Origin of the sequence: Pseudogulbenkiania subflava DSM 22618, assembly GCF_900177275.1 — a bacterium.
Taxonomy (GTDB): domain Bacteria; phylum Pseudomonadota; class Gammaproteobacteria; order Burkholderiales; family Chromobacteriaceae; genus Pseudogulbenkiania; species Pseudogulbenkiania subflava.
This window is the reverse complement of sequence record NZ_FXAG01000001.1, coordinates 223,653-279,548: the sequence shown is the minus strand read 5'-3', so window position 1 is coordinate 279,548 and position 55,896 is coordinate 223,653. Positions and strand designations below refer to the sequence as shown.

Below are 55,896 nucleotides of genomic sequence, written 5' to 3'. Positions count from 1 at the left end.
TCGCCGTTGGCCAGCACCAGGCCGCGCATCTGCCGGCCAGCCGGGCCGTCTTCGATCAGCACGTCGGTCACCTTGTGCTCGAAACGGATCTCGCCGCCCAGCGCCTCGATGCTGGCGCGCATCTTCTCGATCATGCTGACCAGGCGGAAGGTGCCGATGTGCGGCTTGTTGACGTAGATGATTTCCTCGGGGGCGCCGGCCTTGACGAACTCTTCCAGCACCTTGCGGCCGAGGTAGCGCGGGTCCTTGATCTGGCTGTACAGCTTGCCGTCGGAGAAGGTGCCGGCGCCGCCTTCGCCGAACTGCACGTTGGATTCCGGGTTGAGCACGTTCTTGCGCCACAGTCCCCAGGTGTCCTTGGTGCGCTCGCGCACTTTCTTGCCGCGCTCCAGGATGATCGGCTTGAAGCCCATCTGCGCCAGGATCAGCCCGGCGAACAGGCCACAGGGGCCGAAGCCGACCACCACCGGCCGGCTGCCCTGAGTGCTGGGCGCCTGGCCGACGAAGTGGTAGCTCATGTCCGGGGTCGGCACGACGTGGACGTCGCTGGCGAATTTTTTCAGCAGGGCCGCCTCGCCCTCCACCTCGACATCGACGATGTAGATCAGCTGCATCGCCGATTTGCGCGCGTCGTAACTGCGTTTAAACACGGTAAAGCTGCCCACTTGGGCCTCGGGCACGCCCAGGTAAGCCACGATGGCTTGGCGCAGCGCCGCTTCCGGGTGGTCGAGCGGCAGTTTGATTTCAGACAATCGCAACATGGGTGATCCAGATCCTTGGCTTCGGCGCGCGGCAGAAGCCTTTACCAATCAACAAGGTGGCTATTGTAAGAGAGCCGGGCCCGGCGAGGTAGCTTATTCACCGTGCCGCGGGATGGTGCGTCCGGTTTTCCGTGTGTCATGCATCGCTAAATGACGGTTATCCGAACGCGTGTCGCTTTCATTCAAAATCTTACGTCATAGAATGAAGGAGTTAGCACCGCCGATGGTGATGTCATGGCGGGCATGAATCATGCAGCGTGGGCGGGGTTGAAATACCAGCAGGCCGTAGAGCCTGCCGCTTCACCGGGCACGTCCGCGCCGTCGCTAGCGCCGCTACGACGCGCCCGCCACCCCAGACCAAGGCGCAGAGACGCCCTGGCCGATGCCGTCAACAAAGGAGAGTCATTCATGCCGTCTTCCCGTCTCCGTCGTCCCTTCGCCCTCGGCGCCATGGCGCTGGGCCTGGCGCTGGCCTTCGCCCCGGTCGCCTCGCAAGCCGAAGCGCCGGTCGCCGCCCCGGTGGTCAAGTACGACTACGATCAGGACATCTTTCATCCCGTCTACGCCAAGCACGGCATGGTGGCCGCCGAGCACGAGCTGGCCAGCCGCATCGGTGTGGACGTGCTGAAGCGCGGCGGCAACGCCGTCGATGCTGCCGTGGCGGTCGGCTTCGCGCTGGCGGTGGTGCTGCCCAACGCCGGTAACCTCGGCGGCGGCGGCTTCATGATGCTGCACGACACCAAGAGCGGCCAGGACGTGGCGCTCGACTTCCGCGAGATTGCCCCGGCCAAGGCCAGCCGCGACATGTATCTGGACGCCAAGGGCAACGTCGCCGAGGGCCGCTCGACGTACACCCACCTCGCCATCGGCGTGCCGGGCACGGTGGCCGGTATGGAGCACGCGCTCCAGCGTTGGGGCACGATGAAGCTGGCCGACCTGATCGCGCCGTCGATCAAGCTGGCCGAGGACGGCTTCGTGGTGAGCCCGACCATGGCCAAGATGCTGGAGGTGGAGAAGGACAACCTCGGCAAGTGGGAGAGCACGCGCGCCATCTTCTTCAAGAACGGCCGCCCGCTGCAGCTGGGCGACAAGCTGGTGCAGAAGGACTTGGCCAAGTCGCTGCGGCTGATCGCCAAGCACGGTTCCAAGGTGTTCTACCAGGGCGAGATCGGCGACAAGATCGTGGCCGAGATGGCGCAGCACGGCGGCCTGATCGGCAAGGATGACCTCACCCACTACAAGGTCGAGGAGCGCGTGCCGGTCAGCGGCGACTACCGCGGCTACAAGGTGGTGTCGATGCCGCCGCCGAGCTCGGGCGGCACCCACATCATCCAGATCCTCAACATGCTGGAGCGCTACCCGCTGGCGCAGTACGGCGTGAACAGCGCGCAGACCATCCACGCTATGGCCGAGTCGATGAAGCTGGCCTACGCCGACCGCGCCGAGTACCTAGGCGACCCGGGCTTCGTCAAGGTGCCGGTGAAGGGACTGACCTCGAAGAAGTACGCCGACGAGCTGGCGCAGAAGATCGACCCGGTCAAGGTGCTGCCGGCCGCCGCCATCAAGCCGGGCAAGCCGCAGCCGTATGAGAGCGACCAGACCACGCACTACTCCATCGTCGACGCCAAGGGCAACGCGGTGGCGGTGACCTATACGCTGAACCTGAACTTCGGTAGCGGCATCGTCGCCAAGGGCACCGGCATCCTGCTCAACGACGAGATGGACGACTTCTCGGCCAAGCCGGGCGTGCCCAACGCCTACGGCCTGATCGGCGGCGAGGCCAACGCGATCCAGCCGGGCAAGCGTCCGCTGTCGTCGATGTCGCCGACGCTGGTGCTGAAGAACGGCAAGCCGTGGCTGGTGACTGGCAGCCCGGGCGGCGCACGCATCATCACCACCACGCTGCAGACCATCGTCAACGCCATCGACTTCGGCATGAACCCGGCGGAAGCGGCCTCGACGCCACGCGTACACCACCAGTGGCTGCCGGACCAGCTGCGCGTCGAGAAGGGGCTGAGCCCGGACACCATGGCGATCCTCAAGCAGCAGGGTTACCAAGTGTCGGTACAGCCGACCATGGGGCGCACCCAGACCATCCAGCTGCGCGACGACGGCCTCTATGGCTACTCCGACCCGCGCAACCCGGACGGCGCCACGCTGGGCTACTGAGCGCCGGGGTGTGTGACCGCCAAGCCGCGTTCCTTCGGGACGCGGCTTTTTGCATGTCCGCGCCTCAGCGCGCCAGCAGCACGTTCTTGGTGAAGCGCACCGGCACGGCGCCGGGGTTGAGGTAGGCGTAGCGCTCGTCGGAGGCGAAGGTCAGCGAGTCGCCGGGGCCGAGGCGCTGGCGTGTGCCGGCACGTTCCAGTTCCAGCTCGCCGGCGATGACGTACAGCATCTCGTGGCTGCCGGCGGGGTCGGCTTCGGCATCGTAGCGTTCGCCGGCGGCGAGCTGCCAGAGCCACAGCTCGACGGTGCGGCCGGCGCTGCCCAGGCTCTGCAGCAGGCTGGCGTGGCTGTCGGCGTGCCGGCCCTGCCACACCGTCACCGGGGCCGCCGGCTGGCGTGGGTTGGCCGCGGGCGGGCGCACCAGTTCGGCGAACGACAGGCCGAGCGCGGCGGCGAGGCGGTCGAGCGTGGCCAGGCTGACGTTGCTGTCGCCGGCTTCGATGTTGACCAGCATGCGGCGGCTGACGCCGGCGGCGGTGGCCAGCTTGTCCTGGCTCCAGCCCAGCGTCTGGCGCGCCTGACGCAGGTTGGCCGAAACATCGAGCAGCACTTGCGGCGGGGTATCGGGCATGATTTGAGCACTATATTGCACAGTGAGCGATATGTGCAGTATAGTGCACTAAGCCGTTTCGCGGCAATCGACCCTCGCTTTCCTTTCCCGTGGAGTTCCGTCATGACCTCATCCAGCGCCACCTTGCCCTTGCCTTCCGGGGCGCGCCCCTCGCGCCTGCCGGACCTGGTGTTGCTGCTGATCACGGTGGTCTGGGGCGGCACCTTCCTCGCGGTGCAGACCGCGCTGCAATGGGCCGGGCCGTTCGGCTTTGTCGCGCTGCGCTTCGGCGTGGCCGGGGCGCTGGCCTTGCTGCTGTCGTGGCGTCACTTGCGCGGCCTGACCCACGCCGAACTGCGCGCCGGGGTGCTGATGGGGGCGGTGCTGTGCGGCAGCTACGGCTTGCAGACCATGGGGCTCGGCCTGATCGCCAGCAGCAAGTCGGCCTTCCTCACCGCGCTCTACGTGCCGCTGGTGCCGCTGATCATGCTGCTGCTGTTCCGCCGTCCGCCGCCGCTGGCGGCCTGGCTCGGCATCGCGGTGGCCTTCGGCGGCCTGGTGCTGCTGTCCGACCCGCGCGGCCTGGAGTGGTCGTTCGGCCTCGGCGAGGCGCTGACCCTGGCCGGGGCGGCGATGATCGCACTGGAAATCTGCCTGCTCGGCCGCTACGCCGGGGGCTGCGAGCCACGCCGCATGGCGGTGGTGCAACTGCTGACGGTGGCGTTGCTGGCGACGCTGCTGATGCTGGCGACCGGCGAGGCCGCGCCGCAGCCGACGCCGGGACTGATCGGCTGCGTGCTCGGGCTGGGGCTGGCCACCACGCTGATCCAGGTGGCGATGAACTGGGCGCAGCAGACGGTGCCGGCCACGCGCGCCACGCTGATCTACGCCATGGAGCCGGTGTGGGGCGGGCTGGTGGGCTGGCTCGCCGGCGAGCCGCTCACCGTGCCGGCGCTGTGCGGCGCCGCGCTGATCGTGGCCAGCGTGCTGGTGGCCGAGCTGGGCAAGGGGCGGCAGGACTAGTCAAGGTAGGGGTATGGCATCCAAGCCTGTTCCAATAGGCGAGCGAGCCGAAGCAGGTTGAGTGTCGCCAGCGCACAGGAACCGGAATGGACATGAAGTACATGAGGATTCCGTATCGCTGAGCGAATTGAGAATTCGCACGCAGTACTGCCGGCGCTCAAGATGCGAAGGCACAGCCGCCTAGTGGCTTAACATCCGTTAACAACTATTTACAAGGCATACATATCGTCTCCCTATACTGGCCGTCACCGCCGTCTCGTGGCGGATTGCCGACTCTGGAGAATCCCGATAATGAAAAGAATGCTGATCGCCACGCTGCTCGTCGCCGCCGGCAGCGCCCAAGCGATGACCTTTACCGACTACGCCACGGTGCTGAAGAGCGAGCCGCGTTACCAGACCGTCAAGGACGATAACTGCGAGCAGGTCAACGAACCCGTCGCGGCACCGGCCCCGAGCGGCGGCCTGGAGGGCATGGTGACGGCGGAGAACGGCGGGGCGCTTCTGGGCGGCCTGGTCGGCGGGGTGCTGGGCCACCAGGTCGGCGGCGGCAAGGGCAAGACCGCGGCCACCATCGTCGGCGCCATCGGCGGCGCCATGGCCGGGCAGCAGATCGCGCGCAACACCCAGGGCGCACGTCCGACCACGGCGGCGCGCACCGTGTGCCACCCGTCGCAGCGCGAGGAACTGGCCGGTTACGAGGTGACCTACGAATACCACGGCCAGCGCAACACCGTGACGCTGCCCAGCGATCCGGGCCGGCGCCTGAAGATGACGGTCAACGCCCAGCCGGCGGCCAACGCGTCGGCGGCGAACACCACCAACTACTGAGTCGTCAGAACCGGTTCATGCGCTTTTTATGGCGGCGGCCGAGTGCCACCGGCCCGGTGCCGTTCGTCAAGAAAGCGTGAGCCGGCCCTGATCAGGGTTGGCCGAAGGCCCGGGTCTTCGGCCAACCTTTGCCCCATCGCGCCGGGTGCTCAGCCCGGCTCCATCAGGTTCAGCTCGCGCGCGGTGAGCCACAGCCGCAGGTCGAATTCCAGCTGGTGGTAGTCCGGCTCCATGTGGCAGCACAACTGGTAGAACGCCTTGTTGTGCTCCTTCTCCTTCAGGTGCGCCATTTCGTGCACCGCGATCATCTTCAGGAACTGCGGCGGCGCCTCGCGGAACAGCGTGGCGATGCGGATCTCGTTCTTGCTCTTCAATTTGCCGCCCTGCACCCGCGCCACGAAGGTATTGGTGCCGAGGGTGCCGTGCACCGGATGCTGGCGGTTGTCGTACAGCACCTTGGCCAGCGGCGTGGCGTTCTTCAGGTAGCGCTGGCGCAGCTCGGCCAGGTACTGGTACAGCGCGCGGTCGGTCTGCACCGCGTGGCGCTCCGGGTAACGCTCGGCCAGCCACGTGCCCAGGCGCCGGTTGGCGACCAGCGCGCGCACGCGCTCGAGCAGCGCCGGCGGGTAGCCGGCGAGGTAGGGAAAATCGGACATGCGCCATTGTAGCGCGGCGCCGCCCATCCCCGACCAAAGATGAATGGTGGGGTGGCGCGCTCCCTTGTACAAAGCAGGAGAGACCGGGCGTCTTCAGCGGAAGACGGCGAGCCCGGCGACAGGGAGAGACTGCATGGCTTATCTGCAACATCACGTGCCGGCGGCGGCGCCGCCCGCGGCGGAGACCGGACGCTCGGCCTTCGGCGGAGGCCGGCCGCGCACGCTGGACGACTTCCTCGCCGGCGACCCCCGGCTCGCCGCGGTGGCGCGCCGCGCGCTGCGTCTGGTCGGCAAGGACATTCCGCTCTTGATCGAAGGCGAGACCGGCACCGGCAAGGAGCTGTTCGCGCGCGCCTTCCACCGCAGCGGGTCGCGCTTCGACCGGCCCTTCGTGGCGGTCAACTGCGCCGCGATCCCGGAAGGGCTGATTGAATCGGAGCTGTTCGGCTACGAGGAGGGCGCCTTCAGCGGCGCGCGCCGGCGCGGCCACGTCGGCAAGCTGCTGCAGGCCAACGGCGGCACGCTGTTCCTCGACGAGATCGGCGACATGCCGCTCGCCTTGCAGGCGCGCCTGCTGCGTGTGCTGCAGGAACGCGAGGTGACGCCGCTGGGCTCGAGCCGGGTGCTGCCGGTCGACTTCTCGCTGCTGTGCGCCACCCACCGCGCCCTGCCCGAGGCGGTGGCGGCGGGCCGCTTCCGCGCCGACCTCTACTACCGTATCAACGGCGTGCGCCTGGCGCTGCCGCCCCTGCGCGAGCGCAGCGACCTGGTGCCGCTGGTGGCGCAACTGCTGGCGGACGAGTCCGGGGGGCGGCCGGTGGCGGTGGCGCCGGCGGTGTGGCAGGCGTTCGCCCGCTACCCCTGGCCCGGCAACTTGCGCCAGCTGCACGGCGTGCTGCGCACCCTGTACGCGCTGCTGGAGCCGGGCGAGACCCTGCTGCCGAGCCACCTGCCGGAGGAGTTGCTGGAGGTCATGCCGGCGGCCGAGGTCGAGGAGGCCGGCGAGCCGCCCGCCGCGCCGCCCCGTTCCACCCCCGCCCACGGCGAGCGCCTGGCCGAGGTCGAGCTGCAGCTGATGCGCCGCGTGCTGGCCGACTGCAACGGCAACGTCAGCGCCGCCGCGCGCCGCCTCGGGGTCAGCCGCAACACCCTGTACCGCCGCCTCAAGCCGGCGCCGCGCTGACGGCGCGTTCACCCATCCCCCCAAACGGCCGAAGCCCGACGCTCCTCTCCGGAACGTCGGGCTTCGGCGTTGGCGCCTCGCCCGCCATGTGGCGGGCGGCAACACGATCAGAAGAACAGGATGGCGCCGAGCGACACGCTGTCGGTGTCGATGTCGGTGACCTTGTTGCGGCGGCGGTTCAGTTCGCCCACCAGGGTCAGGTTCGGCGTCAGGCTGTAGTAGGCGCCGAGCGTGGTGCCGGCGACGCGGTTGATGTCGCCGCTGCCTTCTTCGCTGGTGGCCTTGGTGCGGCTCTCGCCGTAGCTCACGCCCAGTTTCAGGTCGTCGATCTTGTAGGTGGCCTGCGCCAGGTAGCCGTTGGAGCGGCGGTTGTTGCCGTCGGCGTCGGTGCCGCCGGAGAACAGGATGGTGTCGCCGATGCCCTTGCCGCTGAAGCCCTGCGCCATCAGCCCGACGTTGCCGATGTCGGCCTTGGCGCCCAGCTCGAAGCCGGTGGCGTTGTTGTCGCGGATGCGGGTGAACTGCTGGTTGACGAAGCCGAGCCAGGCCTTGCCCGAGGCCGCGTTGCTCTTGAAGCCGTACTCGGCCAGCCCTTGGTAGCCCGGATGGCTGCCGGTGGTGCCGGTGCTGTCGACGTCCTTGTTGTCGAACACGCCGAGGCTGGCGTGGAAGCCGTTGTAATCCGGCGTGGTGTAGGTGATCTGCGGCTGGAACTCGGCGTAGATGTAGCCGGCGCCGATGCCGCCCAGCGTGGTGTTGATGTTGCGTGCCAGCCCGGCGCCGCCGCCGACGCCGATCAGCGTCATGTCGTTGAGGATGGCGTTGGACTGGAACAGGCCGATATCGCGGCCGAACTTGAAGGTACCGATCTTGTCGTTGCCGAAGCTCAGGTAGTTGGTCCGCGCGTCCACGGTGGACTTGCCGACGCCGGAGGTGGTGCCGGCGAAGGCCGGCGAGTCGGAATCGATGCCCGGCCACATGCCGATCACGCCCTTGATGTCGAGGCCCTTCTGCTTGGTGGCGGCGGTGATGTTGAAGTAGCCCGGCAACAGGCCGTTCTCGATCTGGCTGCTGCGCTCGGCGTTGTCGGCCTTGCTGGTGGTGTAGAAGGCGTTGACCGAGCCGCTGATGTCGAGCGTCCAGCCCTTGTCGTTGTAGACCTCCAGGGCCATGGCCTGGCCGGCGAACAGGGCGGCGACGAGGCTGGCGAGCAGGGTGGTTTGAGTTCTGGTTTTCATGGTTTCTCCATTCCGGTGGCAAACGAGGCGACTGCCGGGCGTCAGGTGCAAGCGCCATTCCCACGCCGGGAAAAACCGTCTACGACTTTGGTATGTAATGCGCTATCTCGTTGAAACCAATGGGGTTTGTGGCGGTCTGGCGGCACCGCGGGCGTTCCTGGTCCGGCCGCGCCCGGCCCGACGCGGCGCGGCCGCTGTGGCGAAGTGCAACACTGTGTCAGCCTGGTACAGCGCCCCGCCCCGGCCGTTGCGCCAGTCTGCAACGCCGTTCCGGGCTGGCGCTCGGGGCGGGGCAAGGGTACGCTGTCGCCTCCCCCGTCATTTCCTTGCCCGCCCATGAACTCTGCCTCGCCGGCCGTGCCGGTTTCGTTGCGTCGCTTCCGTCCATTCTGGCTGTACTGGCTGACCCGCGTCTGCCTCACCAGCGGTTTCCAGATCCTCACCGTCGCCATCGGCTGGCAGGTGTACTCGCTCACGGGCAGCGCGCTCGATCTGGGCCTGGTGGGCTTGCTGCAGTTCCTGCCGCGGGTGCTGCTGGTGCTGGTGGTGGGCTCGGTGGTGGACCGCTTCGACCGCCAGCGCATCGTCACGGTGAGCCTGCTGGTGCAGGCCGCGGTGGCGGCGCTGCTGGGCCTGGGCAGCGCGCACGCCGGCTTTGCGGTGAGCCGCGAGCTGATCTTCGCGCTGTCGGTGCTGATCGGCACCTGCCGCTCCTTCGACATGCCGGCGATGCAGGCGCTGCTGCCCAACGTGGTGCCGCCCGCGCTGCTGCCGCCGGCGGTGGCGGCGGCCGCTTCGGCCAACGAGGCGGCCACCATCCTGGCGCCGGCGCTGGGCGGCTTCCTCTACGCGCTGGGGGCCGAGTTCACCTACGGCCTCGACCTGACGCTCTACCTCGGCGGCGCGCTGCTGCTGTCGCGGCTGGCGGCGCGCCCGTCGGAGCCCTCGCAGCAGCGCATGACGCTCGATTCGCTGCTGGTGGGGGTGCGCTTCATCCAGAGCCGGCCCGACATCCTCGGCGCCATCTCGCTCGACCTGTTCGCGGTGCTGCTGGGCGGGGCTACCGCGCTGCTGCCGATCTACGCGCGCGACATCCTGCACACCGGGCCGTGGGGGCTGGGGCTGCTGCGCTCGGCGCCGGCGGTGGGCGCGCTCTTGATGTCGGCCTACCTGATGCGCTTCCCGATCGCGCAGCGGGTGGGGCGGGTGATGTTCGCGGCGGTGGCGGTGTTCGGGCTCGCCACCATCGCCTTCGGCCTGTCGACCTCGTTCGGCCTGTCGCTGGCGGCGCTGGCGGTGTTGGGGGCGTCGGACATGATCAGCGTGGTGATCCGCACCACCTTCGTGCAGCTGGAGACCCCGGACGAGATGCGCGGCCGCGTCAGCGCGGTCAATTCGCTGTTCATCGGTGCCTCCAACCAGCTGGGCGAGTTCGAGTCCGGCGCCACCGCGGCGCTGCTGGGCACGGTGCCGGCGGTGGTGGCGGGCGGGGTGGGGACGCTGTTGGTGGCGGCGCTGTGGATGCGGCTGTTTCCGACGCTGGCGCAGCGTCACCGCCTGGTGCAGGAGCCCGCCGCCGACACCGCCGGCTGAGGCCCCCGGCTTGCTGCGCGCCGCCTGGCGGGCGTGATAGGGCTGACTGCAGGAGGAAGGCCGCGCTGCGGCGGCTCAGGATCGCGCGCTCACACCGGCCACAGCGGCGCTTCGTCCATCAGCGCGATCTGCTCGCGCAGCGCCAGGATCTGGTCCTGCCAGTAGCGCGGGCTGTCGAACCACGGGAAGGCCGCCGGAAACGCCGGGTCGTGCCAGCGTCGCGCCAGCCAGGCGCTGTAGTGGATCAGCCGCAGCGTGCGCAGCGCCTCGACCAGGTACAGCTCGCGCGTGTCGAACTCGCAAAAATCCTCGTACCCCGCCAGCAGATCGGCCAGCTGGGCGCTCTGCTCGCTACGTTCCCCCGACAGCAGCATCCACAGATCCTGCACCGCCGGTCCCATGCGGCAGTCGTCGAAATCGACGAAGTGCGGCCCGGCCTCGGTCCACAGCACGTTGCCGGCGTGGCAATCGCCATGCAGGCGGCGCAGCGTGATGGCGCCGGCACGGTCGTAGCCGCGCGCCACGCCGTCCAGCGCCTGGCGCGCCACGCCCAGGTACACCTCGCGCAATTCGTCCGGGATGAACGGGCAGTCGGCCAGATAGGTCAGCGGCTCCACGCCGAAGCTCGCGGCGTCCAGCGTCGGCCGCTGCGCGAACGGCGTCACCGCGCCGACGGCGTGGATGCGGCCGAGGAAGCGTCCCAGCCATTGCAGCGTGTCCGGCTGGTCGAGCTCCGGGGCACGCCCGCCGCGGCGCGGGAACAGCGCGAAGCGGAAGCCGGCGTGCTGATGCAGCGTGCTGCCCGCGATGTCGAGCGCGCCCACCACCGGAATCTCGTGGCCGGCCAGTTCCGCCACGAAGGCGTGCTCTTCCAGAATCTGCGCTTCGCTCCAGCGCTCGGGGCGGTAGAACTTGGCCACCAGCGGCGGCGCGTCGTCCAGGCCGACCTGGTAGACGCGGTTTTCGTAGCTGTTGAGCGCCAAGAGCTGGCCGTTCACCGGCAGGCCGAGGCCTTCCAGTGCGTTCAGCAGGCAGTCCGGGGTGAGCCCGGCAAAAGGAGGGGACGTGGTCATGGCTGCATTATACGACCTCGGCCACGCCGCGGCGTGGCGACGCTGACGCGCACCGTCGCGCCCAGCGCGGATGCGTCGCGTTGTGGCCGGGCGGGGCTGGCCGGCGCATGCCCCTTCCGGCCGGGACGGGGGATTCTCCGCTACACTGCGGGTCTTTCCCTTTGCCTTGAAGTGGGCCGATGTCCAAGTACGCCACGCTGGTCGATTTTTTCGTTGCCGCTATCGAGCACGGCAGCTACCGCGCCGGCGACGCCCTGCCGTCGCTGCGCCGCCTGTGCGAGACCCACGGCGTCGGCATGAACACCGCCAAGCGCGCCTACTACGAGCTGGAGCGGCAGGGCTACGTCGAGGCGCTGCCGCGTGCCGGTTTCCGCGTGGCACCGGGCGGCGCGGTACCGGCTTCGGCCAACCTGGCCCCGCTGTTGCCGTGGGGGTCGCCGTTCGTCAATCCGGCCTTGTTCGACGGCCGCGCGCTGGCGCAGGCCTTCGTGCGCGTGCAGCGGCGCTACCCCGAACTGCTGGCGCGCCACGAACTGCTCGGGCTGGACGCGCTGCGGCGCCAACTGGCGCGCCGCTGCCACGCCGAGGGCATGGCGCTCGACTGGGACCAGCTCGTGATCACCTGCGGCGGCATGGAGGCGCTGGCGCTGGCGGTGCAGGTGGTGACGCACGAGCTGGCGGCGCCGTGCCTGGCGGTGTTGACGCCGGCCTTCCCCGGTCTCTTGGGGGTGCTGGCGCAGCACGGCATCGCCACCCTGGCGCTGCCGGTCGGGCTCGACGGCGCGCTTGACCTGGCGCCGCTGGCGCAAGGGTTGGCCGAAGGCCGGGTGCACGGCATCGCGGTGATGGCCAACTTCCAGCATCCCACCGGGCATTGCCTGAGCGACGCCGCGCGTGACGCGCTGTGGCAGCTCGCCGAGCGCTACGACGTGCCGCTCATCGAGGACGACGCCTACCGCCAGCTGGCGTTCGAGTCGCCGGCTCCGGCACCGTTCAAGGCACGCGACACCGCCGGGCGGGTGCTGTACTGCGCCACCTTCTCCAAGTCGCTGGCCCCCGGCTACCGCGTCGGCTGGATCGCGCCGGGGCGCTACCTCGACGCGGTGTGCCGGCTCAAGGTCAGCACCACGCTGGCCTCGCCGCTGCCCAACCAGATGGCGATCGCCGAGCTGCTGGCCGACGGTGGCGACCCGCCCGGCCTGCGCCGGCTCAGCCAGCAACTGGCCGAACGCGCCGCCGCGCTGCGTCAGGGGCTGGCGGCGCGGCTGCCGCCGACGGTGCGGCTGTCCCGCCCGCAAGGCGGCTACTTCCTGTGGCTGGAATGGGACGAGGGGCCGGACAGCCAGACACTGCTGGCCGAGGCGCAGGCGCACGGCCTGCACTTCGCGCCCGGCACGCTGTTCCACCCCGACGGCGCCGGCCGCCACGCCCTGCGCCTCAACCTGAGCTACGTCGAGCCGGCGATGCAGTCCGCCGCGCTGGACTGGCTGGCGGCGGCGCTCGGGGGCTCGCCCATACGGTAGGATGGGTGGCTTGGTAGGATGGGTGGAGCGAAGCGCAACCCATCGCTCCAGGCCGATCTTGCGGCACTGACTGGGCGCGGTGGCGCCGCGTGGCGGAGGCCGGGCGCCTGCCCCTCTTCCCGTAAGCGACAGCGCGGCGCGCTCACTCGCCGATGAAGCTGCTGTCGGCGCTGACGTGGCGTTGCGGGGCGTCGACGGCGCGCAGCACGAAACGCAACGGCTGGCTGCCGCGCTGTACCGCGGCCGGATCGGCGGCCACCCGCACCCCGACGGTGGCGACGGTCAGCGCCGGCACCATCACCGGCGCGGTCTCGCGCAGCCGGGCGCCGGGCAGGCCCTCCACCTCGATGCGGAAGCGGTGCGCCTGCTCGTCGCCGTTCATCACCCTGAGGCTGTAGCTGTTTTCCAGCCAGCCGTCGTCACCCTCCCGCACTAGCGAGGCGCGGTCGCGCAGCACGTCGAGTTTGTACGGTGTGTGGTTCAGCAGGCCGGTCGCCGTCAGCGCCAGCAGTACCGCCAGCAGGCCGCCGTAGACCAGCACGCGCGGGCGCTGCCAGGGGCGGCGCGGTCGCGCATCGCCGCCGTCCTCGGCGCGCTGGGTGGTGAAGCGGATCAGCCCGCGCGGCGCGCCGATCTTGTCCATCACCGCGTCGCAGGCGTCGATGCAGGCGGCGCAGCCGATGCACTCGTACTGCAGTCCGGCGCGGATATCGATGCCGGTGGGGCAGACCTGCACGCACAGCCCGCAATCGACGCAATCGCCGCGCGCCACGCCGGGCTGGGCACCCTTGCGCAAGGCGCCACGCGGTTCGCCACGGGGAGCATCGTAGGCCACCAGCTTGGTATCCGGATCGAACATGGCGCCCTGAAAGCGCGCGTACGGGCACATGTGCAGGCACACCTTCTCGCGCAGCACGCCGGCCAGCAGGTAGGTGAAGCCGCCGTAGAACAGCGCCCAGAACGCCTCCCACGGGCCGATGGCGAGCGTGGGCAGGCCGGCCGCCAGTTCGCGCATCGGGCTGAAGTAGCCGACCAGGGTGAGCCCGGTCCACAGCGAGAATGCCGCCATCAGCACGTGCTTGCCGCCCTTGCGCGTCACCTTGTCCAGGCGCCACGGCGCGGCGTCGAGCGCGCGACGCGCCGCCGGCTTGCCCTCGGTCCAGCGCTCGATCCACAGCATGATCTCGGTGTACACCGTCTGCGGACAGGAAAAACCGCACCACAGCCGGCCGGACAGCGTGGTCCACAGGAACAGCCCGAAGGCGCTGGCCATCAACAGCGCGGCGAGGTAGACCATGTCCTGCGGCAGCAGCGTCAGACCGAACAGGTGGAAGCGCCCGCCCGCCAGGTCGAACCACAGCGCCTGGCGGCCGTGCCATTGCAGCCAGGGCAGGCCGAAGTAGAGCAGCTGGGTGACGGCCACGAAGGCGACGCGCCAGGTGTTGAAGCGGCCTTGCGTCAGGCGCGGGTAAAGCTTGATGGGTATGGCAGGGACTGTGGACATGGGAACACCATCATGAAATGGGATGGCGTCAGGGTAGACGGGGCGGGGCCGGCGCATAAGGCACAGGGAAGGGGTAAATGACGGACACAGGGCCGTGTGGTGTCGTCAGCGAGGTGGTTGCCAGTCTGCCGAGGCCGGCGGAGGCGTGGGGTTTGCCGGTCCCGCCCGGCAGGCGTGTCGAGGGGCTTGTCTCGCCAGGCCCCTCGGCACGCCCAAGGCGAGCCCACCGCCGCGGGTTGCCGTCTGGCTGGAGGCTGGCGAGGCGCGGCGGAAACTAGCTATCGCTGAGCGAATCGGAGATTCGCACGCAGAGCGCTACCGTCGCCCGGCGTCGGGCAGCCCGCCGCTTAACACTCGCCATCCACCATCCCGCCGCGCGGCGGAAGGGCGGATGTTCGCATCGGCAATGTTTTGGCTTTGGGGGTAACAGGCAAAGGCGGGTCTGAGGGGCTTTTGCTGTATTGGTCGAAGGCAGGATTCGCGGCACTTCATCGCCTGTCCCCCGCTGGTTACCAAGCGGCCGTTAGCTCTCCATCTCGCTGAAGATTTTCTTGAAATCGGGCTCGCTGTCTTCCTCCGGCGACATGTCGAGCGCCGACTCCACTTCCTTCAGATGCTGGGACATCCACGTCTTGGCCTGGGCCGCATCGCCCGCCTCGAGCAGGGCGATCAGCGCGTCGTGGCTGTCGCATTTGCCGTCGGCGCTCCACGACGAACCGTACACCGCGATGATCAGCGACGAACGCGACACCAACCGCACCAGGAAGTCGGTCAGGTCGTCGTTGCCGGCGATGCTCAGCAGGCGCACGTGGAACTGGCCGGACAGCTTGATGGCCTGGCGGTGGTCGCGCGCGTGCTGCGCCTCGTGCTCCTGGCGGGCGATCTCCCGGAGCTCGGCGATATCGCTGGGGCGGATGTTCTGGACCACCTGGTCGAGCGTGCCCACTTCGATCAGCTGACGCGCCGCAAAAATGTTCTTCGCCTCGGCGATGGTGGGCTTGGCCACCGTCGCGCCGCGCTTGGGCAGAATCGTCACCAGGCGCTCCAGCGCCAGGCGCTGCAGCGCCTTGCGGATCACGGTGCGGCTGACCTCGAAGCTCTCGGTCAGCGCATCTTCCGGCAGTTTCATGCCCGGCTGCAGGCGGTGCTCGATGATCGCGGTGAATAGCCGTGCGTATACCAGTTCGTCCTTGGTGCCTTCCTCACCGCGTTGGTGATGAGCGGCTGATAGTCCCCGCAGCATGGTTGCTCACTCCTAGATGTCGCATACAAAACCCTAGCTTCTATCTTACTTCGCAAATGGCACGGTACCCATGGGGCACGGCAAATTTGTTTGTGTACTAAATATTTATATATTGTATACGTTATTTCCATCGCCAATTGCGCTCAGAGCACTCGCCGACGCGCCAGACACTGGGAGTGTGTCGGAAAAACAGCAGTGAAAACAATGCAGTAGCTGGGTTATTACAGCGTATACGAAAATGTTGTTGTTGCGTGTACGAAATCTGCTAACAATGAAGTGCAACAAGGCCAACAAGAGCCTCTAAGACTAGCAAAACTGCAAAGGAGAATTTCGATGCACCAACAGCATTCCCCCGGCCACGCCGGCCAGCGTCCGCAAGGCTACAGCGAGCGGCTCTACAACGAAGACCTCGGTCCGCTCAAGGAGCAGAACTGGAACTGGTACAACATCTTTGCCTTCTGGATGTCGGATGTGCACAGCGTCGGCGGCTACGTCTTCGCCGGCAGCCTGTTCGCGCTGGGCCTGGCGAGCTGGCAGGTGCTGGTGTGCCTGCTCATCGGCATCGGCATCGTGCAGTACGTCGCCAACAAGATCGGGCGGCCGAGCCAGCAGGCAGGCATCCCCTACCCGGTGGTGTGCCGCATGTCGTTCGGCGTGTTCGGCGCCAACATTCCGGCGGTGATCCGGGGGCTGATCGCGGTGGCCTGGTACGGCATCCAAACCTACCTCGCCTCGTCGGCGCTGGTGATCGTGGTGCTGCGCTTCTTCCCGGAACTGGCGTACCTCGGCCATATCAAGTTCGCCGGGCTGTCGGCGCTGGGCTGGATGGGGTTCATGACGATGTGGGCGCTGCAGGCGCTGGTGTTCTGGCACGGCATGGAGGCGATCAAGAAGTTCATCGACTGGGCTGGCCCGGCGGTTTACGCCGTGATGTTCCTGCTGATGGCGTACATCGTGTACAAGGCCGGCTGGCACAACATCAACTTCGACCTCAGCACCAAGCGCCTGACCGGGTTCGACGCGGTGTGGCAGATGGTGCTCGCCGTGGTGCTGGTGGTGTCCTACTTCTCCGGGCCGACGCTGAACTTCGGCGACTTCACGCGCTACGCCAAGAACATGGACGAAGTGAAGCGGGGCAACTTCTGGGGGCTGCCGGTCAACTTCCTGCTGTTCTCCATCGTCACCGTGGTGGTGATCTCGGGCACGCTGCCGGTGTTCGGCAAGCTGATCGAAGACCCGATCGAGACCGTCGGCCTGATCGACAACACCACGGCCGCCGTGCTGGGCGCGCTGACCTTCATCACCGCCACCATCGGCATCAACATCGTCGCCAACTTCGTGTCGCCGGCGTTCGACTTCGCCAACGTCAACCCGCAGAAGATCAGCTGGCGCATGGGCGGCATGATCGCCGCGGTCGGTTCGATCTTCATCACCCCGTGGAACCTGTTCAACTCGCCGGAAGTGATCCACTACACGCTCGACTCGCTCGCCGCCTTCATCGGCCCGCTGTACGGCATCGTGCTGGTGGACTACTACCTGGTGCAGAAGCGCCGCATCGACGTCGACGCGCTGTACAGCGACAAGCCGGGCAACACCTACTGGTACGAGAACGGCTACAACAAGGCCGCGATCAAGGCGCTGGTGCCGGCGGCCGTGCTCGCCCTGATCTGCTCGCACACCCCGGGTCTGAGAGAGTACCTCGGCCACTTCGCGCTGTTCATCGGCGGTTTTGCCGGGGCGCTGCTCTACCGGAAGCTGGGACGTTGTCCCGAGGCGATCAGCAAGATGGTGTTAAGCCGTTCCTGAGTCTTCTCCTTGGTATCTATCTCGAACGGTGGTTTACGCGGCAGCCCTGGCTGCCGCTTTTTTTCGGCCGGCAGAGGCGCCCCGGGCGGCGCTCAGTGCCCTTCCTTCAGCGTAACGAACTCCACCAGCACGTTGTGCACGTTGTCCGACAGCCAGATCTGGCCGTCCTGGATCGTCACCTGCAGCTGCATGCTGCGCTCGGCCAGTGCCGCCAGCTGCGTCAGCGTGTCCGGGCTGACGCCGAGCACATGAAGATGCTCGAAGCGGCTGGCCTTGCCTTCCATGCCCTGCCACCAGACGTCGGCGGCGCGGCCGCCGTAGCTGTAGATCCACACTTGCTCGGCACGGCCGCAGGCCTTGCGCAGGCGCTTCTCGTCCGGCTCGCCCAGCTCGATCCACAGCTCGATCTCGTCCGAATAGTTCTTCTGCCACAGGTCCGGCTCGTCGTCCTCGCTGATGCCCTTGGTGAAGGCCAGGGTGTCGCTGGCGTGGCGCGCGAACGCCACCAGCCGCAGCATCATGCGCTCCACCGTTTCCGACGGGTGCAGGGCTAGGGTGAGGTTGTGGCTGGCGTAGTAGCTGCGGTCCAGGTCGGTGATGTTGAGTTCGGCTTTGTAGATGGTGGCTTTGAGCGCCATGGTTGGGTCCGGTCGCGGGCAATGTTGGGAAAGAAGCGCGCTAGTGTAGCGGTTTTGAGGGGCAAGAACCTACCTCAGCAGGCGAGCGAGCCAAAGCAGGTTGGGTGCCGCCGGTGTCTGTGCTGCTCTTCACCCCGCTGAGGCTGCTCGCGACAGATCGTGCACAGGCTCTAATGGGGTAGGGGCTCAATAGGCGTCCCAGTCGGGCTCCCCGGCGAAATGGTCGGCCAGGAAATCGACCAGCGCGCGCACCTTGCGCGGCAGGTACTGGCGGTGCGGGTAGAGCGCGTAGAGGCGAAATTCGGGCAGCGGGTAGCCCTCCAGCAGCGGCACCAGCCGCCCGCTCTTGAGATCGTCGCCGAGCAGGAAGGTCGGCTCGCAGATGATGCCCATGCCGTGGCGCGCCGCGTCCACCAGCAGGTCGCCGTTGTTGGCGGCGAGCGGGCCGGAGACCTTGACCCGTTCGCTGCCGAAGCGCCATTCGTCCACCGGTTCGCTCAGGGTGTAGCGCAGGCACTGGTGGCGGGCGAGCTCGGCCGGCGTGGCCGGGGTGCCGTGGTGCGCCAGGTAGGCCGGCGCGGCGCACACCGCCACCCGCACCGGTGCCAGCGCGCGCGCCACCAGCTGGCTCTGGCCGAGGTCGGTGGTGATGCGCAGGGTCAGGTCGACGCCGTCCTCCAGCATGTCGCGCTGGCGGTCTTCCAGCAGCAAGTCCACCGTCAGGCGCGGGTAATGGGCATTGAACTCGGCCAGGATCGGCCCGAGCCGGCGCACGCCAAACGCCAGCGGCGCGCTGACGCGCAGCGTGCCGACCGGCTCGCGGCTGGTTTCGGCGGCCTGCGCCTCGGCTTCGTCGACCTGGGCCAGGATGCTGGCCACCCGCGCCAGGTAGTCCGTGCCGCTCTCGGTCAGCGCCAACCGGCGCGTGGTGCGATTGAGCAGGCGCGTGCCCAGGTGCTCTTCGAGCCAGCTCACGTACTTGCTGGCCATGCCGCGCGACAGGCCGAGCTTGTCCGAGGCCAGGGTGAAGCTGCCGCCGTCGGCCACAGCGTGGAACACGCGCATGGCGGTCATCAGGTCCATAATTGTTTCTTGTGGCGAATCAATATTATGAAATATGGCGGGTTTATCGATCAGATGGCAAGCGCTTTAATACACCCATACCCCACCCACTGGAGAAGCACCATGATCGACACCCGCACCGCCCCCTACGCCGCCTTCCTGCTGCGCCTGAGCCTCGGCCTGATGTTTCTGGCGCACGGCCTGACCAAGCTGTTCGTGTTCACCCCGGCCGGCACTGCCCGGTTCTTCGCCTCGCTCGGCCTGCCCGGCTTCGTCGGCCCGCTCACCATGGTGGCCGAAATCACCGGCGGCGTGCTGCTGATCCTCGGCGTGGCCGGACGCCAGGTGGCGCTGCTGCTGAGCCCGGTGCTGCTCGGCGCCACCCTGCTGGTGCATCTGGCCAACGGCTGGGCCTTCACCAACCCGGGCGGCGGCTGGGAATACACCGCCTTCCTGACCGCGGCGGCCCTGACCGTGGCCCTGCTCGGCGACGGTGCCTTCGCACTCAAGCCGCTCGGCCGTCGCGCCTGACGCGGCGTATCATCAACTTATCGACCCAAGGAGTACACCATGTCCCGCCTGCCCAGCCTGTTCATCTCGCACGGCGCCCCGACCGTACTGATCGACGGCTCGCCCGCGCCGGCCGCCTGGCGGCGCTGGGCCGACGCCCACGACCGCCCGCGCGCCATCGTCAGCCTGTCGGCGCACCGTCCGGCGCGGCAGCCGGGTGCCGGCAGCGCGGCGCACTGGCGCACCGTGCACGACTTCGGCGGCTTCCCGGAACAGCTCTACCGGCTGCAGTACCCGGCGCAGGGCGAGCGCGCCCTGGCCGACGACATCGACCGCCGTCTCGCCGCCGCCGACTTCGCGGTGCAGCCGGACGAGCGCCCCGGTCTCGACCATGGCGCCTGGGTGCCGCTGCTGGCGATGTACCCCGACGCCGACATCCCGGTGGTGACCCTGCCGGTGTTGCCGGCGGCGGACGCCGTCACCCACTACCGGCTCGGCCAGGCGCTGGCGGGGCTGGGCGAGGAGGGCGTGCTGCTGATGGGCTCGGGCAGCCTCACCCACAACCTGTACGAGGTGGCGTGGAACGCCGGCCCCGAAGCGTGGGCCGTGGAGTTTCAGCATTGGATGCTCGAGCGCCTGGCCGAAGGCGACGTCGACGCCGTACTCGACTGGGAACGCCAGGCACCGCACGCCAAGCGCAACCATCCCACCGCCGAGCACCTGCTGCCGCTGTTCTTCGCGCTGGGCGCCGGCGGCGCGCCGGTCAGCGTGCTGCATAGTGGCATGGAGCATGGCAGCATCGCGATGGACGCGCTGGCATTCGGTTAAGAACCTGTTCACGATCTTGCTGCGCGATCCCTGATCGGGGCTCATGCGCACTGCGTGCGAATCTATCGCTGAGCCAATCCATCGCTGAGCCAATCTTCGATGGGCTCAGCGATGGATTGGCACGCAGAGAGGCGCCCAGCGATGCGGAATCCTCGTGTACTCCGTGTCCATTCCGGTTCCTGTGCGCTGGCGGCACTCAAGCTACTGTGGCTCGCCCGCCTGCTGAGACAGGTTTGGAGCATCTGCCGTCGGCGGCGGGTTTCCCTTCGTGCCCAACCCCTGTACACTGTCGCCTTCCCGCGTCGTGCCAATCGGCGCGCGGTCTAGCTTCAACGCCGAAGCCCCCGCATTTTCCATCATCGACGTCTGCCTGGATTGGTGTCGCACAACCTGCGATTGGGCCGTCGCTGGAGTTTTCATGTCTGAAATCAAATTTACCGACCTCGGCCTGTCCGAGCCCCTGTTGCGTGCCGTGGCCGAAACCGGCTACACCACGCCCACCCCGATCCAGGCGCAGGCTATTCCGCAGGTGATCAAGGGTGGCGACCTGCTGGCCGCCGCCCAGACCGGCACCGGCAAGACCGCAGGCTTCACCCTGCCGCTGCTGCACCGCCTCGGCCCGGCGCCGACCCATATCAAGGGTCGTCCGCGCGCCCTGGTGCTGACGCCGACGCGCGAACTGGCGGCGCAGGTGGAGGAATCGGTGCGCACCTACGGCAAGTACCTGCCGCACAAGTCGATGGTGATGTTCGGCGGTGTCGGCATCAACCCGCAGATCGCCGCGCTCAGGAAGCCGCTGGACATCCTGGTGGCCACCCCGGGCCGCCTGCTCGACCACGCCGGCCAGAAGACCATCGACCTCTCCGGGGTCGAGATTCTGGTGCTGGACGAGGCCGACCGCATGCTCGACATGGGCTTCATCCACGACATCAAGAAGGTTCTGGCGCTGCTGCCGGCCAAGCGCCAGAACCTGCTGTTCTCGGCCACCTTCTCCGACGAGATCAAGGCGCTGGCTGACCGCCTGCTGAACAACCCGCAGCTGGTCGAAGTGGCGCGCCGCAATACCGCCAACGAGCTGGTCGAGCAGAAGGTGCACCTGGTCGATCGCGACAAGAAGACCGAGCTGCTGACCCACCTGATCAGCCAGGGCGACTGGCACCAGGTGCTGGTGTTCACCCGCACCAAGCACGGCGCCAACCGCCTGGCCGAGAAGCTGGAAAAGAGCGGCATCAGTGCCGCGGCGATCCACGGCAACAAGAGCCAGAACGCGCGCACCAAGGCGCTGGCCGACTTCAAGGCCAACACCCTGCAGGTACTGGTGGCCACCGACATCGCCGCGCGCGGTCTGGACATCGACCAGCTGCCGCACGTGGTCAACTTCGAGCTGCCCAACGTGCCGGAAGACTATGTGCACCGTATCGGCCGCACCGGCCGTGCCGGTAACGAGGGCGAGGCGGTGTCGCTGGTGTGCGTGGACGAGTTCAAGTTCCTCAAGGACATCGAGAAGCTGATCAAGAAGGATATCCCGCAGTTTACCGTTCCCGGCTACGAGGCCGATCTGACGGTGGCGCCGGAACCGATCCTGATGGGCGGCCAGCGTCGCGGTCAGGGCCAGGGGCAGCGTCAGGGCCAAGGCGCACGCCAAGGCCAGGGCGCACGCCAGGGCCAGTCCCAGCCGCGCCAAGGTCAAGGCCAGGGTCAGCGCCGTGGCGACGGTCAGGCCAGCAACGCGCGTAGCAGCGCCGGCGCCAGTGGCAACGGCGGCCAGAACGGGCGCCGTCACGAGCACGCCGACGGCGCGCGCCAGCCGGGTGCCCGTCCGCCCAAGAGCAACACCGGTTCCCAGCAGCCCAAGGGGCGCCATACCGCGCCGGCCAACGGCCAGCGTGGCGAGCCCAACGGCAACGTGATGCCGCCGCCGCCGAAAGAGGTGAACGGCAACGTGATGCCGCCGCGTGCCAAACCCAGCAACGGCAATCAGCGTCCGGGCAGCAGCCGTCCGGGCGAGGCACGCCGTGGCAAGCCGGCAGGCCGCCAGACCGCCGCGCTGTTCGCGCCCAAGCGCGACGGCAACCGCTGACGCTCCTCCCGCGTCCGCGCCAGACCGCTGCCCGCTTGCCGGGGGCGGTTTTTTTCCGCCCCGATCTGCGTAGCGGCTCCACTTCCTATGCATTTTGACCATGCCGCCGGTGCGCTTCTGCTATCCTTAAGCAGCTTTCGGTGTGCCCCGGTTCGAATCGGCCCGGGGCTTGAGGTTTCTCGCCGCTACCCGGCTGCGCGTGCGCGCCGCCACCGCACGGGGAACCTCAACGGGAAGACGGTGTGCCGATCGGCAAATCCGTCGCTGCCCCCGCAACGGTAATCGAGTAAGCGCCGGCAACACGCCACTGGGTTCGCGCCCGGGAAGGCGCCGGCGTGGGAGCGTGCTCCCGGCTCGTGAGCCCGGAGACCGGCCGAAGGCGACAACGCTATGCACCGCGGAGGGCGGTGCGCTTAACGTTTCTTCCTGTGCCCCTCCCTTACCCTGTCGCGCCATCGTCGGTCCATCGCTGTGCGGCTGCTTGCCGCCAACCGACACCGCGAGACAGGGGGGGCCATGGAAAGACCCAGGAGATAGACATGCAGTTGCACAAATCCGCCGTTCGACCGATCGGCCAGCTCGACCCCGCCAGCGCCGCGCGCTGGAAAGCCCGTTCCGCCGCCCTGTGCGCCGCGCTGCTGGGCGCGGTGATCCTCTACGGTGTCGGTTTCGCCCCGGGCATCGCTCACGGCGAGAGCCACGATACGCGCCATACCATGGGCTTCGTCTGCCACTGACCGACGAAGGGTTGTCATGTTTGCACGTATTGTCGCCCTGTCGCTGCTGGCCGGGCTGCTGGCCGGTGCGGTGACGACGCCGGTCCAGCTGGCGCTGGTCCAGCCGCTGATCGAGCAGGCCGAAGGCTACGAGCAGCAGCTCGAGGCCGCTACCGCCACGGCGCACGTTCACGAGGCGCACGACGCTATGGCGGCCAAGGAACACGCGCACGAGGCGATGGCGAGCGAGGAGCCGTCCGACGACAAGACGCACCGCGCCGTTGCCACCGCGATCTCGATCACGCTGGCGGCGATGGGTTACGCCCTGCTGCTGGGGGCGGTGCTGTCGCAGTTCGGCCGCATCAACTGGCGGCGCGGCCTCTTGTTCGGCGCGTTGGGCTTCGTGGTGTTCCAGCTGGCGCCGGCGCTCGGCCTGCCGCCGGAGCCGCCGGGCGTGCCCGCGGCCGACCTGCAGCAGCGCCAGTTGTGGTGGCTGCTCACGGTGGCCTGCACTTCCGGCGCGCTGTTCGGGCTCTACTATGCTTGGGCCAAGCGCCGTGCGTTGTGGGCAGTGGGTGCGCTGGCGGTGGCGGCGCTGCCGCACCTGGTTGGCGCGCCGGTACTGGCCGAGGTGCACACGCTGGTGCCCGCGCGCCTGATGAGCGACTTCATGCTGGCGGCGCTGGCTTCCGCAGCGGTGCTGTGGCTGGCGCTGGGCGGCGTGCTGGGGGGGCTGTTGCAGCGCTTCCCGGTGGAATCGCGCTAACCGCCCGGTTGTCCCGCAAAGAAAAAGCCCCGGAATCGCTTCCGGGGCTTTTTTGTTTTTCAAGGTTGGCTGCAGCCGGGTGCGGCATGATTCCAAAAAGCATTAGGAACGAGAACGCGAAGGCAAGTGAGCGGGGCCGCAGACAGTACATGAAGTACGGCAAGGCCCTGCGTAACGCCGCCGACAAAGTTATCGTTTCTAAGGCGAATTGGAATTACACCGTGCTGTCTTCCTCGACCTGCACGTCCTCGTGGCCGACCTTGCCGGCGTAGCGCAGCTCGATCTCCTGCGTCAGCTCGTCGATGCGGATCACCGCCAGGCGCACCTTGTCGCCGCTCGCCAGCTCCGGCAGACCAGGCACGCGCAGGCGCAGCGGCAGGCCGTCGATGCGCACCAGGTCTTCCTTGATCAGCGTCGCGGTCGGCTCGGTGACGCCCTCCTGGCTGAACCAGCGCAGGCACCAGAAGTGCTCCATGCGGTCCTGGAACGCGAGATAGGCGCTGTAGGTGGCGTCGAAGTCGCGCAGGATGGCGAACAGCATGGCGTTGCCCTGCTCGAACTCGGGCTTGTCGCCGCGGATCATCGCGGTGAGCTGGCGCTGGTTGACGAAGTCGGTGGCGCGCCGCAGCGGCGAGGTGGACCAGGCGTACTGCGCCACGCCCAGGCCGATATGCGGCTCCGGACGGGTGGTCATGCGCACCTTGCCCATGCTCTGCGCACGGTACATCGCCGGGATGTCGGCTTCGGCCAACATGCGGCCCCACTCGCTGTTGGCGAGGATCATCAGCTCGGACACCAGTTTGTCCATCGGCGCGCCGCGCTTCCTCAGCGTGATTTGCACCTTGCCGTCGACCACGTTGAAGTTGTAGTCCATCTGTACCGGGCGCGTCGGGTCGTACTTGCCGCGGCGCTTCTCCAGCGCGTTGGCGAACTGCCACAGCCAGGTCAGCTCGCGCTTGAACGGGTAGTCCGGGCCGCCATCCGGATCGGCCAGGGTCTGTTCGTTGAACACCTGCTCCAGCTGGTTATGGCGCAGGTTGGCGGCGATGGTCACGCGCTCGATGCGGCTTTCGTAGCCGACCGGCTCGAATTCCGGCGTCACCTCGACGTACAGGCTCACTGCCGGGCAGGCCTGGCCTTCCTTCAGCGTGAACTGTTCGACCAGCTCGTCCGGCAGCATGGTGATCTTGTCGCCGGGGAAGTACACCGTGGAGAGGCGCTGGAACACCAGTTTCTCGATGTCCGAACCGGGCGCCACGCCCAGCGTCGGCGCGGCGATGTGGATGCCGACGCGCTGGTTGCCGTTGGGCAGTTCGACCAGCGACAGCGCATCGTCGATCTCGGTGGTGGCGGCGTCGTCGATCGAGAACGCGGCCACCTCGGCGAGCGGCAGTTCCTCGTCGCCCGGCAGCTCCGGCGCGGCGTACTGGCCGAAACCGGTGCCCTTGGGGAAGTACTCCAGCAGGAAGCCCGCCATCAGGTAGTCCGGCACCGAGGGGATGCCGCCGATCTCGGCCGCCAGCCGCACCGGCGGCAGGTTGCGCTCGCGGCAGGCCTGGTCGAAGGCCTTGAACTCCAGCGTGTTTTTGTCCGGGCGGAACAGCAGCGTCATCAACTGGGTGCGGATGGCGTCCGGCAGCCGGCCGGATTTCAGCTCGGCCACCCAGGCGTCGATCTGCTCCTGCTCGCGCTTCTTCTTCTCGATACCGGCCAGCGCCGCCTTCAGCGACTCTTCCGGTGCCGCCTTGAAGCGCCCCTTGCCCTTCTTGTAGAAGTACATCGGCGCCTCGAATAGGCGCTGGATGATGGCGGCGGCTTCGGCCGCGTTGGGGGTGTGGCCCCAGTAGTCGGCGGCCAGCGCCTCGAAGCCGAATTCGTCCTGGCCGCTCACTTCCCACAGGAAGTCGATGTCGATCTCGGCCGCCAGCTTCTCGACCGCCGGCAGGAACTCGGTCAGCGCCGAGTTGAATTCCAGCATCACGTTGGCCGATTTGATCTTGGCGCGTTTGCCGTGGAGGGTGTCGACCTGCAGGCTGGCGTCATTGCGGGACACCACGGCGCCCACCTTGAAGCTGCCGCTTTCTTCGTAAAAAACGTTCATGGCGCGTCAGGCTTGTTGTTGCTTGCAAACGCTGCAGTATACCAGCAGGGGCCGGGGCGCCGCCCTTTGGCTGTCAGATAATTAACAAGCCCTCTCGAGCGTAGCGAGGCTCCCTTGCCGGGCAAGGGTGGACTGCGTGCCAATCTATCGCCGGGCCAATCGAAGACTGGCATGCAGAGATTGGCTCAGCGAAGGATTGGGAATAGATGGGCAGGCTGCAGAATCAATTACGGCGGCGGAGAGGCCCGGCTCTGCCGGGTCCTGTAACAACGCATCGAAGCACGTCGTCAGCAGCCTGAAAGCCCGCGCGCGGCGGGCGTTGGCCGGGAGCCGGTTGCCGCCTATTCTGCAAGGTACAGGCGCACGTTGTGTTCGGACATCATCTTGGCCAGCGGCTCGGGCGGGGTTTCGTCGGTGAACACGGCGTGGAATTCGCTGATATGGCCCATGCGCACAAGCGCGTTGCGGCCGAACTTGCTGTGGTCGGCGGCGAGGTAGCGGTGGCGCGCGTTGTTCATCATCGCCTGCGCCACGCGCACTTCGCGGTAGTCGAAGTCGAGCAGCGAGCCGTCCGGCTCGATGCCGGAGACGCCGAGGATGGCGTAGTCGACCTTGAACTGGTTGATGAAGTCGAGCGTGGCCACCCCGGTGATGCCGCCGTCCGAGGCGCGCACCACGCCGGAGGTGATCAGCACGTTGAAGTCCGGGTTGGTCGACATGATCGATGCCACGTGAATATTATTGGTGATCACGCGCAGGCCCTTGTGGCTCGCGGTGAGCGCCTGGGCCACGGCCTCGATGGTGGTGCCGATGCTCATGAACAGCGAGGCGTGGTCCGGGATGTTCTCGGCGATCATGTCGGCGATGTACGCCTTCTCGCTCTGCAGCTTGCCCTTGCGCGCCACGTAGTCCTCGTTCTCGACGCTGCTGCCGAGCGCGGCGCCGCCGTGGTAGCGGCGCAGCAGGTTTTCCTCGCACAGCTGGTTGATGTCGCGGCGGATGGTCTGCGGCGTGACGTCGAGCAGGCGGGCCAGTTCCTCGATCGGCATGAAGCCGTTTTCGCGGACCAGTTGCAGAATCTTCTCGTGGCGGGGGGAGCGGCTCATGTTGGTTCGATTCCGAAAATCTGTCGTCTGTTAATTAACATATTTCGCCGCCTGCGGGCAAATCGGCGCGCGGTTTTGTCGGCGCCGCGCACCAATCACAAGGAGTTCGGCCTATGACGGCAACACTGTTGGTAATCGACCAGGGCACCACCAGCACCCGCGCCATGCTGTTCGATGCCCGGGGCCGGGTGCTGGCACGCGCCCAGCGCGAGCTGCCGCAGCACTTTCCGCAGCCGGGCTGGGTGGAGCACGAGCCGGAGGACATCTGGCGCGACACGCTGGCGCTGGCGCGCGAGGTGCTGGCCAACGGGGCCACACCGGTGGCGCTGGGGCTCACCAACCAGCGCGAGACCACGCTGCTGTGGGAGCGCGCCAGCGGCCGGGTGCTGCATCGGGCCATCGTGTGGCAGGACCGGCGCACCGCCGAGCACTGTGCCGCGCTGGCCACGCCGGACAACGCCGCGCTGGTGAGCGCCCGAACCGGCCTGGTGCTCGACCCCTACTTCTCCGCCTGCAAGCTCGCCTGGCTGCTCGACCACGTCCCCGGCGCGCGCGAACGCGCAGAACGCGGCGAGCTGGCGTTCGGCACCGTCGACAGCTTCCTGCTGTGGCGTCTCACCGAGGGTCGGGTGCACGCCACCGACGCCAGCAACGCCGCGCGCACCTTGCTGTTCAACATCCACCGCCAACAGTGGGATGACGAGCTGCTGGCGCTATTCGCCATCCCGCGCGCGCTGCTGCCGGAGGTGCGCGACAACGTCGCCGACTACGGCGCCACCACCCTGTTCGGCCAACCCCTGAAGATCACCGCGTTGGTCGGCGACCAGCAGGCCGCCACTGTCGGCCAGGCCTGTTTCGAGCCGGGCATGATCAAGTCCACCTACGGCACCGGCTGCTTCCTGGTGCAGAACACCGGTAGCGAGGTGCTGGCGTCGCGCCACCGTCTGCTGTCGACGGTGTGCTACCGGCTGGAAGGGCGCACCACCTATGCGCTGGAAGGCAGCATCTTCGTCGCCGGCGCCGCGCTGCAATGGCTGCGCGACGCGGTGCGGCTGATCCACTCGGCCGGCGAGAGCGAGACGCTGGCGCGCCAGCTGGCCGACACCGGCGGCGTCTACCTGGTGCCGGCCTTCACCGGGCTCGGCGCGCCGTATTGGGACCCACTGGCGCGCGGCGCCATCATCGGCCTGACGCGCGACTCCGGCATCGCCCACATCGTGCGCGCCGCGCTGGAGTCGGTGTGCTACCAGACGCGCGACCTGATGGAAGCGATGCAGGCCGACGGCGCGGCGCGTCCCGCCAGCCTGCGCGTGGACGGCGGCATGGTCGGCAACGACTGGCTGATGCAGTTCCTGGCCGACATGCTGGCGCTGCCGGTGGAGCGCGCGGCGGTGAGCGAAACCACGGCGCTCGGCGCGGCGTTCCTGGCGGGGCTGGGGGCGGGGGTGTACGGTTCGCTCGACGAGTTGGCGGCGCTGTGGCAAGGCCAGCAGCGCTTCGAGCCAGGCATGAGCGAGGATCGGCGCGCGCGGCTGTACCAGGGCTGGCGGGTGGCGGTGGCGCGCACCCTGAGCCCGCCTGAAAACCTGGCCCATTAGGCGGTAGCGCCGCGTCTCGTGAGGCTGGCAGCAGGGCGAGGACACCATCGCCACATGAGGCGGTGTTTCCCTCGCCACGTCAGTGCCGAACCCCATCGACCATCGTTCGCTGGGGTTCGCCTTGCTCTTCCCATCCTACGCTTCAGGCGACGCCCGGCCTGCTTTGGCGCGCGCCGGCTGGCATTGGAGAGCAAGCAAGCGGGTCGGCAGAACGTCGGCCCGCGGGGCAGAGTCAGCGGCCAGCCGGCGCCAGCTCGGACAGCATACGGGTGAGGCCGCTCATCACCGCGGCGTTGGCCTGCTCCATCGCCGCCAGCTCGGTCAGCGCCTGCTCGAAGCGGCCGGCGTAGAACAGTTCCACGGCGCGGCGGGCGTGCTCGTGCACGTTGCGGTGCGGCGCTTCCAGCGCGGCGTAGCCGGGCAGGCGCGAGAAGCTTTCCTTGCCCTCGCCGCCGTAGTACCACTGGCCGAGGCGGCACTGCGTCTCGTCCGGCAGCGCTTCCGGGCGCGTCTTGGCGATGCCCATGAACACCTTGTACACCTCGAGCTTCACGGTCAGCTCGTCGAGGTTGGCGAGCTCGACGCCGGACAGCTGCGCCGCCGCGGCGATCGCCTGTTCCATCTGCTGCGACAGCGCGAACAGGCGCTGCATGCTGCCCACCGCCTCCTGGCTCTCCGCCGAGAAGCGGCTGGCGTCGTCGGCGCCCAGCTGCATGGTCTGCTTGGCGCTCTGCGTTTCGCCCTGGATGGTGCCGACCAGCCCGGCGATCTCGGTGGTGGCCTTGGCGGTGCGTTCCGCCAGCTTGCGCACCTCGTCCGCCACCACGGCGAAGCCGCGGCCCGATTCGCCGGCGCGGGCGGCTTCGATCGCGGCGTTCAGCGCTAGCAGGTTGGTCTGGTCCGCGATGTCCTTGATCAGGCGCACGATGCCGCCGATCTCCTCGGCCTGCTGGTAGAGCGCCTCGACGTTGGCCGAGGCCTGCTGGATACGCTCGAACATGCTTTTCAGGTTGGTGGCGATGCGCTCGAACCCCTGGCGGTTGGCGTCCGATTGCGCCGCCACGTCGCGCGCCGAGCGCTTTTCCTGGCTCAGCGAGTCGGCCAGCCCGAGGAAGGACTGGCGCACGCCGTCGAGGGTGTCGCCGAAGCGGCCGACGTTGGTGAACACCCCTTGCAGCATGGTGCGCTCGCGCTGCAGCCGGGCCAGTTCCTCGGCCTGCTCGGCGTGGGCGCTTTCCATCTGGGCCAGCCGCTGCTTCAGCAGGGCGTTCTCCTGCTGCAGGCTGGCGTTGGTGGTTTCGGATTGCTGCAGGGCGGTACGGGTTTTGCTGAATAACACGGTGTCTCCCGGGGGCAAGGCGCGGTAGTGACGCGTCGGATAGGCATTCATCTTACCGAGTTATGCGGCGGAAGAAATTGACCCGGATAAAATAATCCCGGAGCGTTGCGGTTTCGCGACCGGCGCGCAAGAAAAAGGCCGGGAGACGACTCCCGGCCTGTGTCCTTGTCCTGCTCGTGCCGCCCCGCTTCAGGCCGTAGGGCGGAAGCCCTGACTGAGCGAGGCAAGCGTAGCGTTGCAAAGGAATGGGGGGCGTTCCGCCGTTCTTTGCGGAGATGGATGTGGATGGCGGCGGGTGTGGCGGAACGCCCTGACGGCGTCGGGGCTTCCGCCCTACTGAGCCGTTCAGCCGGCCAGGCGTGCGCGGTGGCGGGCGATCTGGGCGCGCACCTGGTTCGGAGCGGTGCCGCCGACATGGTCGCGTTGCGCCAGCGAGCCTTCCGGCGTCAGCACAGTGAACACGTCTGCCTCGATCAGCGGCGAGAACTCGCGCAGCTTCTCCAGGCTGAGGTCGGCGATGTCCACGCCCTGGGCCTCGGCATGGCGCACGGTCAGCGCCACCACCTCGTGGCTGTCGCGGAACGGCAGGCCCTTTTTCACCAGGTAGTCGGCCAGGTCGGTGGCGGTGGCGAAGCCCTGCAGCACGGCGGCGCGCATCGCCTCTTTCTTCACCGTGATGCCGCGCATCATGTCGGCGTAGATGCGCAGCGTGTCGATCAGCGTGTCGGCCGTGTCGAACAGCGGCTCCTTGTCCTCCTGGTTGTCCTTGTTGTAGGCCAGCGGTTGCGCCTTCATCAGGGTTACCAGAGCGATCAAATGGCCCACCACGCGGCCCGACTTGCCGCGCACCAGTTCCGGCACGTCCGGGTTCTTCTTCTGCGGCATGATCGACGAGCCGGTGCAGAAGCGGTCGGCGATGTCGATGAAGCCGACGCGCGGGCTCATCCACAGGATCAGCTCTTCCGACAGCCGGGAGAGATGCACCATCACAAGGGACGCGGCGGCGGTGAATTCGATGGCGAAGTCACGGTCGGACACGGCGTCCAGCGAGTTGTGGCAGACGTCATCGAAGCCCAGCAGTTGCGCGGTGTAGTGGCGGTCGATCGGGAAGGTGGTGCCGGCCAGCGCGGCGGCGCCCAGCGGCAGACGGTTCACGCGCTTGCGGCAGTCGGTCATGCGCTCGGCGTCACGACCCAGCATCTCGACGTAGGCCAGCATGTGGTGGCCGAAGGTCACCGGCTGCGCCACTTGCAGGTGGGTGAAGCCCGGCATCACGGTATCGGCGTTGGCCTCGGCCAAGTCCAGCAGGCTGGTTTGCAGCTCGGCGATCAGCACCACGATGTCGTCGATCTGCGCACGCAGCCACAGGCGGATGTCGGTGGCGACCTGGTCGTTGCGGGAGCGACCGGTGTGCAGGCGCTTGCCGGCATCGCCGATCTTGTCGGTCAGACGGCGCTCGACGTTCATGTGCACGTCTTCCAGGTCCACGCTCCACTCCAGGCGGCCTTCGCGGATGTCGTCCAGGATCTCGGCCATGCCCTGGCGGATCGCCGCCACGTCGTCGTCCGACAGCACGCCCGCCTTGTTCAGCATGGTGGCGTGGGCCAGCGAGCCCTCGATGTCGAACTCGGCCAGACGTTTGTCGAAGTCGACCGAGGCGGTGTATTTCTTGACGAGTTCGGAGACCGGCTCGGAGAAGCGGCCGGACCAGGCGTGGCTGTCTTGCATGGCGGTGGATACCCAGGGTTTCGCAAAGGGGAAACGCTGATTATAGGGGAAAAGCGGGCTGGAGCGGGGGATGCGTACCGGCCCGCCTACGGCTGACCCTGTGATGGGGCTGATCGGCTCAGAACGAAGAGTAAGTCTGTGCCGTGCACGTTGCCGTCGTGCCCCACGATGAGGAGGACTTGTTTTGCGTATAGGTGATGATGATCGGGGTGCCGTAGGCCAGCGTGGCGGTGCAGGTCCAGCTTTTCTTTGCCCCGCTGCAGCTCGCGCCGCTGGTATCGGTGCCGACAGTGCCATTGGCCGACTGGGTGGAGATGGTCAGTGTGGTGGTGCAAACGACGGGGGGCGTATCGGTGCCGGTGTCCGTGCCGCTTCCGGTGTCGCCGTCGGAGCCCGTCCCTGGCCCGCTATCGCTGCCGGTGTTGCTGCCCGTTCCGCTACCGCTACCCGTGCCGTTGCCCGTACCCGAACTGTTCGAACCAACCGTGGCGATCAGCTCGCCCGAGCGTTTCGGATCGATGCCGCTGATGCGGCTGGTGAGCACGGCGCTCTGGCTCTGGTTGCGGCTGTCGGTCCAGCTGACGGTGACGGTGACGGTCTTGTAGGCCGGGCTGGTCGAGCTGGCGACGCTCCAGCTGCGGCTGAAGTTGGCGCTGCTGCCGCTGCCGGTGGCGGCGTTGACGCTGTCCGAGCCGCTGGCGATGCTGGAATACAGGGCGTAGCGCAGCTCCTCCAATTTCTTCTCCGCCAGTACCACCGCCTCGCTGCGCTCCTTGGCCGCGGCGCTGCCGTTCATGATCTTGCCGTACAGGCCGCCGATCGCCAGCAGGCCGCCGGCCAGCACCACCAGCGTGATCAGCACCTCCAGGATGCTGAAGCCGCGCTGGCGCGGGGAGGGGGCGTGCTGCATCAGAAATCCCTCCACGAGGCGGGCAGCTTGGCCAAATCCATGGCGATGGTGTAGCTCGGCATGCTGCCGCCGGACCAGGGATAGAAATCGGTGTTGGCGGTCAGCTTGGTGATGCTGCCCTCGGATACCACGCTGCCATGGATGGTGGTATTGCCCCAGCCCTGATTGCTGCCGCATTCGGCGGCGTAGTAGACGATGCCGTAGATGGTGACGTTGCCGTTGATCTTGGGGCAGCCGGCCCCGGTGTCGAAGATCAGGATGCCGGGGCTGCTGGCCGTCCCGACATCGTCATGCCAATTGCCGGAGAACGGATTGCTGGCGTCGTAGTAGTAGATGGCGTCCGTGGACGACTGCGCCGCCAGTTCCTTCATGTCGGCCTTTGAGGTCGCGAACACGTAATCCCAGGCGCTGGTGGCAAAGACATTGCCTTGGGTCACGCCTCCGTTCATGCCCAGATGGCCGGGGTCGACGCAACTGCTGTCCTCCGACGATTTGATCACGACGTCACCGCTATGGGTCGGGTGCATGTCCGGGTTGCCGGTCACGCCGCTCAGGCAGCCGTTGATGACCAGCGGCGGCACGCTGGTGACATTGAAGCGGATGGTCTTGGCATGGATTTTCTGCCGCACCGTGGCACTAGCATCGCCGCTGGCGACGGCCCGCACTTCCAGGATGGAGCTGTTGGCCGAGTTGCGCCACAGCGTGACGGCAACGTTATAGCCGCCGATGGCCTGGCTGGCTACCGACGAGGGTAGTGCCGCGCGCTGGTTGTTGCCGCTCGGGCCGGTGGCATCGCTGCTCCAGGCGAGGCTGCTGTAGTTGCCCGAGACATCGAGCCAGGAGACGGCGTAGTCGGCCCCGCCCCGCGCCGCTTCCAGCGCCTTGGCCTGGAAGTACTGGTTGTTGCCGGTTTTGAGCTCCAGCAGCATCCCTGAGCTGGTGTTGAAGATCAGCAGGCTCATCAAGAACAACATGATCAGTGAGACGGCGAGGGTAGCCAGACCATGCTGTTGCGAGAGCGGGGAGGGGAAGCGTCGCATCGGGTGTGCCTCAGCTGGCCTGGAACAGGTCGTTTTCCAGCTTGACCGTTTCGGTCAGCGTCTGTTTGACGCTGCTGTCGTTCTTGAGCTGCCCGGCCAGCGTGATGGTCACGGTGCGCGTCAGGATGTTGGGGCCGGACGTGCCGCTCAGGTAGTAGGGGGTCGAGGCCAGGCTGAAGCTGAGCGTGCCGATGGTGGTGACCTTGCTGTCGGACAGCGCTTCCCAGCTGTTGTTGACGCCCGGGGTGCAGCTGTAGTCGCTGCCGCCGCTGCGCAGCAGGGCGACGCCCCCGCTGAGCAGTACGCCATATTGCTCGGCGCTGCCCTGGCTGCCGTCGCCGTCGCGGTCGTAGCTGTACAGGAGGCAGCCGGGCGTTGCGACATTCACCGTACCGAACGGGTTGCTGTAAGCGGCGGAACCGACGCCCACGCCGCTGCTGGCGTTGCCCCAGTAGCCGGCGCGGCGCACGTCGCGGCTGATCAGCAGCATGATGGCGCGCAGCTCCTGGTTGAGGCGGGCGGCTTTCATGGTGCTGGTGTTGCTCTTGAGGCTGGTGGTCAGGAAGCTGGTCATGCCCAGCAACAGCACCAGGCTGATGCCGACCGACACCATCAGTTCTATCAGCGAAATGCCGCGTTGCCGGGATCGGGTCAGCATGCGGGGTAGGCGCTGATAAAGCCGTTGCCGGCGGGGGAACACAGGCTGACGCGACCCAGTAGCGCCAGGCTGACGGTGGCCTGCTTGCCCTGTGCCGACTGCAAGGTGACGGCGCCGGAGCTCAGCGCAACGCCGCGCACCGGGTCGAAGCCGGTCTGGCCGGAGGCGAAGGTGATGCTGGCGGCGGAGGGAATCGACACCTTGCTGAAATCGGCTGCAGTGACCCGTTTCAGCGCGCAGTAATTGGCGGCGGCGCTGTCGCTCACGCTGCAGTCGCAGGCGCTGCTGCCCAGCACCATGCCATAGCACCAGCTGCCGCCGCTCTGGAAGCTGACGACGACGTTCTGGTTGTTGCGGATGGCTTCCGATCGGGCGAACTGCAGATCGGCGTACAGCGTATCGGCGGCCGAAGTGAGCCGGCCCCGGTCGATGAGGTCGCCGAACGATGGCACGGCCAGTGCCAGCAGTATCGCCAGCACGGCCAGCGTCACCAGCAGCTCGACCAGGGTGAAGCCGCCATGGCGGCCTGCATTCGCTACCGGAAGCGGCATTCACTTGCTCCAGCAGGAGCTGGGTGTGGTGGTCTGCGTGGCGCCGGACTGTTGAAGCGTGAGCGTGGTGCAGCCGCTGTCCGAAGCCTGCGAGCTGCCGCTGACCGCGCTGGCGCTGAGGGTGTAGCCGGTACCCGAGACGTTGCTCACCGCCAGCGTGTAGTAGCCGCTGTCGGTGGTGGAACTCATGCCCAGCTGCGCCAGCGTGCCGTAGCTGCTGTTGTTGGCGCGGTATTTTTCCTGGGCGAACTGGAGTGCGCGCAGGGCCACGGTGGCATCGCTGCGGCGGCTCTTCCGCACATAGCTCTGGTAGGCCGGCAGGGCGATGGCGGCGAGGATGCCGACAACGACGAGCACGATCAGCAGTTCGATCAGGGTGAAGCCGTCGGAGTGGTCGGGGAGGGCGGGCGGGGTTGGCTCGGCGTTCATGTTTTCTTATTAATTTATGTGTTATTTGATTTATTTAATTAAATATTTCAATGGTTTAGGAATTATGCTACTTGGCTTTCGCGAAGGGTTCCATATTTCCATACAAATAGTCGAATGAAGTTGATCTGGAGCAGAAGGCGTGCCGCAGCAGGACGTTCTGCGTTTGTCGTCGTTAAAGGTGACATTGGCGACAGGCCATTACAGGCGACGGGGCGCGTCGGCAAGAAAAAACGGCAGCCCGTGGGCTGCCGTCGTGTGTGCAGGTTGGCCGAAGGGCTCAGCCGCTGTTTCTCAGCCCGGCCGAGATGCCGTTGATGGTGAGGTGGATGGCATACAGCGCCTCGGCGTCCTCGGGCTGCTCGCGCAGGCGGCGCAGCAGCTCGGTCTGCAGCAGGTTGAGCGCGTCGAGGTAGGGCAGGCGGATGGCCAGGCTGCGCCCCAGCGTCGGGTTCTTCTCGAGCAGTTTCTGCTGGCCGCTGATGGCGAAGAACGCCTGCTGGGTCTTGTGCCACTCCTCGCTGATGCGGCCGAACAGGGTGTCGGCCAGACGGCGGTCCGACACCAGGTCGGCGAAGCTCTTGGCGATGTTGAGGTCGCCCTTGGCCATCACCTGCTCCATGTTGGACAGCACCACCTGGAAGAACGGCGACGAGGCGTAGGCCTGTTGCAGGCGCGCCAGCCCTTCGTCGCCGTGGCGGCCGAGGTAGGCCGACACCGCCGAACCGAAGCCGTACCAGCCCGGCAGCATGACGCGCGATTGTGCCCAGGAGAACACCCACGGAATAGCGCGCAGGTCGCGGATCGAGTTCAGGCTCTTGCGCGAAGCCGGGCGGCTGCCGATGTTGAGCTTGGCGATGGCGCTGATCGGCGTGGCCTCGAGGAAGTACTGCATGAAGCCCGGGGTCTCGACCAGCTCGCGGTAGGCGGTGAAAGCGTGGCCGGAGAGTTCGTTGAACACCTCCTCGTCCACCGCGTGGCAGGCGTGCGGCGACAGGCTGGCCTCCAGCGTGGCGGCCACCAGCGCCTCGAGGTTGCGCGCGCCGATGTCCGGGTCGGAGTACTTGGAGGCGATCACCTCGCCCTGTTCGGTGATGCGGATGCGCCCGGCCACGCTGCCGGCCGGCTGCGCCATGATGGCCTCGTAGGACGGGCCGCCGCCGCGCCCGACCGAACCGCCACGGCCGTGGAACAGCTTGAGCTTGACGCCGGCGGCGGCAAAGCTCTGCACCAGGCGCTGTTCGGCCTGGTAGAGCTCCCACTGGCTGGTTAGGTAGCCGCCGTCCTTGTTGCTGTCGGAGTAGCCCAGCATCACCTCCTGGATCATGCCGCGGCTCTTCAGCAGTTGCTGGTACCACGGCAGCGCGAACAGCGCGTCCATCACCAAGGTGGCGTTCTGCAGGTCGGCGATGGTTTCGAACAGCGGCACCAGGTTGATGCTGGCTTGCGGAATGCCGTTGTCGAGGCGGATCAGCCCGGCTTCCTTCAACAGCAGCGCCAGCGCCAGGATGTCGCTCACCGTGGCGCAGTTGGAGATGATGCTCTGGGCGATGGCATCCACGCCGAATTCGCGCTGGATGCGCGCAGCCTCGCGGAAGATCGCCAGTTCCTTCTCGGCCTCGGCGCTGTAGGTCAGGTAGGGCGAGTAGAGCAGGCGCGGCGTGGCCAGTTCGCGCAGCAGCACGCGCACCCGCGCCGCCTCGTCCAGCGCCACGTATTCTTCCAGCCCGGCGCGCGCGAACAGTTCGCCCACCACAGCCTCGTGGATGGCGGCGTGCTGGCGCATGTCGAGCGGCATCAGGAAGAAACCGAACACGTCGAGACTGCGCAGCAGGCGGCCCAGGCGGCCTTCGGCCAGCAGCCCGCTGCCGTGCTCCTTGAGCGAGTCGACCAGCGCCTGCAGGTCGGTCACCAGCGCGGCGCAGTCAGGGTAGGGCTCACCCAGGGTCCAGCGTCCGCGCGCCTCGACGCCCAGGCGTGCCGCGCTGGCCGACAGCCGGCCTTCGATGGTGGCGAGCGCGCGGCGGTACGGTTCTTCGCGGCGGCTCTCGGCCAGATCCGGCGAGGCGGCCGACAGGCTTTGCACCGCGGCGCTGACGCTGACGTGGCGTTCGGACAGCGACAACTCGCGATACAGGCCGGCCAGCTCGTAGAAGTAGTGGCGGAACGCTTCCTCGGCTTGGCGCGTGATGGCGTGGCGCATCACCCCGGCGTCGACGTTGGGGTTGCCGTCGCGGTCGCCGCCGATCCAGCTGCCGACGCGCAGGAAGGACGGCAGTTCGACCTGCTGCTCCCAGTGATCGGCGATGAGGCGGCCGAGGCGCTCGTACAGCTTGGGCATGGCGCTGAAGAAGGTCAGCGGATGGTAGGCCACGCCGTTTTCGATTTCGTCGCGGATCGACAGCTTGAACGGACGGATCTCCGAGGTCTGCCACAGCGTCAGCATGACGCGCTTGAGCTTGGCTTCCAGCTCGCTCTCTTCTTCCGGGGTCAGTTCCGGCGAGTTGAGCTGGGAGAGGAACTTGCGCACCGCGCGGTGGCCGTCGAGCACGCTCTGGCGCTGCACCTCGGTCGGGTGCGCGGTCAGTACCGCCACCACCGAGGCATCGGTCAGGGCGGCCGCCAGTTGGCCGAAGCCGACGCCGTCCTGCTTGAGGCGTGCCAGGGCACCGGCCAGGCTGCCCTGTTGCGGCGCCGAGCCGGCGATCTGGTGGGCGCGGCGGCGGCGCGTGTGGTGCAGGTCCTCGGCGATGTTGAAGAGCTGGGAATACAGGCCGCAAGCGCGCACCAGCGCGGTGGTGGCGCCGGGCGACAGGCGCTCCAGCACCGAGCGGCTACGTTCGCCGCCGGTCAGCGCGTCGGCCGGAATGGCGCGCACCTCTTCGTATACCTGTTCGCCTTCCTGTTCGAGCAAGACCTCGCCGAGCAAGCGCTCCAGCCGCGCGATGCTCGCTCGTAGGGGGAGGTCCTTGTCCTGGTCCGTCATTCGATTACTCCGTCTGTAGTGTGAAGTGTGAAGTTATTTTTGTCGCTTGCGGCTTGCTGTCCGGGCGCCGTCGCCCGAGGTCGTGCGGCGTCACTCTAGTTATGTCAAGAATAGTGCCATGTCCCCCGCCCTCCTGCTACTCCCGCGTCGCCTCGGCGTCGGCCGCGCGGCCGGCTCACTCTTTTGGGCTAGGGTTGGCGGCCGGGAGGCCGTGCTAGAATCATCGGCAATCGTTTCCCTCTACAGGACCGCGTCCATGGACAAAATCGTCATCGCCAGCCGCGAGAGCAAGCTCGCCATGTGGCAGGCCGAGCACATCAAGGCCCGGCTCGAGCAACTCTATCCGCAGCTCGCCGTCGAGATCCTCGGCATGACCACGCAGGGCGACCAGATTCTCGACAAGACGCTGTCGAAAATCGGCGGCAAGGGCCTGTTCGTCAAGGAACTGGAGCTGGCCCTGCAGGAAGGCCGCGCCGACCTCGCCGTGCACTCCATCAAGGACGTGCCGATGAACCTGCCGGAAGGCTTCACGCTGGCCGCCATCTGCGAGCGGGAGGACCCGCGCGACGCCTTCGTGTCCAACACCTACGCCAGCCTCTCCGAGCTGCCGGACGGCGCCGTGGTCGGCACCTCCAGCCTGCGCCGCGAGTCGCAGCTGCGCGCGCGCTTCCCGCGCCTCGTCATCAAGCCCTTGCGCGGCAACGTGCAGACCCGGTTGCGCAAGCTCGACGACGGCGAGTTCGACGCCATCATCCTCGCCGCGGCCGGCCTCAAGCGGCTGGAACTGACCGATCGCATCCGCTGCGAGCTGGCGCCGTCGGAAAGCCTGCCGGCCGTCGGCCAGGGCGCGCTGGGCATCGAGATCCGTGCCGACCGCGCCGACCTGATGCAACTGCTGGCGCCGCTCGACCACGCCGATACCCACGCCTGCGTCAGCGCCGAGCGCGCGTTGTCGCGCGTGCTGGGCGGCAGCTGCCAGATTCCGCTGGGCGGTTTCGCCACGCTGAGCGACGACGTCATTACGCTGGGCGGCTTCGTGGCGCATCCGGACGGCTCGGTGATGCTCACCGCGTCGGCCTCCGCGCCGCGCGAGTACGCCGACGCGCTCGGCCGCGCCGTGGCGCAGAAGCTGCTCGACGCCGGCGCCGCGCCGCTGATCCAGGCCGTGATCGACGAAGGCCACGGCCAGTGAGCCTGGCCGGGCGGCGCATCCTCGTCACCCGGCCACCGGCGCAGAGCGCGCGCCTGATGGCGCTGCTTTCTGACGCCGGCGGCGAGCCGGTGCTGCTGCCGGTGCTCGATATCGTGCCCGACGAGCGCGCGCTGGCGGCGCTGCCCCGGCTCGCCGCCGACGCCGACTGGCTGATTTTCGTCAGTCCCAGTGCCATCGATGCGGCCTGGCCAATGCTGGCCTCCGTCAAGCTCAAGGGCCGGCTGGCCTGTGTCGGCGCCGCCAGTGCCGCCAAGCTCGCAGCCCTGTCCGGCCGCGCCGTGCTGCATCCGCGCGACGGCAGCGACAGTGCTGCCCTATTGGCGCTGCCCGAACTGCAGCGCCTGGCCGGCCAACGCGTGCTCATTGTGCGCGGCGTCGGCGGCCGGGCGGAACTGGGGGAGACCCTCGCCGCGCGGGGCGCCCGTCTCACCCTGGCCGAGGTTTACCGCCGCGTCGACGGAGAGCCCGACTGGTCCTTGCTGGAGCCGCCGGTGGACGCCCTGGTGCTGACCTCCAGCGATACCGCCGAACGATTATTCCGTCTGGCTGGCCGCTCCCGTAGCCTGACGTTACAATGCCTGCTGTACTGCGTTCCGCATCCGCGCATTGCCGCCACGCTGGCGGCGCACGGCGTGACACGCATCGTGACAACCCAGGCCGACGACGACGCACTGGTCGCCGGCCTCAGCGAATGGTTCACCCGTCACCCATGAACGAAATCCAGACTGCCGAGATCGGCAAACCGGCCGTGAAGAAGTCCTTCCCGCTGGCGCTGCTGGTGGCGCTGGCGGCGCTGGGCCTGTCCGGCTGGCAGCTTTACTCCACCCAGCAGGAGCTGGCCGCCACGCGCCAGGAACTGGCACGCCGTCTGGCCGAGTCCGGCGGCAGCGCCAAGGAAACCCGCGTGCTGGTCGATCAGGCCCTGGCCACCGTGCGCGCCAGCGACGGCAAGCTGGCCATGCTCGAAGCGCGCGTCAACGAATCGGCCGGCCAGTTCGCCACGCTCAACGGCATGTACCAGGAACTGACCAAAAACCGTTCCGACTGGCTCTTGTCCGAGGTCGAGCACACGCTCGCCATCGCCAGCCAGCAGCTGCAGCTGGCCGGCAACGTGCCGGCGGCGCTGCAGGCGCTGGAAATGGTCGACGCCCGCCTGGCTCGCTTCGACCAGCCGCAGCTGATCACGGTGAAGAAGGCCGTGGCCACCGACCTGGAAAAGCTCAAGGCGTTGCCGTATCTCGACACCGTCGGCCTGACGGTGAAGATCGATCGCCTGCTGTTGGCGGCCGACACCCTGCCCCTGGTGGTGGGGCACCATCGCCTGGGCAGCGCCAAGGACGGCCTGATCCAGCCGGCCAAGCCGGCCGCCGACGCGCCGTTCTGGGAGCGCCTGCTGGCCGACATCACCGGCAGCCTGGGCGAGCTGGTGCGCATCCGCCGCATGGACAAGCCGGAGGCGCTGCTGCTGTCGCCGGAACAGTCGTTCTTCCTGCGCGAGAACCTTAAGCTGCGCCTGCTGGACGCCCGCCTGGCGCTGACCCAGCGTGACGGCCAGACCTTCAATTCCGATGTCGAAGCCGCCAAGAGCTACGTCGAGCGCTATTACGATGGCGATGCCGCGGTCACCAAGTCGTGGCTGTCGCTGCTCGCCGAGCTCAAGGGCGCGCCGCTGGACGTGACGCTGCCGGACCTCTCCGCCAGCCTCAAGGTGGTGCGCGAGGCGCAGGGCAGCGCAGGGGGTACGCCGTGAAATTCGTGCTGTGGATTACCGGCCTGTTCGCGCTCGCCGTGCTGGTGGGGCTCGCCTCCACGCTGAATACCGGCTACGCCATCCTGTTCCTGCCGCCGTACCGGCTCGAGGTATCGTTCAACCTGCTGATCGTGGCGGTGATCCTGCTGATCGTGGTGGCGCACCTGGTGTTGCGCCTGATCGGTCTGGCCACCGGCCTGCCCGAGGAAGTGCGCCGCTTCCAGCGCCAGAAGAAGCTGAAGGCGGCGCGCCACGCACTGCGCGAGGCCGGTATCGCCTTCTTCGAGGGTCGCTTCCAGCGCGCCGAGCGCGAGGCGGTCAAGGCGCTGGCCGACGAGTCGGCACCGGAGAACAAGGCGTTGGCCCTGTTGATGGCGGCACGCTCGGCGGCTGCGATGCAGGACCTGGACAAGCGCGACGGCTACCTGTCACAGCTCGACTCCCTGCCGGAGCGGCTGCAGCTGGCGCGCCACATGCTCGACGCCGAACTGAAACTGGAAGCCAAGGATACCCTGGGCGCGCTGTCCGCCATCGAGCGCGCGCGCGCCATCTCGCCCAACCTGACCAATGCCCTCAAGCTGGAGCTCAAGGTGCGCCTGCTGCAGAAACAGCCTGAAGCGGTGCTGGCGCTGACCGAGAGGCTGCTCAAGGCCGAGGCGCTCGAGCCCGACCGCGCGCGGCGCTACCGCCTGGCGGCCTATACCCAGCAGCTGGACGGTTTTTCCCAGGGGCAGGAGATTCGCGACTGGCTGCGTCGCGTGCCGGAAGTGGAACGCAACAATCCGACGCTGGTCAGCCGTATCGTGGAGCGCCTGATCGTGTTGGGCGAGGCGGATTACGCCGCCACGCTGATCGCCGGCGCCCTGGGCGACGACGATCAGGCTACCCCGGAACTCGCGCGCGAGCTGGGCCAGCTGGCCGAGCACCTCACCGCCGACAAGCGCCTGGAGCTCTTGAAGGACGCCGAGAGCTGGCTCAAGCTGCGCCCGCGCGACCACCTGCTGCTGCTGGCGCTGGGCCGTCTCGCCCTGGCGCAGCAGTTGTGGGGCAAGGCGCAGAGCTACCTGGAGGCCAGCGCCTCGATCGAGCCGACGCTGTGCGCGCACGCCGAGCTGTCGCGCCTGTTCACCGCCATCGACAAGCCCGAGCTGGCCGAGCGGCATTACCAGCAGAGTCTGGAGTTGGCGTTGCAGCAGGGCTGTTAAGCGCTGTCCTGAAGCAAAAAAGGTCGCCTCGGCGACCTTTTTTCGTCTCTGGCGTGCGCTGCCTCAGAACTCGTTCAGGCTCTGTCGCGAGCCGCCCTCCGTGGGGTGAAGAGCAGCGCAGAAACCGGAATGTACTGGAGTGCATGAGGATTCCTGATCGCTGAGCCAATCGAAGATTGGCACCCAGGGATTTGCTCAGTGATAGATTGGCACGCAGTGCACATGAGCCCCGATCCGGGGGCGCAGCGAGATCGGAAACAGGTTCTCAGCGGGTGAAACCCAGCTCCGTCAGCTCGGCGGCGTCAAGGTGGCGCCACTCGCCTTCGTCCAGTTCGCCCAATTGCAGCGTGCCCAGCGCGATGCGGTGCAGGTCCTGCACGCGGTTGCCTGCGGCGGCGATCATGCGCTTGACCTGGTGGTACTTGCCTTGGGTGATGGTCATCCGGATGGTGATCTCGTCCACCACCTCGACCTGGTCCGCCACCACCTTCTCGTTGTCGTCTTTCAGAAACACGCCGGCCTTGAGGTGCTTGACCAGCGCCTCGCTCACCGGGTGCTTGAGCGTGACCTCGTAGCATTTCGGCACGTGCTTCTTGGGCGAGGTCAGGGCGTGCACGAACTGGCCGTCGGTGGTCAGCAGCAGCAGCCCGGTGGTGTCGACGTCGAGCCGGCCCACGGCGGCGATGCCGAGCTGCGAGAACTGCCACGGCAGCAGCGTGAACACGCTCGGGTTGTGCATCGGCTTGTGCGAGGTTTCGTAGCCGGAGGGCTTGTGGAGCAGGATGTAGAGCGGGTGTTCGAGGATTTCCCAGGGCTCGCCGTCGATCACCAGCTCGTCGATGGCAGCGGGGTCGATCTCGAGGCGGTAATCGTCCACCACCGCGCCGTCGAGTTCGACCAGGCCGTGCTCGATCAGCTTGCGGCACTCCTTGCGGCTGCCGAAGCCCTGTTGTTGCATCAATCGGTAAAGTTCCATGGCCGCGATGGTAGCACGCCGGCACGGCGGCAGGCGCCGGCTCAGAACCTGTTCACGATCTGTCGCGAGCGGCCCTCAGCGGGGTGAAGAGCAGCGCAGGAACCGGAATGTACAAGTAGTGCATGAGGATTTCCGATCGCTGCGCCAATCGCTCGCTGAGCCAATCGAAGATTGGCACGCAGGGATTTGCTCAGGGATAGATTGGCACGCAGTGCGCATGAGCCCCGATCAGGGACGCGCAGCAAGATTGTGAACCGGTTCTCAGCCCGACAGGGTGGTGGAGCGTGGGCTCATCCCGGCCGGCGGCTCGGCCACGCAGAGGCGGTCGCGGCCGCTGCTCTTGGCGACGTAGAGCGCGGTGTCGGCTGCGTGCACCAGGCTTTCGGCGTCCTCGGCGTGCAGCGGGCTGCAGGCGACGCCGATCGAGACGGTGACGTTGAGGGTGTGGTCGAGCGCCTCGATCGGCCATTGCTGCACCACCTTGCGCAACTGTTCGGCCTTGGCGATGGCGTGCTCCAGGCTCATGCCGGGCAGCACGATCAGGAACTCCTCGCCGCCGTAGCGGCACACCATGTCGTTGCTGCGCAGGCTGTCGCGCAGGCGTGCGCCCAGCGTGCTCAGCACGCAGTCGCCGGCCTTGTGGCCGTAGGTGTCGTTGATGCGCTTGAAGTGGTCGGCGTCGAGCATCAGGAGCGCCACCGGCTTGCCCAGCGCCAGGGTGTGCGCCAGCACGCGCGGCAGGGCATCGTCGAGGTAACGCCGGTTGAACACCCCGGTGAGCGGGTCGCGCACCAGCTGTTCCTTGAGTCCCGATTGCAGCGACTCGATCTCGTTGAGGTGCTGGCGCAGCGCCTCGTTGGCGGTCTTCAGGCTGTGCTCCAGGCGCTTGCGCTCGCTGATGTCGTTGATGCCGGTGATGACGTGCAGCGTGCCGCCAGAGCGCACCAGGGTACAGGAGATCAGCGCCCAGAAGATTCGACCGCCGGTGTCCTGCAGCCTCACCTCGTGATCGCGCAACTGGCCCTTGTCGCGCATCAGCGCGGCGACCTCGTCGCGGGCCTGGGCGGTGACGTAGAAGTCGTCCACGGTGAGGCCTTGGGTGCTGTGCAGGCGGCCCTTGAACATGCGCTCGGCGCGCTCGTTGGCGTAGGTGATGACGCCGTCGGCGAGCCGGCTCAGCACCAGCGGGAACGGTGCGGCGTCGACCAGTTGCTTCTGGCGCGCCTCGCTCTCCGCGAGCTGCGCGGTGCGTTCCGCGACTTTCTCCTCCAGGCCGTGGTTGGCGCGCCGCAGGCGCTCTTCGGCGCTGCCGCGCTCGGCGATCAGCGCGCCCATGATCAGCAGCGTCACCGACTGGCTCAGCACCATCATGCCGGCGTTGAGCAAGGCCAGTCCGGGGCTGTCGCCGAAAAACACGCCGCGGCCGCCGGCCGCGCCGGCCAGCGCCAGCAGCAGGATGCCGAACGCCAGCCAGTGCGCCGAGCGCAGCGAGGCCCGCGCCGCGGTCCACATCAGCGGGATGATCAGCAGGTAGGGCAGCGCGGTGTAGAGGCCGTGAGGGTCGTTCAGGCCGAGAAACAGCACGGCCGCCGCCAGCAGGGTGGCGGCGCTGCCCGAGGCCAGCTCCAGCGGCGAGGCGCGTGCCGGGACCGGGTCGACGCCGCCGCTTCGTTGCAGGAACAACAGCGGCGGGGCGAAGAACAGCGTGCCGGTGGCGTCGGCGAGCCAGCCTGCGCACAACTGCTGCAAGGCGGCGCTGACGCCGGGATAGTGCCACCATGCCTGCGCCAGCAGGCTGCCGCTGGCGGAGACCAGCGCGGACAGGCCGACGCCGGCCCAGAGGAAGCGGAACACGTCGCCGAGACGGTAGAACGGCAGGCGGCCCGAGCAGTGACGGCGGATGTGCATGCCGCCCAGCAGCGGCCCCACGGCGGCGCCCAGCGCGGCCAGCAGCGCGCCAGGCAGCGGGGTGCCCAGGACCAGCGTCTGCAGCGCCAGCGCGCCGAGCAGCAGGGCGGGCCAGACGCGGTGTCCCCAGCGGATCACGGCGGCCAGGGCGAGGCCGGCGGGGAGCCACACGGTGACCGGGAAGGGGTTGTTGGGTGTGAAGAAGTGGTCGATCAGCCAGCCGCAGCCGCCATACAGCAGTCCGAGGGACAGCAGTACCAGGGCGTAGCGGACCTTCTGTCTGGATGTGTGCGGCGAAGCGAGCATGCGCTTGTCCCGGTTGCTCCTCCGCGGCGGCGGGGGCAACCATGTTGTCATAATCCGCCGAGCATATTGAGGTTGCGGACAGAAAGCGAGACTCGGCAGTGAAGAAAGTGCGGCTCTGCGGTTTCTACGGTGCCCCGGGTGTGGCGGAAAAAACACAGCGGCGGCGGCGCCCGCCTGCATGGGCGGGGCGGCGGCGCGTAGACCAGCGCCGGGCGCACCGTGGGTGCTTGCAATATCTGTTTGATATAGCGCAAGCTTTTTAGCATGATGATCATCATGCAAAGAGGCCTTTGAAAGGACGGCGATGCGTTATTCCCCACTCCACAAGGCCGACGTACGGCAGCGAATCGTCCGCACGGCGTCTTACCGTTTCCGCTCCGAGGGCATGGACGCGGTCGGCATCGCCAACCTGATGGCCGACCTCGGTCTGACCCACGGCGGCTTCTACAGCCACTTCCGCGACAAGGAGGCGCTGGTTGCCGAAGCCTGCCGGCACGGCTTCGACGAGCTGCAGCAACGGCTCGCCGCGGTGCTGGATACGGTGCCGGCGGAGCAGCGCCTGGCGGCGCTGGTGCAGCACTACCTGAGCTTGGCACACCGCGACCGGCCCGACGACGGCTGCGTGGCAGCGGCGCTGGGGGGCGAGATGGCGCGGCGCGACCAGCCGTCGCGGCAGGCCTTCACCGCAGGCATCGAGGCGCAGCTGGCCCTGCTGCAGGCGTGTGCGCCGCCGGGCGAGGAGATGACGCCGACGCCCTGCGTGGCGCTGGCGCTGATGGTGGGGGCGCTGCTGCTGTCGCGCGCGGTGAGCGATCCGGCGCTGTCGCAGCGCTTTCTGGAGGAGGCGACACGGGCGCTGGCGCCGCCCAGGCAGGTATAGCCGGCGCGGCCGGGCGGCGCCGCGCCGGCTGCCGGACTCAATGGCCCTTTTGCGGGATCAGGCCGTCGGCGCGGAACATGGTCTTGATGCCGCGCACCGCCTGGCGGATGCGCGCTTCGTTCTCGATCAGCGCGAAGCGCACGTAGTCGTCGCCGTAGTCGCCGAAGCCGACGCCGGGCGACACCGACACCTTGGCCTTGTCGAGCAGCTGTTTGGCGAATTCCAGCGAACCCAGCGCGCGATAGGGCTCGGGGATGCGCGCCCAGATGTACATCGAGGCCTTGGGCAGGTCGACCTCCCAGCCCGCCTCGCACAGGCCCCTGTAGAGCACGTCGCGGCGCTTCTGGTAGGTGGCGGCGATGTCTTTCACGCATTGCTGGTCGCCTTCCAGCGCGGCGATGGCGGCGATCTGCAGCGGGGTGAAGGTGCCGTAGTCGTGATAGCTCTTGATGCGCGCCAGCGCCGCCACCAGGTCGGGGTTGCCGACCATGAAGCCGATGCGCCAGCCCGCCATGTTGTAGCTCTTCGACAGCGTGAAGAACTCCACCGCGATGTCCTTGGCGCCCGGCACTTGCATGATCGACGGCGCCTTCCAGCCGTCGAACACGATGTCGGCGTAGGCCAGGTCGTGCACCACGAAGATGTCGTGCTTTTTCGCCAGCGCGATGACGCGCTCGAAGAAGTCGAGCTCGACGCACTGCGCGGTGGGGTTGGACGGGAAGCCGATGACGATCATCTTGGGTTTGGGGTAGCTGCCGCGGATGGTGCGCTCCAGCTCGGCGAAGAAGTCGACGCCGGGAATCAGCGGCACCGAGCGGATGTCGGCGCCGGCGATCACCGCGCCGTAGATGTGGATCGGGTAGCTGGGATCGGGCACCAGCACCGTGTCGCCGCGGTCGAGCGTCGCCAGCATCAGGTGCGCCAGCCCTTCCTTCGAGCCGATGGTGACGATGGCCTCGCTGTCCGGGTCGATCTCGATTTGGTAGCGCTCCTGGTACCAGCGCGCGATGGCGCGGCGCAGGCGTGGGATGCCTTTCGAGGCCGAATAGCCATGCGTGTCGGGGCGCTGTGCGGCCTCGGTGAGCTTGGCGACGATGTGCGGCGGCGTGGCGCCGTCGGGGTTGCCCATGCTCATGTCGATGATGTCCTCGCCGCGGCGGCGGGCGGCCATCTTGAGTTCGGCGGTGATGTTGAAGACGTAGGGGGGGAGACGGTCGATGCGCGCAAAGCGGCGCTTGCCCGATGCAGACATGGTTTTTCCTTGAACGTAAGCGCCCGGAACCGTCCGAGCGACGTCCTCCCGACACAGGAGGTGGATCGATACTAAGCGCACGGCATGGCGCCGTCCAGCGGGCGTGCGCCGGGCTGTGGCGCCGCTGCCGCAGCGGCGGGAGAGTAGGCAAAAAAACGGGACGATCACGGCGATCGTCCCGGATGGAGCGAAGAACAGGGGGTCAGGGTACGGCGTGGCCTTGCGCCGCCTCCAGCAGCGCAAACCAGTGCTGGCGTCCGAGCGGCAGCGCGGCGGCGCGCGCGGCGTCGTCGAGCGAGGCCAGCCGGCGCGAACCGACGATGGGCAGTGGCTGCGCCGGGTGGCGCAGCAGCCAGGCCAGCGCCAGCGTGGCGGGGGTGACGCCGAGTTCTTCGGCCAACGTGTCCAGCGTCCGCTTGAGCGCCGGGTTGGCCGCCGCCTCGAACAGCCGCCCGCCGGCCAGCGGCGACCAGATCATCGGGCGCACGCGCCGCTCCAGGCACTGGTCGAAGGTGCCGTCGAACAGCGGATCGAGATGCAGCAGCGAGGCCTCGACCTGATTGGTGACCAGCGGCGTACGCGAGGCCAGCAGCGCGAACTGGCTCGGGCTGAAGTTGGAGACGCCGAAGTGGCGCACCTTGCCGGCGCTTTTCAGCGTGGCGAAGGCCTCGGCCACTTCGTCCGGGTCCAGCAGCGGGTCGGGGCGGTGGATCAGCAGCAGGTCGAGGTAGTCGGTGCCGAGGTGACGCAGCGAGTTGTCGACCGAAGCCAGGATGTGGGCGCGGCCGGTGTCGTAGTGCTTCACCGTCCAGCCGCGTGCCGTGTCGGGCGGCTTGATGCCGCACTTCGTCACCAGCTGGATGTCGCCGCGCCGCGCCGGGTTGGCCTTGAGCCAGCGCCCGAACAGCGCCTCGCAGGTGAAGCCGCCGTAGAGGTCGGCGTGGTCGAAGGTGGTGAGGCCCAGTGCGATGGCGTGCTCGATCCACGCCGCCAGCGCGGCGTCGTCGAAGTGCCATGCGTCGAGCCGCCACGCCCCGACTGCCAGTGCCGACAGCGCCGGGCCGTGTTCGGCCAACGTTGTGGTGCCGACCGCCGTGCTCATGCGATGCGCATCTCGGTTTTCGGGTCGAACAGCACCGCCTTGGAGACGTCGAACACCAGTTGCATGGCGTCGCCCGGGCGCTTGGCCTCGGTGGGGTGGGCGCGGCAGCACACCTTGGTGTCGTTGAGCGTGACGAAGATCAGCGTGTCCGGGCCGGTGGGCTCGATCACCTTCACGTGGCAATCCATCTGCGGCAGGCCTTCGCGGTGCGCGGTGCGGGCGTCGGTGATCTGTTCCGGGCGGATGCCGAAGATCACGTCCTTGCCGACCCACTGTGCCAGCTTGGCCTTGTCGTGCGGCAGCGGCAGCACCACGCAGCCGTGGTCGTCGCACACCTTTACGCCGAGCTGGCCGCCGGATTCCACCACCGTGGCCGGGATGAAGTTCATCGACGGCGAGCCGATGAAGCCGGCGACGAACAGGTTGGCCGGGTTGTCGTAGATGTCCTGCGGGCTGCCGAACTGCTGCACGATGCCGTCTTTCATCACCGCGATGCGGTCGCCCAGCGTCATCGCCTCGATCTGGTCATGCGTCACGTAGACGATGGTCGATTTGAGGCGCTGGTGCATCAGCTTGATCTCGGTGCGCATCTCCACGCGCAGCTTGGCGTCGAGGTTGGAGAGCGGTTCGTCGAACAGGAAGATCGACGGGTTGCGCGCCAAGGCACGACCCATTGCCACGCGCTGGCGCTGGCCGCCGGACAGTTGCGAGGGCTTGCGGTCGAGCAGGTGGGTGATCTGCAGCATCTCGGCCACGCGGTTCACCGTGGCGTCGATCTCGGCCTTGGGCTGCTTGCGGATCTCCAGCCCGAACGAGATGTTCTGGCGTACGCTCATCGAGGGGTAGAGCGCGTAGCTCTGGAACACCATGGCGATGTCGCGGTCCTTCGGCGACAGGTCGTTGACGCGGCGCTCGCCGATGCGGATGTCGCCCGAGCTGATGTCGTCGAGGCCGGCGATCATGTTGAGCAGCGTCGATTTGCCGCAGCCCGAGGGGCCGACCAGGATCAGGAACTGGCCGTCGTCGATGGCGATGTCGATGCCCTTGAGCACGTCGGTGCCGTTGTTGTAGGTCTTGCAAACGTTGTCGATGGAGAGCGAGGCCATTGTCTTAACCTTTCACGGCGCCGGCCGTCAGTCCGCGCACGAAGTAGCGGCCGGCGACCATGTAAACGAACAGGGTGGGCAGGGCGGCGATGATGGCGGAGGCCATGTCGACGTTGTATTCCTTGACCCCGGTGGAGGTGTTGACCAGATTGTTCAGCGCCACGGTGATGGGCTGCGATTCGCCGGCGGCGAACACCACGCCGAACAGGAAGTCGTTCCAGATCTGGGTGAACTGCCAGATGATGCAGACCACGAAGATCGGCCCGGATACCGGCAGCAGGATGCGGAAGAAGATGGTCCAGAAGCCGGCGCCGTCGATGCGGCCCGCCTTGACCAGTTCGTCCGGCACCGTGACGTAGAAATTGCGGAAGAACAGCGTGGTGAAGGCGGTGCCGTAGATCACGTGCACCAGCACCAGGCCGGTGGTGGTGTTGGCGATACCCAGGTAACCCAGGAGCTGTGCCATCGGCAGCAGCACCACCTGGAACGGAATGAAGCAGCCCACCAGCAGCATCGTGAACAGCACGTCCGAGCCGCGGAAGCGCCACATCGACACCACGTAGCCGTTGACCGCGCCGAACATGGTCGAGATCAGTACCGCCGGCACCGTCATCTTCACGGAGTTCCAGAAGAAGCCCTTCATGCCGCCGCACTCGATGCCGGTGCAGGCGCTGGCCCAGGCCTTGGCCCAGGCGCCGCCGTTCCAGGCTTGCGGCAGCGACAGCAGGTTGCCCTGACGGATGTCGTCCAGCGTCTTGAACGAGGTGGTGAGCATCACGTAGAGCGGCAGCAGGTAGTAGACCGCCACCAGGGCCAGCGCGGCGTAGACCAGCAGCCGGCCGATAGAGAGCTTGTTAGCCACGTTTCGCACTCCTCGTTTCCAGGTACATCAACGGCACCAGCACCGCCACGATGGTCATCAGCATCATCATCGCCGAGGCCGCGCCCAAGCCGAGCTGGCCGCGCGTGAAGGCGAACTGGTACATGAACACGGCCGGCACGTCGGAGGAGGTGCCCGGGCCGCCGCCGGTCAGCGCCATCACCAGGTCGAAGCTCTTGATGGCGATGTGCGACAGGATCAGCAGCACGCTGAAGAACACCGGACGCAAGGACGGGATCACGATACGGCGGTAGATGGTGGGCAGGCTCGCCCCGTCCACCTGCGCCGCCTTGATGATGGAGTCGTCCACGCCGCGCAGGCCGGCGAGGAACAGCGCCATCACGAAGCCGGACGACTGCCACACCCCGGCGATCACCACGGTGTAGATGGCGCGGTCCGGGTCGACCAGCCAGTCGAAGGTGAAGTTGGCGAAGCCCCAGTCGTTGAGCACCTTCTGCAGCCCCATGTCGGGGTTGAGCATCCACTTCCAGGCGGTGCCGGTGACGATGAAGGACAGCGCCATGGGGTAGAGGTAGACGGCGCGCAGCGCGCCTTCGGCACGGATTTTCTGGTCGAGCAGCACCGCCAGCAGCAGGCCCACCACCAGCGTGCACAGGATGAACAGGCCGCCGAACAGGCCCAGGTTGGCGACGGCGGTCCACCAGCGTTCGTTGTCGAACAGCGCCAGGTACTGGGTCAGGCCGGCCCAGTCGTAGCGCGGCATCAGGCGCGATTCGGTGAAGGAGAGCCAGGCGGTCCAGGCGATGAAGCCGTAGACGAACACCAGGCTCATGACGATCGTCGGGCTCAGGACCAGCCGGGGCAGCCAGCGGTCGGCCAGGCGCTGGCGACTGGCGGCCGCCGGTGCGGCATCGGCCAGGGCGCGGACCTCGGCCGGAGACGAAGAATGGGACATGGGAACTCCTTAGCGTAGCGAGAGCGGAGAACAGGGCGGGGAGGGGCGCCCCGCTTCCGTCATCGGCTTGTTCCAATTCCATTTGGAAACGATGGCTTTGTCGGCTGCGCTGCGTTGGACCTTGCCGTACTGCGGGTACTGTCTGCGGCCCAACTCGCTTGCCTGCGCGTTCTCGTTTCTAACTGGAACCGGAATGAGAGGCTGTCAGCAGGCGCGCCAAGGCTGCTTGAGTGCCGCCGCCGCACCGGAACCGGCATGGACATGTCGTCCAGGCGGATTCCGGATTGCGCGGGCGCTCACGGTGCCAAGGCGTCGCCTGCTGAAGCGCTCTTACTTGACCTTGCCGGCCTTGGCCAAGCGCTCGGCGGCGGTCTTCGGCGTCATGCTGGAGTTCATGAACTGCGCGATGACGTCCACCATGGCGCCTTCGGTGGCCGAGGGCATGGCCATCTTGTGCGCGAAGCTCGGCACCAGCGCGCCGCTCTTGGAGGCGGTGGTCAGGTCGGTCTTGGATTTCTTGGCGCAGTCGTCGAACTTGTCCATCGGCGTGTCGAGACGCGCCGGGATCGAGCCCTTGTTGAGGTTGAAGGTCTCCTGGAACGCCGGGCTCATCACCGTGGCGGCGAGGTCGGCCTGCGCCTTCACCGAGGCCGGGTCCTTCTGCTGGAACATCGCCAGGCTGTCGATGTTGAAGGTGAACATGCCGGCGGTGCCCGGGGCGTCCACGCATAGGTAGTCCTTGCCCGGCTGCTTGCTGGCGGCGGTGAACTCGCCCTTGGCCCAGTCGCCCATGAACTGCATGCCGGCCTTGCCGGTGATGACCATGTTGGTGGCGAGGTTCCAGTCGCGGCCGGCGGCACCCTTGTCGATGTAGCCCTTCACGCGCTGCAGGGTCTCGAACACCTTGATCGTGGTGGGGCCGGCCAGCGTGGCCTGGTCGAGCTGGACGAAGGCCTTCTTGTAGTAGCCGGCGCCGCCGACGCCAAGCGCGACGGATTCGAACAGGGTGGCGTCCTGCCACGGCTGGCCGCCGTGGGCCACCGGCTGGATGCCGGCCTTCTGCAGCTTGTCGGCGGCGGCGAAGAATTCCGGCCAGGTCTTGGGCACGGTGGCGCCGGCCTTCTTGAATGCTTCCGGGTTGACCCACAGCCAGTTGACGCGGTGCACGTTGACCGGGGCGGCGACGTACTGCCCCTTGTACTTCATGACTTGGCTCACCACCGGCGGCAGCAGCTTGTCCCAGTTGCCGGCCTTGGCCACCGGGTCGATGTTGGCGAGCACGCCTTCGGCGCCCCATTCCTGGATCGCCGGGCCCTTGATCTGGGCGGCGGTGGGCGGGTTGCCCGACACCACGCGCGTCTTCAGCGCGGTCATGGCGTTGTCGCCGCCGCCGCCGGCCACGGCGAAGTCACGCCAGGTGTGGCCCTTGGCGGTCATCATCTTTTTCAGCTCGAGGGCCGACTTGGCCTCGCCGCCGGAGGTCCACCAGTGCAGCACTTCGACGTTGCCGGCCATCACGGTGGCGGGCAGCAGGCTGGCGGCCAGCAGGGCCGCGCTCAGGCGCTTCAGTTTCATGCTCTATCTCCTCTGTTGTTCTCAGTCCGTCGCGTGGCGTGTGGGGCGGCCTGCCGTGACGGCTTGCGAAAACTATAGCGGCTTGCTGTAAGTTTTGCGTAAGTTTTGCGTCTGAATGGCGTAAGAACTTGAACGATTTTGGGTGCGATGCAGCATGAATAAAGGGCGAGGCCGGCCGATGTTGGCGGAAACGGTTGATGCGTTGCAGCACGAGGGGACGCCGTAGTGTATCAACTACACGACGGCCGGCCCGGGCAGGGGCGATCGCCGTGCCGGCCCGCCGGCGCCGGGCGGGCGGCACGGGGGGTCAACGGGCGCTGCCGGGGGGCGCGCTCAGGGCAAAGCGCAGCGACACGGTCAGGCCATGTGGGAGGTGCTCGGACAGCGTGGCCGTGGTGCGGTGGCGCCGGGCGATCTCCTGCACGATGGCGAGCCCGAGACCGCAGCCCTTGCCCTTGCCTTCGGCGCTGCCGCGGTAGAAGCGCTCGAACACGCGTTCGCGCTCCGCGGGCGGGATGCCCGGGCCGTTGTCGCTGACGCGCAGCCACACCTCACCCGGCGCGGGCTGCAGCGCCACGGTAACCTCGCCGCCGGGCGGGGTGTACTGGATGGCGTTGTCGAGCAGGTTGGCCACGAGTTCGCGCAGCAGGCCAGCGTGGCCGGCGATGGCGAGCGGCGCGTCGCCGCCCTCCACGCCGAGGTCGATGTCGCGCGCCAGCGCGCGCGGCACCGCCTCGGCGGTCACCTCGCGCACCAGCTGCGCCAGATCGAGCGGCGCCAGTTGCAAGCCGGCCTCGGGCTCGGCGCGCGCCAGCGCCAAAAGCTGGTTGACCAGGCGGATGGAGCGCTCGACGCTGGTGTGCACCTGTTCCAGCTGGCGGCAGGCGCGCGCCACGTCGGGCTGCGCCTGGCGCAGTTCGCTCTGCGCCAGCTCGCTTTGCGACTTCAGCCCGGCCAGCGGGGTGCGGAGCTGGTGCGCGGCGTCGGCGATGAAGCGGCGCTGCTGCGCCACCTGGCCGTGCACTTCGGCCAGCAGGGTGTTGATCGCGGTGGCCAGGGCGCGCACCTCGGACGGGGCGTTTTCCGCCTCGATCGGCGCCAGGTCGCGCGCCGAGCGGTGTTCCACGCTGCGGCGCAGGTTTCTCAGCGGCGACAGGCCGCGGCTGATGCCGGCCCAGACCAGCACGCTGGTGAGCAGCATCAGGCCCAGCAGCGGCAGCCCCATGTCGAACAGGATCTTGTGCGCCAGCTCGGCGCTCAGCGCGCGGCTCTTGGCCACCTGCACCAGCATCAGCTGCGGCTGGTCCGGGGTGCCGGCGTTGAGGTAGAGCGCCGCCACGCGCATCTCGAGCCGGTTGCCCTGCTTCGCCATGGCGGCGTTGTAGAAGTAGCTGGCGCCGGCGCGCACCGGCAGCCCGGCGGGCGGGCGCGGCATGGCCGGGTCGCCCAGCAGGAAGGCCTCCGGCGGCGAGCTGATCATGTAGTAGACGCGGTCGTTGGGGTCTTCTTCGAGGATTTCGCGCGCCGCCTGCGGGAAGTCGACGTAAAAGCCGTTGCCGAACGGCTTGACCTGGCGCGCCAGCGCGCGCGAGGACTTGGCTAGGCTGCGGTCGATCACCTCGTTGCTGTAGCCCAGCGCCATGGCGTACGCGAGGTAGGCGGCGGCGAGCCACAGCACCAGCTGCGGCAGCAGCAGCCACAGCAGCAGCTGGCGGCGCAGCGACAAGTGGCGGGGAGGGGACATCGGGGCTCCTTAAGAACCTGTTCACGATCTTGCTGCGCATCCCTGATCGGGGCTCATGTGCACTGCGTGCGAATCTATCGCTGAGCCAATCGAAGATTGGCACGCAGGGATTCGCTCAGCGATCAGAAATCCTCATGTACTCCAGTACATTCCGGTTTCTGCGCTGCGCTTCACCCCGCTGAGGGCTGCTCGCGACTGATCGTGAGCAGGTTCTAAGTCGGGCTTCGGCCAACCTTTAGCGGGGCGCGTCGGTGCTGGCCAGCAGGTAGCCCAGGCCGCGCACCGCGCGCACGCCGACGCCGCTGCCGTCGAGCTTCTTGCGCAGGCGGTGCACATAGACCTCGACCGCGTTGGCGCCGACTTCCTCGCCGGTGCCGGACAGCTCGGTGGCGATCTGTTCCTTGGTGACGACGCGCTCGGCGTGGCTCATCAGGATGTCGAGCAGCTGCAGCTCGCGCGCCGACAGCTCCAGCGCCACGTTGTCGGTCCAGGCGCGTTGGCCGATGCGGTCCAGGCGCAGGCGGCCGAAGCGCGGCTCGTCGCGCGGGCTGTCGGCGACGCGCTGTCGGCGCAGCAGGGCGCGCAGGCGCGCTTCCAGCTCGGGGAAGTCGAACGGCTTGACCAGGTAGTCGTCGGCGCCGGCGTCGAGCCCGGCGACGCGGTCTTCCATGCTGTCGAGCGCGGTCAAGAGCAGGATCGGCAGCGCCGGCTTGTGCACGCGCACGTTGCGCAGCACGGCCAGGCCGTCCTGCCCGGGCAGCCCGATGTCGAGCACCACGGCGTCGAAGTCCTCGTTGAGCAGGCGCTGCTGCGCGTCGAGGCCGTCGGCG

At 67.7% G+C, this 55,896-nt stretch carries 48 protein-coding genes, 1 other RNA gene and 1 riboswitch (2 of these 50 running past the window's edge); of the genes, 18 read left to right on the top strand and 31 right to left on the bottom strand.

The window, feature by feature from the left end:
- Positions 1-761, bottom strand: the 5' portion of a protein-coding gene (locus tag B9N72_RS01295) for an NAD(P)/FAD-dependent oxidoreductase (protein ID WP_085274643.1). It extends 856 nt beyond the left edge of the window; the window shows 761 of its 1,617 coding nt (coding positions 1-761); it begins with the start codon at positions 759-761; its stop codon lies off the left edge, out of view.
- A gap of 408 nt (positions 762-1,169) precedes the next feature.
- Here B9N72_RS01295 and ggt point away from each other — a divergent pair, with 408 nt between their 5' ends.
- Positions 1,170-2,930, top strand: a complete 1,761-nt coding sequence (ggt, locus tag B9N72_RS01290) for a gamma-glutamyltransferase (RefSeq protein ID WP_085274642.1) — start codon at positions 1,170-1,172, stop codon at positions 2,928-2,930.
- A gap of 64 nt (positions 2,931-2,994) precedes the next feature.
- On the opposite strand, the gene B9N72_RS01285 is transcribed toward ggt, so the two are convergent.
- Positions 2,995-3,561 carry a helix-turn-helix domain-containing protein gene (locus B9N72_RS01285; RefSeq protein ID WP_085274641.1) on the bottom strand — a complete coding sequence of 189 codons (567 nt, stop codon included), beginning with the start codon at positions 3,559-3,561 and terminating at the stop codon, positions 2,995-2,997.
- Positions 3,562-3,663: 102 nt separating this feature from the next.
- Between B9N72_RS01285 and B9N72_RS01280 the strand changes: the two genes are divergently transcribed.
- Positions 3,664-4,563, top strand: coding sequence for a DMT family transporter (locus B9N72_RS01280; RefSeq protein ID WP_085274640.1), 900 nt, complete (start codon positions 3,664-3,666; stop codon positions 4,561-4,563).
- Positions 4,564-4,854: 291 nt separating this feature from the next.
- Positions 4,855-5,391 carry a glycine zipper 2TM domain-containing protein gene (locus tag B9N72_RS01275; RefSeq protein WP_085274639.1) on the top strand — a complete coding sequence of 179 codons (537 nt, stop codon included), beginning with the start codon at positions 4,855-4,857 and terminating at the stop codon, positions 5,389-5,391.
- 149 nt (positions 5,392-5,540) lie between these two features.
- On the opposite strand, the gene B9N72_RS01270 is transcribed toward B9N72_RS01275, so the two are convergent.
- A complete protein-coding gene (locus B9N72_RS01270; protein ID WP_085274707.1) occupies positions 5,541-6,047 on the bottom strand; it encodes a M48 metallopeptidase family protein in 507 nt (168 codons plus the stop codon).
- 133 nt (positions 6,048-6,180) lie between these two features.
- Here B9N72_RS01270 and B9N72_RS01265 point away from each other — a divergent pair, with 133 nt between their 5' ends.
- A complete protein-coding gene (locus tag B9N72_RS01265) occupies positions 6,181-7,230 on the top strand; it encodes a sigma-54-dependent Fis family transcriptional regulator (protein ID WP_085274638.1) in 1,050 nt (349 codons plus the stop codon).
- A 107-nt stretch (positions 7,231-7,337) separates the two neighbouring features.
- Here B9N72_RS01265 and B9N72_RS01260 read toward each other — a convergent pair whose 3' ends face one another.
- Positions 7,338-8,468 carry a porin gene (locus B9N72_RS01260; RefSeq protein WP_085274637.1) on the bottom strand — a complete coding sequence of 377 codons (1,131 nt, stop codon included), beginning with the start codon at positions 8,466-8,468 and terminating at the stop codon, positions 7,338-7,340.
- A 336-nt stretch (positions 8,469-8,804) separates the two neighbouring features.
- Between B9N72_RS01260 and B9N72_RS01255 the strand changes: the two genes are divergently transcribed.
- Positions 8,805-10,061: an MFS transporter gene (locus B9N72_RS01255; protein ID WP_085274636.1), complete on the top strand. Its 1,257-nt coding sequence runs from the start codon at positions 8,805-8,807 to the stop codon at positions 10,059-10,061.
- 89 nt (positions 10,062-10,150) lie between these two features.
- On the opposite strand, the gene B9N72_RS01250 is transcribed toward B9N72_RS01255, so the two are convergent.
- The gene (locus B9N72_RS01250) at positions 10,151-11,134 is read right to left on the bottom strand and encodes a serine/threonine protein kinase (RefSeq protein ID WP_085274635.1); all 984 of its coding nucleotides are present in this window, start codon (positions 11,132-11,134) and stop codon (positions 10,151-10,153) included.
- 179 nt (positions 11,135-11,313) lie between these two features.
- Here B9N72_RS01250 and B9N72_RS01245 point away from each other — a divergent pair, with 179 nt between their 5' ends.
- Complete coding sequence (locus tag B9N72_RS01245; RefSeq protein WP_085274634.1) at positions 11,314-12,657, top strand: aminotransferase-like domain-containing protein; 1,344 nt, start codon at positions 11,314-11,316, stop codon at positions 12,655-12,657.
- A 142-nt stretch (positions 12,658-12,799) separates the two neighbouring features.
- Here the strand turns inward: B9N72_RS01245 and ccoG are convergent, their stop codons facing one another.
- On the bottom strand, positions 12,800-14,161 hold the full coding sequence (gene ccoG, locus B9N72_RS01240) for a cytochrome c oxidase accessory protein CcoG (RefSeq protein WP_085274633.1): 1,362 nt from the start codon (positions 14,159-14,161) through the stop codon (positions 12,800-12,802).
- Between the two features lie 523 nt (positions 14,162-14,684).
- Positions 14,685-15,404 carry a GntR family transcriptional regulator gene (locus tag B9N72_RS01235; RefSeq protein WP_085274632.1) on the bottom strand — a complete coding sequence of 240 codons (720 nt, stop codon included), beginning with the start codon at positions 15,402-15,404 and terminating at the stop codon, positions 14,685-14,687.
- 333 nt (positions 15,405-15,737) lie between these two features.
- Here B9N72_RS01235 and B9N72_RS01230 point away from each other — a divergent pair, with 333 nt between their 5' ends.
- On the top strand, positions 15,738-17,210 hold the full coding sequence (locus B9N72_RS01230) for an NCS1 family nucleobase:cation symporter-1 (protein ID WP_085274631.1): 1,473 nt from the start codon (positions 15,738-15,740) through the stop codon (positions 17,208-17,210).
- Positions 17,211-17,302: 92 nt separating this feature from the next.
- Here B9N72_RS01230 and B9N72_RS01225 read toward each other — a convergent pair whose 3' ends face one another.
- Entirely contained in the window at positions 17,303-17,848 is a 546-nt protein-coding gene (locus B9N72_RS01225) for a YaeQ family protein (RefSeq protein ID WP_085274630.1), read from the bottom strand.
- 186 nt (positions 17,849-18,034) lie between these two features.
- The gene (locus B9N72_RS01220; RefSeq protein ID WP_085274629.1) at positions 18,035-18,931 is read right to left on the bottom strand and encodes a LysR family transcriptional regulator; all 897 of its coding nucleotides are present in this window, start codon (positions 18,929-18,931) and stop codon (positions 18,035-18,037) included.
- A 102-nt stretch (positions 18,932-19,033) separates the two neighbouring features.
- On the opposite strand from B9N72_RS01220, the gene B9N72_RS01215 reads away from it, so the two are divergent.
- The 5 genes from B9N72_RS01215 (at position 19,034) to B9N72_RS01190 (ending at position 23,810) form a co-directional block, all read left to right on the top strand.
- A complete protein-coding gene (locus B9N72_RS01215) occupies positions 19,034-19,441 on the top strand; it encodes a DoxX family protein (protein WP_085274628.1) in 408 nt (135 codons plus the stop codon).
- Positions 19,442-19,480: 39 nt separating this feature from the next.
- Positions 19,481-20,248 carry a DODA-type extradiol aromatic ring-opening family dioxygenase gene (locus B9N72_RS01210; RefSeq protein ID WP_085274627.1) on the top strand — a complete coding sequence of 256 codons (768 nt, stop codon included), beginning with the start codon at positions 19,481-19,483 and terminating at the stop codon, positions 20,246-20,248.
- A 418-nt stretch (positions 20,249-20,666) separates the two neighbouring features.
- On the top strand, positions 20,667-22,328 hold the full coding sequence (locus tag B9N72_RS01200) for a DEAD/DEAH box helicase (protein ID WP_143477725.1): 1,662 nt from the start codon (positions 20,667-20,669) through the stop codon (positions 22,326-22,328).
- Between the two features lie 230 nt (positions 22,329-22,558).
- Positions 22,559-22,700: riboswitch (cobalamin riboswitch) on the top strand.
- Positions 22,701-22,867: 167 nt separating this feature from the next.
- The gene (locus B9N72_RS01195) at positions 22,868-23,065 is read left to right on the top strand and encodes a CbtB domain-containing protein (protein WP_085274625.1); all 198 of its coding nucleotides are present in this window, start codon (positions 22,868-22,870) and stop codon (positions 23,063-23,065) included.
- A gap of 16 nt (positions 23,066-23,081) precedes the next feature.
- Positions 23,082-23,810, top strand: coding sequence for a CbtA family protein (locus tag B9N72_RS01190; protein ID WP_085274624.1), 729 nt, complete (start codon positions 23,082-23,084; stop codon positions 23,808-23,810).
- A 214-nt stretch (positions 23,811-24,024) separates the two neighbouring features.
- Here the strand turns inward: B9N72_RS01190 and B9N72_RS01185 are convergent, their stop codons facing one another.
- The gene (locus tag B9N72_RS01185; protein ID WP_085274623.1) at positions 24,025-25,911 is read right to left on the bottom strand and encodes a ribonuclease catalytic domain-containing protein; all 1,887 of its coding nucleotides are present in this window, start codon (positions 25,909-25,911) and stop codon (positions 24,025-24,027) included.
- Positions 25,912-26,252: 341 nt separating this feature from the next.
- Positions 26,253-27,017: a DeoR/GlpR family DNA-binding transcription regulator gene (locus tag B9N72_RS01180; RefSeq protein ID WP_008954616.1), complete on the bottom strand. Its 765-nt coding sequence runs from the start codon at positions 27,015-27,017 to the stop codon at positions 26,253-26,255.
- Between the two features lie 113 nt (positions 27,018-27,130).
- On the opposite strand from B9N72_RS01180, the gene glpK reads away from it, so the two are divergent.
- On the top strand, positions 27,131-28,615 hold the full coding sequence (gene glpK, locus B9N72_RS01175) for a glycerol kinase GlpK (protein ID WP_085274622.1): 1,485 nt from the start codon (positions 27,131-27,133) through the stop codon (positions 28,613-28,615).
- A 232-nt stretch (positions 28,616-28,847) separates the two neighbouring features.
- Here the strand turns inward: glpK and B9N72_RS21600 are convergent, their stop codons facing one another.
- From B9N72_RS21600 to ppc, 8 genes are all read right to left on the bottom strand, one after another.
- A complete protein-coding gene (locus B9N72_RS21600) occupies positions 28,848-29,954 on the bottom strand; it encodes a methyl-accepting chemotaxis protein (RefSeq protein ID WP_327078266.1) in 1,107 nt (368 codons plus the stop codon).
- Between the two features lie 345 nt (positions 29,955-30,299).
- Positions 30,300-31,682, bottom strand: a complete 1,383-nt coding sequence (gene argH, locus B9N72_RS01165; RefSeq protein ID WP_085274620.1) for an argininosuccinate lyase — start codon at positions 31,680-31,682, stop codon at positions 30,300-30,302.
- Positions 31,683-31,800: 118 nt separating this feature from the next.
- Positions 31,801-32,592 (bottom strand): prepilin-type N-terminal cleavage/methylation domain-containing protein, encoded by a 792-nt coding sequence (locus tag B9N72_RS01160; protein ID WP_159453010.1) that lies wholly within the window; start codon positions 32,590-32,592, stop codon positions 31,801-31,803.
- Complete coding sequence (locus tag B9N72_RS21040; RefSeq protein WP_159453009.1) at positions 32,592-33,632, bottom strand: pilus assembly PilX family protein; 1,041 nt, start codon at positions 33,630-33,632, stop codon at positions 32,592-32,594. The genes B9N72_RS01160 and B9N72_RS21040 overlap by 1 nt, the downstream gene beginning before the upstream one ends.
- A 10-nt stretch (positions 33,633-33,642) precedes the next feature.
- On the bottom strand, positions 33,643-34,290 hold the full coding sequence (locus tag B9N72_RS01155; protein ID WP_085274618.1) for a PilW family protein: 648 nt from the start codon (positions 34,288-34,290) through the stop codon (positions 33,643-33,645).
- Positions 34,284-34,841, bottom strand: coding sequence for a GspH/FimT family pseudopilin (locus B9N72_RS01150; protein ID WP_085274705.1), 558 nt, complete (start codon positions 34,839-34,841; stop codon positions 34,284-34,286). Before B9N72_RS01150 ends, B9N72_RS01155 begins: the two co-directional genes overlap by 7 nt.
- On the bottom strand, positions 34,842-35,270 hold the full coding sequence (locus B9N72_RS21550; RefSeq protein WP_085274617.1) for a type IV pilin protein: 429 nt from the start codon (positions 35,268-35,270) through the stop codon (positions 34,842-34,844).
- Between the two features lie 277 nt (positions 35,271-35,547).
- Positions 35,548-38,253: a phosphoenolpyruvate carboxylase gene (gene ppc, locus B9N72_RS01140; RefSeq protein WP_085274616.1), complete on the bottom strand. Its 2,706-nt coding sequence runs from the start codon at positions 38,251-38,253 to the stop codon at positions 35,548-35,550.
- A gap of 256 nt (positions 38,254-38,509) precedes the next feature.
- On the opposite strand from ppc, the gene hemC reads away from it, so the two are divergent.
- Genes hemC through B9N72_RS01120 form a run of 4 tightly spaced genes read left to right on the top strand, consistent with a single transcriptional unit; the run spans position 38,510 to position 42,421 of the window.
- The gene (gene hemC / locus B9N72_RS01135; protein WP_085274615.1) at positions 38,510-39,445 is read left to right on the top strand and encodes a hydroxymethylbilane synthase; all 936 of its coding nucleotides are present in this window, start codon (positions 38,510-38,512) and stop codon (positions 39,443-39,445) included.
- Positions 39,442-40,179: a uroporphyrinogen-III synthase gene (locus B9N72_RS01130; protein ID WP_085274614.1), complete on the top strand. Its 738-nt coding sequence runs from the start codon at positions 39,442-39,444 to the stop codon at positions 40,177-40,179. The genes hemC and B9N72_RS01130 overlap by 4 nt, the downstream gene beginning before the upstream one ends.
- Positions 40,176-41,216 carry a uroporphyrinogen-III C-methyltransferase gene (locus B9N72_RS01125; RefSeq protein ID WP_085274613.1) on the top strand — a complete coding sequence of 347 codons (1,041 nt, stop codon included), beginning with the start codon at positions 40,176-40,178 and terminating at the stop codon, positions 41,214-41,216. The genes B9N72_RS01130 and B9N72_RS01125 overlap by 4 nt, the downstream gene beginning before the upstream one ends.
- Positions 41,213-42,421 (top strand): heme biosynthesis HemY N-terminal domain-containing protein, encoded by a 1,209-nt coding sequence (locus B9N72_RS01120; RefSeq protein ID WP_085274612.1) that lies wholly within the window; start codon positions 41,213-41,215, stop codon positions 42,419-42,421. The genes B9N72_RS01125 and B9N72_RS01120 overlap by 4 nt, the downstream gene beginning before the upstream one ends.
- 265 nt (positions 42,422-42,686) lie before the next feature.
- Here B9N72_RS01120 and B9N72_RS01115 read toward each other — a convergent pair whose 3' ends face one another.
- From B9N72_RS01115 to B9N72_RS20510, 4 genes are all read right to left on the bottom strand, one after another.
- On the bottom strand, positions 42,687-43,397 hold the full coding sequence (locus tag B9N72_RS01115) for a pseudouridine synthase (protein ID WP_085274704.1): 711 nt from the start codon (positions 43,395-43,397) through the stop codon (positions 42,687-42,689).
- 38 nt (positions 43,398-43,435) lie between these two features.
- Positions 43,436-43,521: non-coding RNA, sX9 sRNA (locus B9N72_RS01110), on the bottom strand.
- A 137-nt stretch (positions 43,522-43,658) separates the two neighbouring features.
- Positions 43,659-45,611, bottom strand: a complete 1,953-nt coding sequence (locus tag B9N72_RS01105) for a sensor domain-containing diguanylate cyclase (protein WP_085274611.1) — start codon at positions 45,609-45,611, stop codon at positions 43,659-43,661.
- A 47-nt stretch (positions 45,612-45,658) separates the two neighbouring features.
- Positions 45,659-45,889, bottom strand: a complete 231-nt coding sequence (locus B9N72_RS20510) for a hypothetical protein (RefSeq protein WP_143477724.1) — start codon at positions 45,887-45,889, stop codon at positions 45,659-45,661.
- Positions 45,890-45,915: 26 nt separating this feature from the next.
- Here B9N72_RS20510 and B9N72_RS01100 point away from each other — a divergent pair, with 26 nt between their 5' ends.
- Complete coding sequence (locus B9N72_RS01100; protein WP_085274610.1) at positions 45,916-46,491, top strand: TetR/AcrR family transcriptional regulator; 576 nt, start codon at positions 45,916-45,918, stop codon at positions 46,489-46,491.
- Between the two features lie 37 nt (positions 46,492-46,528).
- Here the strand turns inward: B9N72_RS01100 and alaC are convergent, their stop codons facing one another.
- The 8 genes from alaC to B9N72_RS01060 form a co-directional block, all read right to left on the bottom strand.
- The gene (gene alaC / locus B9N72_RS01095) at positions 46,529-47,743 is read right to left on the bottom strand and encodes an alanine transaminase (protein ID WP_085274609.1); all 1,215 of its coding nucleotides are present in this window, start codon (positions 47,741-47,743) and stop codon (positions 46,529-46,531) included.
- 202 nt (positions 47,744-47,945) lie between these two features.
- Positions 47,946-48,845: an aldo/keto reductase gene (locus B9N72_RS01090; RefSeq protein ID WP_085274608.1), complete on the bottom strand. Its 900-nt coding sequence runs from the start codon at positions 48,843-48,845 to the stop codon at positions 47,946-47,948.
- Positions 48,842-49,951, bottom strand: coding sequence for an ABC transporter ATP-binding protein (locus B9N72_RS01085; RefSeq protein ID WP_085274607.1), 1,110 nt, complete (start codon positions 49,949-49,951; stop codon positions 48,842-48,844). The genes B9N72_RS01090 and B9N72_RS01085 overlap by 4 nt, the downstream gene beginning before the upstream one ends.
- A gap of 4 nt (positions 49,952-49,955) precedes the next feature.
- Positions 49,956-50,813, bottom strand: a complete 858-nt coding sequence (locus B9N72_RS01080) for a carbohydrate ABC transporter permease (protein WP_085274606.1) — start codon at positions 50,811-50,813, stop codon at positions 49,956-49,958.
- Complete coding sequence (locus tag B9N72_RS01075) at positions 50,806-51,747, bottom strand: carbohydrate ABC transporter permease (protein WP_085274605.1); 942 nt, start codon at positions 51,745-51,747, stop codon at positions 50,806-50,808. Before B9N72_RS01075 ends, B9N72_RS01080 begins: the two co-directional genes overlap by 8 nt.
- A 330-nt stretch (positions 51,748-52,077) precedes the next feature.
- Positions 52,078-53,322, bottom strand: coding sequence for an ABC transporter substrate-binding protein (locus tag B9N72_RS01070; RefSeq protein WP_085274604.1), 1,245 nt, complete (start codon positions 53,320-53,322; stop codon positions 52,078-52,080).
- Between the two features lie 307 nt (positions 53,323-53,629).
- Positions 53,630-55,066, bottom strand: a complete 1,437-nt coding sequence (locus tag B9N72_RS01065; protein WP_085274603.1) for a sensor histidine kinase — start codon at positions 55,064-55,066, stop codon at positions 53,630-53,632.
- A gap of 235 nt (positions 55,067-55,301) precedes the next feature.
- Positions 55,302-55,896 carry the 3' portion of a response regulator transcription factor gene (locus B9N72_RS01060; RefSeq protein ID WP_085274602.1) on the bottom strand. Its footprint extends 89 nt past the window's final position, so 595 of the gene's 684 nt are visible here — the last part of the coding sequence; the start codon falls outside the window, past its right edge; the stop codon is at positions 55,302-55,304.

Coding starts and splice junctions, on each gene's coding strand:
- ggt (WP_085274642.1), top strand. CDS start 1,170: ATGCCGTCTTCCCGTCTCCGTCGTCCCTTCGCCCTCGGCGCCATGGCG.
- B9N72_RS01285 (WP_085274641.1), bottom strand. CDS start 3,561: ATGCCCGATACCCCGCCGCAAGTGCTGCTCGATGTTTCGGCCAACCTG.
- B9N72_RS01280 (WP_085274640.1), top strand. CDS start 3,664: ATGACCTCATCCAGCGCCACCTTGCCCTTGCCTTCCGGGGCGCGCCCC.
- B9N72_RS01275 (WP_085274639.1), top strand. CDS start 4,855: ATGAAAAGAATGCTGATCGCCACGCTGCTCGTCGCCGCCGGCAGCGCC.
- B9N72_RS01270 (WP_085274707.1), bottom strand. CDS start 6,047: ATGTCCGATTTTCCCTACCTCGCCGGCTACCCGCCGGCGCTGCTCGAG.
- B9N72_RS01265 (WP_085274638.1), top strand. CDS start 6,181: ATGGCTTATCTGCAACATCACGTGCCGGCGGCGGCGCCGCCCGCGGCG.
- B9N72_RS01260 (WP_085274637.1), bottom strand. CDS start 8,468: ATGAAAACCAGAACTCAAACCACCCTGCTCGCCAGCCTCGTCGCCGCC.
- B9N72_RS01255 (WP_085274636.1), top strand. CDS start 8,805: ATGAACTCTGCCTCGCCGGCCGTGCCGGTTTCGTTGCGTCGCTTCCGT.
- B9N72_RS01250 (WP_085274635.1), bottom strand. CDS start 11,134: ATGACCACGTCCCCTCCTTTTGCCGGGCTCACCCCGGACTGCCTGCTG.
- B9N72_RS01245 (WP_085274634.1), top strand. CDS start 11,314: ATGTCCAAGTACGCCACGCTGGTCGATTTTTTCGTTGCCGCTATCGAG.
- ccoG (WP_085274633.1), bottom strand. CDS start 14,161: ATGTCCACAGTCCCTGCCATACCCATCAAGCTTTACCCGCGCCTGACG.
- B9N72_RS01235 (WP_085274632.1), bottom strand. CDS start 15,404: ATGCTGCGGGGACTATCAGCCGCTCATCACCAACGCGGTGAGGAAGGC.
- B9N72_RS01230 (WP_085274631.1), top strand. CDS start 15,738: ATGCACCAACAGCATTCCCCCGGCCACGCCGGCCAGCGTCCGCAAGGC.
- B9N72_RS01225 (WP_085274630.1), bottom strand. CDS start 17,848: ATGGCGCTCAAAGCCACCATCTACAAAGCCGAACTCAACATCACCGAC.
- B9N72_RS01220 (WP_085274629.1), bottom strand. CDS start 18,931: ATGGACCTGATGACCGCCATGCGCGTGTTCCACGCTGTGGCCGACGGC.
- B9N72_RS01215 (WP_085274628.1), top strand. CDS start 19,034: ATGATCGACACCCGCACCGCCCCCTACGCCGCCTTCCTGCTGCGCCTG.
- B9N72_RS01210 (WP_085274627.1), top strand. CDS start 19,481: ATGTCCCGCCTGCCCAGCCTGTTCATCTCGCACGGCGCCCCGACCGTA.
- B9N72_RS01200 (WP_143477725.1), top strand. CDS start 20,667: ATGTCTGAAATCAAATTTACCGACCTCGGCCTGTCCGAGCCCCTGTTG.
- B9N72_RS01195 (WP_085274625.1), top strand. CDS start 22,868: ATGCAGTTGCACAAATCCGCCGTTCGACCGATCGGCCAGCTCGACCCC.
- B9N72_RS01190 (WP_085274624.1), top strand. CDS start 23,082: ATGTTTGCACGTATTGTCGCCCTGTCGCTGCTGGCCGGGCTGCTGGCC.
- B9N72_RS01185 (WP_085274623.1), bottom strand. CDS start 25,911: ATGAACGTTTTTTACGAAGAAAGCGGCAGCTTCAAGGTGGGCGCCGTG.
- B9N72_RS01180 (WP_008954616.1), bottom strand. CDS start 27,017: ATGAGCCGCTCCCCCCGCCACGAGAAGATTCTGCAACTGGTCCGCGAA.
- glpK (WP_085274622.1), top strand. CDS start 27,131: ATGACGGCAACACTGTTGGTAATCGACCAGGGCACCACCAGCACCCGC.
- argH (WP_085274620.1), bottom strand. CDS start 31,682: ATGCAAGACAGCCACGCCTGGTCCGGCCGCTTCTCCGAGCCGGTCTCC.
- B9N72_RS01160 (WP_159453010.1), bottom strand. CDS start 32,592: ATGCAGCACGCCCCCTCCCCGCGCCAGCGCGGCTTCAGCATCCTGGAG.
- B9N72_RS21040 (WP_159453009.1), bottom strand. CDS start 33,632: ATGCGACGCTTCCCCTCCCCGCTCTCGCAACAGCATGGTCTGGCTACC.
- B9N72_RS01155 (WP_085274618.1), bottom strand. CDS start 34,290: ATGCTGACCCGATCCCGGCAACGCGGCATTTCGCTGATAGAACTGATG.
- B9N72_RS01150 (WP_085274705.1), bottom strand. CDS start 34,841: ATGCCGCTTCCGGTAGCGAATGCAGGCCGCCATGGCGGCTTCACCCTG.
- B9N72_RS21550 (WP_085274617.1), bottom strand. CDS start 35,270: ATGAACGCCGAGCCAACCCCGCCCGCCCTCCCCGACCACTCCGACGGC.
- ppc (WP_085274616.1), bottom strand. CDS start 38,253: ATGACGGACCAGGACAAGGACCTCCCCCTACGAGCGAGCATCGCGCGG.
- hemC (WP_085274615.1), top strand. CDS start 38,510: ATGGACAAAATCGTCATCGCCAGCCGCGAGAGCAAGCTCGCCATGTGG.
- B9N72_RS01125 (WP_085274613.1), top strand. CDS start 40,176: ATGAACGAAATCCAGACTGCCGAGATCGGCAAACCGGCCGTGAAGAAG.
- B9N72_RS01115 (WP_085274704.1), bottom strand. CDS start 43,397: ATGGAACTTTACCGATTGATGCAACAACAGGGCTTCGGCAGCCGCAAG.
- B9N72_RS01105 (WP_085274611.1), bottom strand. CDS start 45,611: ATGCTCGCTTCGCCGCACACATCCAGACAGAAGGTCCGCTACGCCCTG.
- B9N72_RS20510 (WP_143477724.1), bottom strand. CDS start 45,889: ATGATGATCATCATGCTAAAAAGCTTGCGCTATATCAAACAGATATTG.
- B9N72_RS01100 (WP_085274610.1), top strand. CDS start 45,916: ATGCGTTATTCCCCACTCCACAAGGCCGACGTACGGCAGCGAATCGTC.
- alaC (WP_085274609.1), bottom strand. CDS start 47,743: ATGTCTGCATCGGGCAAGCGCCGCTTTGCGCGCATCGACCGTCTCCCC.
- B9N72_RS01090 (WP_085274608.1), bottom strand. CDS start 48,845: ATGAGCACGGCGGTCGGCACCACAACGTTGGCCGAACACGGCCCGGCG.
- B9N72_RS01085 (WP_085274607.1), bottom strand. CDS start 49,951: ATGGCCTCGCTCTCCATCGACAACGTTTGCAAGACCTACAACAACGGC.
- B9N72_RS01075 (WP_085274605.1), bottom strand. CDS start 51,747: ATGTCCCATTCTTCGTCTCCGGCCGAGGTCCGCGCCCTGGCCGATGCC.
- B9N72_RS01070 (WP_085274604.1), bottom strand. CDS start 53,322: ATGAAACTGAAGCGCCTGAGCGCGGCCCTGCTGGCCGCCAGCCTGCTG.
- B9N72_RS01065 (WP_085274603.1), bottom strand. CDS start 55,066: ATGTCCCCTCCCCGCCACTTGTCGCTGCGCCGCCAGCTGCTGCTGTGG.